Source organism: Pseudoalteromonas sp. MIP2626 (assembly GCF_013414205.1).
Taxonomy (GTDB): domain Bacteria; phylum Pseudomonadota; class Gammaproteobacteria; order Enterobacterales; family Alteromonadaceae; genus Pseudoalteromonas; species Pseudoalteromonas nigrifaciens.
Window position 1 is genome coordinate 1 of sequence record NZ_JAATTW010000020.1, and the last position, 57,671, is coordinate 57,671.

The 57,671-nt window shown below is 39.2% G+C and carries 57 protein-coding genes and 1 pseudogene (1 of these 58 running past the window's edge); 18 read left to right on the plus strand and 40 right to left on the minus strand.

Translation table 11 applies throughout. The features are described from left to right. The first annotated feature begins 94 nt into the window (after positions 1–94). The gene (locus HC000_RS10030) at positions 95–220 is read left to right on the plus strand and encodes a type VI secretion protein (protein WP_257025488.1); all 126 of its coding nucleotides are present in this window, start codon (positions 95–97) and stop codon (positions 218–220) included. Positions 221–670: 450 nt separating this feature from the next. Here HC000_RS10030 and HC000_RS10035 read toward each other — a convergent pair whose 3' ends face one another. Continuing rightward, positions 671–1,153 carry a YajQ family cyclic di-GMP-binding protein gene (locus tag HC000_RS10035; RefSeq protein WP_179807576.1) on the minus strand — a complete coding sequence of 161 codons (483 nt, stop codon included), beginning with the start codon at positions 1,151–1,153 and terminating at the stop codon, positions 671–673. A gap of 328 nt (positions 1,154–1,481) precedes the next feature. Next, a pseudogene (locus HC000_RS10040) lies at positions 1,482–1,829 on the minus strand (DUF520 family protein); the annotation flags it as partial. Positions 1,830–1,992: 163 nt separating this feature from the next. On the opposite strand from HC000_RS10040, the gene HC000_RS10045 reads away from it, so the two are divergent. Then, on the plus strand, positions 1,993–2,343 hold the full coding sequence (locus tag HC000_RS10045) for a VanZ family protein (RefSeq protein WP_011328935.1): 351 nt from the start codon (positions 1,993–1,995) through the stop codon (positions 2,341–2,343). Then, on the plus strand, positions 2,336–3,238 hold the full coding sequence (locus HC000_RS10050; RefSeq protein WP_179807577.1) for a 2-dehydropantoate 2-reductase: 903 nt from the start codon (positions 2,336–2,338) through the stop codon (positions 3,236–3,238). Before HC000_RS10045 ends, HC000_RS10050 begins: the two co-directional genes overlap by 8 nt. A gap of 26 nt (positions 3,239–3,264) precedes the next feature. Here the strand turns inward: HC000_RS10050 and thiI are convergent, their stop codons facing one another. Together thiI and HC000_RS10060 are read right to left on the minus strand one after the other, a co-directional pair. After that, on the minus strand, positions 3,265–4,722 hold the full coding sequence (thiI, locus tag HC000_RS10055) for a tRNA uracil 4-sulfurtransferase ThiI (protein ID WP_011328937.1): 1,458 nt from the start codon (positions 4,720–4,722) through the stop codon (positions 3,265–3,267). Between the two features lie 72 nt (positions 4,723–4,794). Then, positions 4,795–5,463 carry a TetR/AcrR family transcriptional regulator gene (locus HC000_RS10060; RefSeq protein WP_011328938.1) on the minus strand — a complete coding sequence of 223 codons (669 nt, stop codon included), beginning with the start codon at positions 5,461–5,463 and terminating at the stop codon, positions 4,795–4,797. 186 nt (positions 5,464–5,649) lie between these two features. On the opposite strand from HC000_RS10060, the gene coaD reads away from it, so the two are divergent. Then, a complete protein-coding gene (coaD, locus tag HC000_RS10065; protein WP_086993960.1) occupies positions 5,650–6,144 on the plus strand; it encodes a pantetheine-phosphate adenylyltransferase in 495 nt (164 codons plus the stop codon). Between the two features lie 13 nt (positions 6,145–6,157). On the opposite strand, the gene HC000_RS10070 is transcribed toward coaD, so the two are convergent. The 7 genes from HC000_RS10070 to argC form a co-directional block, all read right to left on the minus strand. After that, a complete protein-coding gene (locus HC000_RS10070; RefSeq protein ID WP_179807578.1) occupies positions 6,158–6,670 on the minus strand; it encodes a hypothetical protein in 513 nt (170 codons plus the stop codon). Positions 6,671–7,732: 1,062 nt separating this feature from the next. Continuing rightward, a complete protein-coding gene (locus HC000_RS10075; protein ID WP_179807579.1) occupies positions 7,733–7,939 on the minus strand; it encodes a hypothetical protein in 207 nt (68 codons plus the stop codon). 274 nt (positions 7,940–8,213) lie between these two features. Continuing rightward, on the minus strand, positions 8,214–10,079 hold the full coding sequence (gene argH / locus HC000_RS10080; RefSeq protein WP_011328944.1) for an argininosuccinate lyase: 1,866 nt from the start codon (positions 10,077–10,079) through the stop codon (positions 8,214–8,216). Positions 10,080–10,128: 49 nt separating this feature from the next. Continuing rightward, positions 10,129–11,331 (minus strand): argininosuccinate synthase, encoded by a 1,203-nt coding sequence (locus tag HC000_RS10085; protein WP_179807580.1) that lies wholly within the window; start codon positions 11,329–11,331, stop codon positions 10,129–10,131. Next, positions 11,328–12,260, minus strand: coding sequence for an ornithine carbamoyltransferase (locus HC000_RS10090; RefSeq protein ID WP_179807581.1), 933 nt, complete (start codon positions 12,258–12,260; stop codon positions 11,328–11,330). Before HC000_RS10090 ends, HC000_RS10085 begins: the two co-directional genes overlap by 4 nt. Positions 12,261–12,267: 7 nt before the next feature. Next, complete coding sequence (gene argB, locus HC000_RS10095) at positions 12,268–13,035, minus strand: acetylglutamate kinase (protein ID WP_011328947.1); 768 nt, start codon at positions 13,033–13,035, stop codon at positions 12,268–12,270. Continuing rightward, positions 13,036–14,046 carry an N-acetyl-gamma-glutamyl-phosphate reductase gene (gene argC / locus HC000_RS10100; RefSeq protein WP_179807582.1) on the minus strand — a complete coding sequence of 337 codons (1,011 nt, stop codon included), beginning with the start codon at positions 14,044–14,046 and terminating at the stop codon, positions 13,036–13,038. Positions 14,047–14,270: 224 nt separating this feature from the next. On the opposite strand from argC, the gene argE reads away from it, so the two are divergent. Then, positions 14,271–15,425: an acetylornithine deacetylase gene (argE, locus tag HC000_RS10105; protein ID WP_179807583.1), complete on the plus strand. Its 1,155-nt coding sequence runs from the start codon at positions 14,271–14,273 to the stop codon at positions 15,423–15,425. 63 nt (positions 15,426–15,488) lie between these two features. Here the strand turns inward: argE and panP are convergent, their stop codons facing one another. Beyond that, positions 15,489–17,114, minus strand: coding sequence for a pyridoxal-dependent aspartate 1-decarboxylase PanP (gene panP / locus HC000_RS10110; RefSeq protein WP_089368661.1), 1,626 nt, complete (start codon positions 17,112–17,114; stop codon positions 15,489–15,491). A 268-nt stretch (positions 17,115–17,382) separates the two neighbouring features. On the opposite strand from panP, the gene HC000_RS10115 reads away from it, so the two are divergent. After that, positions 17,383–19,248 (plus strand): GGDEF domain-containing protein, encoded by a 1,866-nt coding sequence (locus tag HC000_RS10115; protein WP_089368662.1) that lies wholly within the window; start codon positions 17,383–17,385, stop codon positions 19,246–19,248. Between the two features lie 9 nt (positions 19,249–19,257). Here HC000_RS10115 and HC000_RS10120 read toward each other — a convergent pair whose 3' ends face one another. The 8 genes from HC000_RS10120 to folB form a co-directional block, all read right to left on the minus strand. Beyond that, a complete protein-coding gene (locus HC000_RS10120; protein ID WP_011328952.1) occupies positions 19,258–19,932 on the minus strand; it encodes an SAM-dependent methyltransferase in 675 nt (224 codons plus the stop codon). Continuing rightward, a complete protein-coding gene (locus HC000_RS10125) occupies positions 19,932–20,699 on the minus strand; it encodes an ABC transporter permease (RefSeq protein ID WP_011328953.1) in 768 nt (255 codons plus the stop codon). Before HC000_RS10125 ends, HC000_RS10120 begins: the two co-directional genes overlap by 1 nt. Beyond that, the gene (locus HC000_RS10130; RefSeq protein WP_011328954.1) at positions 20,700–21,629 is read right to left on the minus strand and encodes an ABC transporter ATP-binding protein; all 930 of its coding nucleotides are present in this window, start codon (positions 21,627–21,629) and stop codon (positions 20,700–20,702) included. After that, the gene (locus HC000_RS10135) at positions 21,626–22,249 is read right to left on the minus strand and encodes a flavin prenyltransferase UbiX (RefSeq protein ID WP_041454762.1); all 624 of its coding nucleotides are present in this window, start codon (positions 22,247–22,249) and stop codon (positions 21,626–21,628) included. The genes HC000_RS10130 and HC000_RS10135 overlap by 4 nt, the downstream gene beginning before the upstream one ends. A 1-nt stretch (position 22,250) precedes the next feature. Continuing rightward, on the minus strand, positions 22,251–23,606 hold the full coding sequence (gene mpl, locus HC000_RS10140; RefSeq protein ID WP_179807584.1) for a UDP-N-acetylmuramate:L-alanyl-gamma-D-glutamyl-meso-diaminopimelate ligase: 1,356 nt from the start codon (positions 23,604–23,606) through the stop codon (positions 22,251–22,253). 228 nt (positions 23,607–23,834) lie between these two features. Beyond that, positions 23,835–24,635: an undecaprenyl-diphosphate phosphatase gene (locus HC000_RS10145; RefSeq protein WP_011328957.1), complete on the minus strand. Its 801-nt coding sequence runs from the start codon at positions 24,633–24,635 to the stop codon at positions 23,835–23,837. Next, the gene (folK, locus tag HC000_RS10150) at positions 24,632–25,120 is read right to left on the minus strand and encodes a 2-amino-4-hydroxy-6-hydroxymethyldihydropteridine diphosphokinase (RefSeq protein ID WP_041454526.1); all 489 of its coding nucleotides are present in this window, start codon (positions 25,118–25,120) and stop codon (positions 24,632–24,634) included. The genes HC000_RS10145 and folK overlap by 4 nt, the downstream gene beginning before the upstream one ends. Then, complete coding sequence (gene folB / locus HC000_RS10155) at positions 25,121–25,480, minus strand: dihydroneopterin aldolase (protein ID WP_011328959.1); 360 nt, start codon at positions 25,478–25,480, stop codon at positions 25,121–25,123. Between the two features lie 208 nt (positions 25,481–25,688). Between folB and plsY the strand changes: the two genes are divergently transcribed. Beyond that, a complete protein-coding gene (gene plsY / locus HC000_RS10160; protein WP_179807585.1) occupies positions 25,689–26,300 on the plus strand; it encodes a glycerol-3-phosphate 1-O-acyltransferase PlsY in 612 nt (203 codons plus the stop codon). A 6-nt stretch (positions 26,301–26,306) separates the two neighbouring features. On the opposite strand, the gene tsaD is transcribed toward plsY, so the two are convergent. The 3 genes from tsaD to HC000_RS10175 are packed head-to-tail and all read right to left on the minus strand — an operon-like array spanning position 26,307 to position 28,310. Next, positions 26,307–27,320, minus strand: coding sequence for a tRNA (adenosine(37)-N6)-threonylcarbamoyltransferase complex transferase subunit TsaD (gene tsaD / locus HC000_RS10165; protein WP_011328961.1), 1,014 nt, complete (start codon positions 27,318–27,320; stop codon positions 26,307–26,309). 53 nt (positions 27,321–27,373) lie between these two features. Continuing rightward, positions 27,374–27,964 carry a YjaG family protein gene (locus HC000_RS10170; RefSeq protein WP_011328962.1) on the minus strand — a complete coding sequence of 197 codons (591 nt, stop codon included), beginning with the start codon at positions 27,962–27,964 and terminating at the stop codon, positions 27,374–27,376. Further along, on the minus strand, positions 27,948–28,310 hold the full coding sequence (locus tag HC000_RS10175; RefSeq protein WP_011328963.1) for a DUF2007 domain-containing protein: 363 nt from the start codon (positions 28,308–28,310) through the stop codon (positions 27,948–27,950). The genes HC000_RS10170 and HC000_RS10175 overlap by 17 nt, the downstream gene beginning before the upstream one ends. Before the next feature lie 80 nt (positions 28,311–28,390). On the opposite strand from HC000_RS10175, the gene HC000_RS10180 reads away from it, so the two are divergent. From HC000_RS10180 to HC000_RS10190, 3 genes are all read left to right on the plus strand, one after another. After that, positions 28,391–28,813: a DUF2721 domain-containing protein gene (locus HC000_RS10180; protein ID WP_011328964.1), complete on the plus strand. Its 423-nt coding sequence runs from the start codon at positions 28,391–28,393 to the stop codon at positions 28,811–28,813. Positions 28,814–29,117: 304 nt separating this feature from the next. Then, positions 29,118–30,002, plus strand: a complete 885-nt coding sequence (locus HC000_RS10185) for a LysR family transcriptional regulator (protein WP_041454528.1) — start codon at positions 29,118–29,120, stop codon at positions 30,000–30,002. A gap of 92 nt (positions 30,003–30,094) precedes the next feature. Continuing rightward, a complete protein-coding gene (locus HC000_RS10190) occupies positions 30,095–30,715 on the plus strand; it encodes a 2OG-Fe(II) oxygenase (protein WP_041454529.1) in 621 nt (206 codons plus the stop codon). Positions 30,716–30,733: 18 nt separating this feature from the next. Here the strand turns inward: HC000_RS10190 and ubiA are convergent, their stop codons facing one another. Together ubiA and HC000_RS10200 are read right to left on the minus strand one after the other, a co-directional pair. Then, the gene (gene ubiA, locus HC000_RS10195) at positions 30,734–31,612 is read right to left on the minus strand and encodes a 4-hydroxybenzoate octaprenyltransferase (RefSeq protein WP_179807586.1); all 879 of its coding nucleotides are present in this window, start codon (positions 31,610–31,612) and stop codon (positions 30,734–30,736) included. Then, positions 31,609–32,154, minus strand: a complete 546-nt coding sequence (locus HC000_RS10200; protein ID WP_011328968.1) for a chorismate lyase — start codon at positions 32,152–32,154, stop codon at positions 31,609–31,611. The genes ubiA and HC000_RS10200 overlap by 4 nt, the downstream gene beginning before the upstream one ends. A gap of 155 nt (positions 32,155–32,309) precedes the next feature. Here HC000_RS10200 and HC000_RS10205 point away from each other — a divergent pair, with 155 nt between their 5' ends. Then, complete coding sequence (locus tag HC000_RS10205; protein WP_011328969.1) at positions 32,310–32,708, plus strand: flagellar basal body-associated protein FliL; 399 nt, start codon at positions 32,310–32,312, stop codon at positions 32,706–32,708. Here the strand turns inward: HC000_RS10205 and glpG are convergent. The 6 genes from glpG to HC000_RS10235 all read right to left on the minus strand — a co-directional run bounded on the left by glpG (position 32,705) and on the right by HC000_RS10235 (position 37,994). Beyond that, the gene (gene glpG, locus HC000_RS10210) at positions 32,705–33,529 is read right to left on the minus strand and encodes a rhomboid family intramembrane serine protease GlpG (RefSeq protein WP_089368665.1); all 825 of its coding nucleotides are present in this window, start codon (positions 33,527–33,529) and stop codon (positions 32,705–32,707) included. The two genes, HC000_RS10205 and glpG, sit on opposite strands and share 4 nt — an antisense overlap. After that, positions 33,526–33,843 carry a thiosulfate sulfurtransferase GlpE gene (glpE, locus tag HC000_RS10215; RefSeq protein WP_011328971.1) on the minus strand — a complete coding sequence of 106 codons (318 nt, stop codon included), beginning with the start codon at positions 33,841–33,843 and terminating at the stop codon, positions 33,526–33,528. Before glpE ends, glpG begins: the two co-directional genes overlap by 4 nt. A gap of 89 nt (positions 33,844–33,932) precedes the next feature. Further along, entirely contained in the window at positions 33,933–34,958 is a 1,026-nt protein-coding gene (gene tdh, locus HC000_RS10220; RefSeq protein WP_011328972.1) for an L-threonine 3-dehydrogenase, read from the minus strand. A gap of 50 nt (positions 34,959–35,008) precedes the next feature. Then, positions 35,009–36,202 (minus strand): glycine C-acetyltransferase, encoded by a 1,194-nt coding sequence (locus HC000_RS10225; protein WP_011328973.1) that lies wholly within the window; start codon positions 36,200–36,202, stop codon positions 35,009–35,011. 176 nt (positions 36,203–36,378) lie between these two features. After that, on the minus strand, positions 36,379–36,936 hold the full coding sequence (gene gmhB, locus HC000_RS10230; RefSeq protein WP_011328974.1) for a D-glycero-beta-D-manno-heptose 1,7-bisphosphate 7-phosphatase: 558 nt from the start codon (positions 36,934–36,936) through the stop codon (positions 36,379–36,381). Then, complete coding sequence (locus HC000_RS10235) at positions 36,936–37,994, minus strand: glycosyltransferase family 9 protein (protein WP_011328975.1); 1,059 nt, start codon at positions 37,992–37,994, stop codon at positions 36,936–36,938. Before HC000_RS10235 ends, gmhB begins: the two co-directional genes overlap by 1 nt. Positions 37,995–38,117: 123 nt before the next feature. Here HC000_RS10235 and HC000_RS10240 point away from each other — a divergent pair, with 123 nt between their 5' ends. After that, the gene (locus HC000_RS10240; protein ID WP_179807587.1) at positions 38,118–38,837 is read left to right on the plus strand and encodes a 3-deoxy-D-manno-octulosonic acid kinase; all 720 of its coding nucleotides are present in this window, start codon (positions 38,118–38,120) and stop codon (positions 38,835–38,837) included. Positions 38,838–38,850: 13 nt separating this feature from the next. On the opposite strand, the gene HC000_RS10245 is transcribed toward HC000_RS10240, so the two are convergent. Beyond that, entirely contained in the window at positions 38,851–39,936 is a 1,086-nt protein-coding gene (locus tag HC000_RS10245; protein ID WP_179807588.1) for a glycosyltransferase, read from the minus strand. Beyond that, positions 39,936–41,006 (minus strand): hypothetical protein, encoded by a 1,071-nt coding sequence (locus HC000_RS10250; protein ID WP_011328978.1) that lies wholly within the window; start codon positions 41,004–41,006, stop codon positions 39,936–39,938. The genes HC000_RS10245 and HC000_RS10250 overlap by 1 nt, the downstream gene beginning before the upstream one ends. Before the next feature lie 210 nt (positions 41,007–41,216). On the opposite strand from HC000_RS10250, the gene HC000_RS10255 reads away from it, so the two are divergent. Beyond that, positions 41,217–42,722, plus strand: a complete 1,506-nt coding sequence (locus tag HC000_RS10255; RefSeq protein ID WP_089368980.1) for a capsule assembly Wzi family protein — start codon at positions 41,217–41,219, stop codon at positions 42,720–42,722. Between the two features lie 103 nt (positions 42,723–42,825). Here the strand turns inward: HC000_RS10255 and hldE are convergent, their stop codons facing one another. Further along, on the minus strand, positions 42,826–44,265 hold the full coding sequence (hldE, locus tag HC000_RS10260; protein ID WP_179807589.1) for a bifunctional D-glycero-beta-D-manno-heptose-7-phosphate kinase/D-glycero-beta-D-manno-heptose 1-phosphate adenylyltransferase HldE: 1,440 nt from the start codon (positions 44,263–44,265) through the stop codon (positions 42,826–42,828). Beyond that, on the minus strand, positions 44,265–44,855 hold the full coding sequence (locus HC000_RS10265; RefSeq protein ID WP_011328981.1) for an SIS domain-containing protein: 591 nt from the start codon (positions 44,853–44,855) through the stop codon (positions 44,265–44,267). Before HC000_RS10265 ends, hldE begins: the two co-directional genes overlap by 1 nt. Before the next feature lie 238 nt (positions 44,856–45,093). On the opposite strand from HC000_RS10265, the gene waaA reads away from it, so the two are divergent. Next, entirely contained in the window at positions 45,094–46,377 is a 1,284-nt protein-coding gene (waaA, locus tag HC000_RS10270) for a lipid IV(A) 3-deoxy-D-manno-octulosonic acid transferase (RefSeq protein WP_179807590.1), read from the plus strand. Beyond that, positions 46,374–46,922 carry a DUF1415 domain-containing protein gene (locus tag HC000_RS10275; RefSeq protein WP_179807591.1) on the plus strand — a complete coding sequence of 183 codons (549 nt, stop codon included), beginning with the start codon at positions 46,374–46,376 and terminating at the stop codon, positions 46,920–46,922. Before waaA ends, HC000_RS10275 begins: the two co-directional genes overlap by 4 nt. Positions 46,923–46,971: 49 nt before the next feature. Here the strand turns inward: HC000_RS10275 and HC000_RS10280 are convergent, their stop codons facing one another. From HC000_RS10280 to purL, 4 genes are all read right to left on the minus strand, one after another. After that, positions 46,972–47,301 (minus strand): YdbL family protein, encoded by a 330-nt coding sequence (locus HC000_RS10280; protein WP_179807592.1) that lies wholly within the window; start codon positions 47,299–47,301, stop codon positions 46,972–46,974. 11 nt (positions 47,302–47,312) lie between these two features. Beyond that, complete coding sequence (locus tag HC000_RS10285) at positions 47,313–47,510, minus strand: YnbE family lipoprotein (protein ID WP_011328985.1); 198 nt, start codon at positions 47,508–47,510, stop codon at positions 47,313–47,315. Between the two features lie 2 nt (positions 47,511–47,512). Next, positions 47,513–49,978, minus strand: coding sequence for a YdbH domain-containing protein (locus HC000_RS10290; protein ID WP_179807593.1), 2,466 nt, complete (start codon positions 49,976–49,978; stop codon positions 47,513–47,515). 140 nt (positions 49,979–50,118) lie between these two features. Beyond that, entirely contained in the window at positions 50,119–54,009 is a 3,891-nt protein-coding gene (gene purL / locus HC000_RS10295; protein ID WP_179807594.1) for a phosphoribosylformylglycinamidine synthase, read from the minus strand. 211 nt (positions 54,010–54,220) lie between these two features. Between purL and mltF the strand changes: the two genes are divergently transcribed. Together mltF and HC000_RS10305 are read left to right on the plus strand one after the other, a co-directional pair. Further along, positions 54,221–55,633, plus strand: a complete 1,413-nt coding sequence (mltF, locus tag HC000_RS10300; protein ID WP_011328988.1) for a membrane-bound lytic murein transglycosylase MltF — start codon at positions 54,221–54,223, stop codon at positions 55,631–55,633. Positions 55,634–55,827: 194 nt separating this feature from the next. After that, entirely contained in the window at positions 55,828–55,995 is a 168-nt protein-coding gene (locus tag HC000_RS10305) for a hypothetical protein (RefSeq protein WP_167376939.1), read from the plus strand. Here HC000_RS10305 and tadA read toward each other — a convergent pair. Beyond that, positions 55,992–56,498 (minus strand): tRNA adenosine(34) deaminase TadA, encoded by a 507-nt coding sequence (gene tadA, locus HC000_RS10310; protein WP_179807595.1) that lies wholly within the window; start codon positions 56,496–56,498, stop codon positions 55,992–55,994. The two genes, HC000_RS10305 and tadA, sit on opposite strands and share 4 nt — an antisense overlap. A gap of 168 nt (positions 56,499–56,666) precedes the next feature. Here tadA and HC000_RS10315 point away from each other — a divergent pair, with 168 nt between their 5' ends. After that, on the plus strand, positions 56,667–57,671 hold the 5' portion of the coding sequence (locus HC000_RS10315; protein WP_179807596.1) for an inosine/guanosine kinase. The gene runs 300 nt beyond the window's last position; the window shows 1,005 of its 1,305 coding nt (coding positions 1–1,005); it begins with the start codon at positions 56,667–56,669; the stop codon falls past the right edge of the window.

Consider the following 57,671-nt stretch of genomic DNA (forward strand, 5'->3'; position numbering starts at 1 on the left):
CATGTTCATCGCCTAATCCTTAAACTCTTGATAGAGTAAATTATGATAGGCAGTTACACAAAATTAGTTACATCCTCTTTCTTTTTTAAAAGAAATGCTTACTTCAGATAAATTAGTTGCACAAGTTACACCATACAACGAAAGCCCAGCAACTGCGATTTTTAATACCACAGGTTTAAAAAATGCAATCAAACCATTAAGAGAAACCTGTAATTGGTAACTTAAAACTATGAGTATTTCATAGGTTTTATGAACTCGCTAATTAGCGAGTTTTTTATGGGCCTATTATTTGTGTTTCATCGAAGTTGAACACTTCAGCCCAATTACATGGCAGTCAGAAAAAATCCTTTGTACATTATTCTGCGCTTTAGGTATCAAGCCCGAAAAGGTAAGAGCGTTTGGTATAACGAGTCTCGATAAAGCCTACCAATTAGGCATGCGTAAGCGCCGCACTCGCCGCTATCGTCGTACACGTTTTGACTTTAAAACAGTAAGAGCGAATGGGGTCAAATCTTGACTTCATACATCAAAAATCTTCAATGTCCGCTTATGGCACATATGCGACTGTCAGATTTGATTGAGCCCCGTTAATTGAACCTGACAGTTCAAGTTAAGACTTATGCAGCTTACGGTATTATTCAGTTTAATAAATATCTAGGATAGTTTTAATTTAATCTTTAAAGTTTTTGAATTGAAACGGTTGCCCAAGATCACTCTCACGAATCAATTGCATCACTGACTGCAAGTCGTCACGCTTTTTTCCCGTCACTCTTAATTCTTCGCCTTGAATTGCTATTTGAACTTTTATCTTTGAATCTTTCACCATCTTAACAATTTTTTTTGCCACATCCTTTTCAATCCCCTCTTTAATAGTGACCTTTTGAGAGCACATTTTACCCGAAAATTCAGGTGAAGATATTTCCATAGCTTGAGGATCAATTTTTCTATTAACCAACTGTTTACGTAAAATATCAACCATTTGCTGCACTTGGTAATCACTCTCTGATTTAACCGCAACCGCCGGTGATTTCCACTCAAAACTTGCATCCACACCTCGAAAGTCAAAACGTGTACTAAGTTCTCTATTAGCGTTTTCTGTCGCATTACGCATTTCGTCTAAGTTAACTTCTGAAACTACATCAAATGAGGGCATATCTTTATCCTTTAAATTCAACATTGGTCAAGTATTATAACGTATTTAATGTCTTCTTCGAGACGCAATTAGGAAAAGATTCTATGTTATTTATAGGGAAGACAAATCACACTATAAAAGACTGTAAGTATTATTGATTCGTCAACATGTGGATGTTTGTTGTTTGTTATTTATGTGATGAATAAAGTTTTATGATATGCTTGTCTACAGTAAAAAGTGTAGACATGATTGTATTAAAAGTAGGATGTGCTGCTAACGGCAGTAAAATTCATGAAAGTCACTCACTCACTCATTGTGTCAACATCATTTTTTGGGTAGATAATACTGAAACTTTTGAATCTTTAATGGCTTTAACTATTTTTTTAGCCATGTCCTTTTCGATACCCTGCTTTAAACCAACGTTACGTAAAACATTTTTACCCGCTCGGCTAATATCTTGCAATTCAAGGCTTGATACATCCATACCACGCTTAGAAATTTTACTCGCTAAAATATCAAATAATTGTATAACCTGAGAGTCAGCTTCGGCTTTAAGCTTAATTACTTTATCATTTAGCTCAATCGATGCATCAACTCCTCTAAAGTCAAAGCGAGTTTCTAGTTCACGGTTTGCATTTTCAACTGCGTTTTTAGCTTCGTTCATTTCTACTTCAGATACAATATCAAATGAAGGCATTGATTTCTCCTAACTATTTTATCTTAATTTTATACTTAATTTATTAAAGCGATTATAACGCTAAAACTATAAATCTTTACACTTTTATGCATCTTGTTCAGGTGCGATACTAAATTAGTTTGATATACTACGGTTTCTTTTTTAAGCGATTTTAGGATTTGTTGTGACAAGGCGTGTTTATCAAGCAATTTTTTTAATTAGTATTGTGGTGTTTACCTTTTTATTTGCGAAAGAAATAAAAGGGGTTGGCAACCTGTTTCCTCATGTTGATAAAGTAGCCCACTTTGGGATATTTTTCATCCTTGCCATAATAATGGATAAAGCGTTTAAACTCCCTTTATACGCACAAATACTTTTATTAGCCGGTTACGGTGCTGCAATAGAAATAATGCAAGACGCACTTCCATATAGGCAAGCATCAATCGCAGATTTTATTGCAGATTTTGCCGGTGCAGCAAGCTACTTTATAATCAAAGCAATTTTAACTCCACGTAAAAAGAACTCTCATGGCTAAAATTCTTATTATTGGCGACGGTGCAATAGGCTTATTATTAGCCCACTTTTTAAGCGCGCAGCATAGTGTAAGCGTGTTAACCCGCAAAAGTACTAATAACACTCGTTTTTACAGTAGTGACAACAGTACTTCAAAAAAAATAAATGCCTCTTTTATTTCATTAAATGAGCTTAATAGTTTACCTAAATTTGATGTGTTTTTATTTACAGTAAAAGCCTTTCAAGTGCAAAACGCATTTGCACAAGTAAAACAATTTTTGCCTCAGCATTGCTCTATTATACTTTCGCATAACGGTATGGGTAATGTAGAGCAGTTAAAGTGTAAGCTTAATAAACACCAAGCGCTCTATTTTTTAACGACCAGTATGGCTGGGTTTAAATCAAACCAATACATAGTACAACACACTGGTAATGGGCAAAGTGTAATTGGTGGATGTAACCGCTTAGGTGTTAAAAATAGCAAGGTTATGGCGGATAAATTAACCACGATCCCCCTTTTAAAGGTGTCCCAAAATATTGAGCAGCTACGTTTTAATAAGTTATTAGTTAACATAGCAATAAACCCGTTAAGTGCGCTACATAACATTAAAAATGGTCAGCTGCGTGAGTCTCAATATTGCTCAATTATAATTAACCTGCTAACCGAAGCATGTAATATTGCTAAAGCTAAAAACCTTGATGTACCGTTAATTAATGCACTTAGCAGTGCGTATGATGTGATGGCACGTACTGCAGAGAACTTCTCATCTATGCAACAAGATGTTACTCACAATAGAGCAACCGAAATAATGGCAATTTGTGGGTACATTAGCGAGCAAGGTAAGCTTCATAATATTAAAACCCCTTTTAACGATGAACTTTTAGCTAAAATTGAAGCAAAAAAAAGCGCGGTATAAACCACGCTTTTTTAAATCGTTAACTTTTACGGGCGATATACTTTTACCGTAGTAAAGCCCTGTTCGTGTAAAATAAGCGCTTGTAACTGGCTCATTACACCTCTATCGCAATACAAATAATAGTCTTGATCTTTTGGTAAATCACCAAACTTAGTTGCTAAGCGAAAAAACGGCAAATGCACCACTTCTATAGAATCAATTTCCAGTGGTGCTGCTTCTTCTTCCTCTGGAGAGCGAATATCAATTACCACTGCACCAGCTGGTAAATCGGCAACCGACTCAGCTTCTTTTAGTTCCTGCTTAGCTTCTACATCAATATCGCGCACATCCATTACTCGTGCGTTTTCTATTACGGTATTAAGAATATCAAAGTCGAACTTCTCTTCTTCTGCTTTTATTACTTCTATTTTAGCTTTAACAGTTGGCTTTTTAGAAATAACACCACAGTATTCTGGCATCGTTTCGGCCATTTCGGCCGTACCAATTTGACGTGCAATATTAATAATTTCCTGTTTATCGTGTTGAATTAACGGGCGCAAAATAAGGGTTTCGGTTACGCGGTCAATAACACTTAAATTTGCTAATGTTTGGCTAGAAACCTGACCAATACTTTCACCGGTTACCAAGGCTTGAATATTTAGTTTTTCGGCCACTTTACTGCCTGCGCGCATCATCATGCGTTTAAGCACCACACCCATTTGGCTGTTTTCAATATTCTCTAATATTTCTGCTACTACAGGTTCAAAATCAACGGTAATAAATTTAACTTTATGAGTTGAACTGTATTTATTCCACAAGTAGTAGCTCGCTTGTTTAACACCAATTTCGTGCGCCGCGCCGCCTAAATTGAAAAACAAAAAGTGCGTACGAGCGCCCTTGCGGATCATTTGATAACTGGCTACACCCGAATCAAAACCGCCAGACATAAGCGATAATACATCTTCTTGTGTTGGCAGCGGGAAGCCTGCCATGCCTAGGTGTGTATGCGATACTATGTAAGCTTTCTCGTCTTTTATTTCAAGGCGTATCGTTACTTCTGGGTGGCTTAGCTTTACGCTTGCACCGGCAACATGCTGATTTAGTCCACCGCCCACATAACGCTCTAACTCCGTTGAAGTAAAGTCATGCTTACCAATACGTTTGGCGCGTACACAAAACGTTTTACCTTCAATGGTGTGACCAACTAATTCAATGGTTTTTTTATAAATATCGTCAAGCGTTTCAAAGCTCGTTTCGGTTACTTCAATAAACTGCACAATACCCGGAATTCGCGCTAGGCTGTCAATAAAAGTGGCACGTGTTTGCTCACCTTCTAGTAGGGTAACTACTGAGATATTGTCCCAGTTATTTCTAACTTGTACTTTTTCGTCAATACGGCGCAGTACAATCTTAATGTTATTTTCTAACACTTTAGTAAAGCGTTTACGAACCGAGCGGCTTTTGATGGCAATTTCAGGATGTAGTTTGACGATAAATTTAAGCATAGTTCACTCTTAGACTGCGGGAATTCGCGCTCCCAGGCATTGGGCGCGCGATTATAGCAAAAAAATTAACGCCTAGGAACTAAGAGCAGCGGGAATACTTGGGGCTGAGTGAGCAAGTTGCGTGTATTTTTCGCGTAACTGGTTCATTTTATCGCTACTTTTATCTGTACTATAGGCTCTAAATAAAGTTAATACTTTTAAAATACCATGATAAATATCTTGCTCGGCAAGTGCACCGCTGAGCCTGCGGGCTTTAATATAAGGGGTCCAAAAACTAACTGTTAATTTAAGCGTGTGTGCAAGTTCGAGCGCATCTTGCTCATTAATCGCAATCATTTCACTATCACGTAAACCAAGTATTATTTTACGCACCTGCTCTAACAGCTCTAGTTGAAAATTAATATAAGCCTGCTTAAGCTGCGTATCTCGCGCCAAAATATCGCCTAAATTGTCGTAAAAAAAGTGGTAGCGCCACATCAGTTCAAATAACGAATCTAGATATACCGTTAACTGACTAAATGCATCATCATTTTTATTTATAGGTTTAAAATGAGTGCTCAAGTGCTCACTATACAGCGCAAAAATATGGCGAATAATGTCTTCTTTATTTTTAAAATGGTAGTAAAGATTACCCGGGCTCATGTTTAAATGCGAGGCTATATGATTAGTTGATATCGCTCGCTCACCATGCTCATTAAACAATGAAATACTGGTGTGTATTATTTTATCCTTGGTATTCATATACTAACACTCTATTTTATTCAACAAGTTACAATTCGTACAATAAGTTGTCTAGTATAAACAAAAACAGCATAATTAAACACTCTGTGTAATAGCTTAGTCGTGACAATTAAAGCCACTTACTAGGCTGATTTGTATAAAAAACACTGTTACACTAATGCTAAAAATAATACATAGCGATACTTTATGAAAATCACTGCAATTTATCCAGGTACTTTTGATCCGCTAACTAACGGACACACAGATCTAATTCAACGTGCCTCAAAAATGTTTGATACTGTTATCCTTGCTATTGCTCATAACCCCAGTAAACAGCCTTGCTTTAGCCTTGATGAGCGTGTAGCTCTAGCTAATACTCTTTTAACTCATATAGATAATGTAAAAGTGATAGGATTTTCAGGTTTACTTGCTGATTTGGCACGCGATCACAATGCTAATGTATTAATTAGAGGCATAAGAGCGGTTTCTGATTTTGATTATGAATTTCAGCTAGCGAATATGAATCGACGCCTAAACCCAGATTTAGAAAGTGTATTTTTAACCCCGTCAGAGCGAAATTCGTTTATTTCGTCAACCTTAGTAAAAGAAGTGGCACGCCATAATGGTGATGTAAGCGAATTTGTAGACCCTATTGTAATGGCTGCACTAAATAAAAAGCTAGGCTGTAGCTACAGTAAATAAACTAACGAGCGAATTACTTAAGTGCGCTAGCTCTATTCATATAGCGCGCTTTAACTTGGTTACATACCCATACTAGGCCTAAAAAATCTTTATTTATAATTAATACTAGCACCATCAATAAATCAACAACGTTTATCCCTATTGCATACAAAGTCCACAACCACCAAACTTCGGTTTGTTCTAAAACATAAATATCGTAATACATAGCAAAAAACAAACAAGCATTGATACTTAGTCCTACGATTAAATACATAAATGCAATTGGTTTAGGCTTTTTAATCAATACACCCCACACAATAATTACACCAATTGTCAGCACATCGTATGTTGCCCAATCTATAAGTGTCACTGTTTCATAATCGAGGAATGCACTTAAAAAATATGAAGTCATCATAATAAAAGCGAGCTGGATAGTACCTTTGTCTTTTTTATTAATTTTTGATACTAACGTGTACAAAAACGCCATTAGAAAGCCCCATAAAATAAAAGCGCCTATTGATTGGCCTATTGTTTCACTAATGGTCATTTTGATTCTGCTGTAATATATTACGATTAAAAATAAAGCGTTTGAGCTTAATCAAACCCAAAAAGTCTTTATTTATAAAAAGCACTGTAATCATGAGTAAATCGATAACGTTAACGCCAATTGAATAAACACTCCAAAGCCACCACTCGTCAATGTTTTCAAGTACATATAAGTCATAGTACATCACTAACATTAACAAAGAATTGAACGTTAAACCGATTATAATATAATTAATAGCGGGGCAATTTTTTATTGAAGAGGTTTTAATGTAAACAATTAATAATACTGTAATTGTTAATAAATCATAAAGAGTAAAATTGAGGTATACATTGCTTAATATATAAAGTACTTCACTCATGGAGTACGAGAAAAGCATAATGCCTGCAATATATAAAAGTGACTTATTTGTGTTATTTATACTTGAAGCCAAGCAATACAAAAAAGCTATTAAAAAGCCCCATTGAATAAATGCACTTATATAATCGGCTAGAATAAAGTCTACGTACATATAATTAAGGGGTATAATTTATTTTAGATTTTTTGAATAAAGACAAGATTTTGTGTTTTAGCTTGTATAAGCCAAGGAAATCTCGATCAACAATTAGAGATATGATCATGAGGAAATCAATAGTTGTAACACCAAATGTATATATGTCCCAAAAAAACCAAGGATGATCATTTTTGTTGATAAATACATCAATATGCATTATCAACAGTAAAACCATATTAATGAAAAGGCCACATACTAAATACAAGAAAGAAGGGGTCGCTATTTTTATAAAATTATAAGCTAAACAAAGAGATATTAAAGTAGCAAAATCGTATAAAGCCCAATCTAAATAGGTAATATTGTAAATTGACAACCAAGTAAGAAAGTAATCTGATGAAGAATAAGAAACAACCATAATAAGTGAACTGAGTAATAAGGTAGTATTTCTTTTAACCTCTAAGCTATATACAAAGAGGTTAAAAAAAAAGGCCATCAAAAACCCCCACATAACCAGGGCTGAGAGCGAAAAAAAACCAAAAAACTCAGTTATAAACATCGAATACCTTTATGAATCATTTAGGTTTAGGATTTCCACCTGGAAGTATAATCCCACCACGCTGAAGGTCTGCGCCACCAGCGGCTGCTAACGCCTCTTGAGAGAAGCTTACTGTATCAGATTGCAGGGTTTTAGGGCTAGCAGTTTGTTCCATTGCTGGCTTTAATTGTTGCGTTTTGTTGTATGCTTGCATTTGTAGTTGGCTGTTAGCTGAAACTTGCATGTGATTATTCCTTGTAAGTGTTTTTTGTATTATTGGCGTAATCTTGTGTTACACTTTTAAAAGTGGGTAATTATATTTACCTTATATTTAACAGTGACCTTCTCATCAAGGCTGTTACTGCATTTTACACTTGTAACAAAAGCAACCACTGTGCCAACTTTTAATTAACAGTTTTAAATAGCCATAAAACTTTATTTTAATACTTAAAATGAGTGTTTTTCACCCATAAAAAAACGCACGAGGGTAACCCGTACGTTTTTTACATCTAGGGAGTTTAAGCCACGAATTTACACGGGATCTCCGCTTTATTACTTAGCTTTAAAATATATTCCATTGCTACTTCATCGCAGTTTTCTTTACGTAAACAAAGCTCACAATCTTTCATTACTTTTTCTGGTAAGCTTTCTTTGGTACAAAAGCTAAAACGCTGTTTTTCAAAAAAATCTGGGACTCGGGTTAGCACTATTACTCTATTTAACGCCAATTTTTTGGCTTTCGCTAATAAATGCTCAACTAGTTGCCGCCCTTGTCCTGATACTGCGCTTTGTGGATCTATACCCAAAGAACGTATTTCCGCTAAACCTGTGTCGTAAATGTACAGTGAAGCACACCCAGATACTTTGCCGTTAATTTCGGTTACAGCAAATTCGTTAATCGAGTGCACCATATCGCTTTTAGCACGTGGTAGGTTTTCGCCTACCGTAGCCCAGTGCTGAACCAGTTTAGCAATCGACTCAACATCGTCTAAATTAGCATCACGAACCGTTATTTGCTGTTTTTTTTTCGCAGCTTTAATAGCGCTGGTTACTTGTTCAATTGATGTTCCGCCAAGTGCTTGACGCGCTTTAATGCAGGCGTCAATTTCTAGTACCGGATAAACATCATCTGCAAATACGTCACTTACAGATTTGTATTGCTCAAGCGATAAGTCTTCCAGCGTTTTACCTTCACTAATGGCCAATTGTACTAGCACACCTACAATATGGTGTCCTTCTCTAAAAGGTACGCCCTTAGCTACCAAGTAGTCGGCAAGCTCAGTTGCATTTGCGTGGCCACCTTTTGCCGCTGCAAGTGTACGCTCGCCTTTTACTTTAATACCTTTAATACACGCTTGTGCCATATGAATACAGGCAAGCCACGTTGGCATAGCATCAAATATGCCTTCTTTGTCTTCTTGCATATCTTTATTATAAGCAAGTGGCAATGCTTTTAGGGTCATCATCATGGCACTAAACGCACCAAAAACACGTCCGGTTTTACCACGAATTAGTTCCAGTGCATCAGGGTTCTTTTTTTGTGGCATTAACGATGAGCCCGATGTCACATTATCCGCAAGCTCTATAAATCCGGCTTCGCCTGAGTTATAAAAAATAAGATCTTCTGACATACGCGATAAGTGAATCATCGAAATAGACGCACAACTTAATAGCTCTACTACAAAATCACGATCAGATACGCCATCAAGGCTATTTTTAGTCGCTCCTGTAAAGCCTAAACCCTGTGCTAATGCTTGACGATCAATTGGATAAGCCGTACCCGCTAATGCGCCACTGCCCAGTGGGCAAAAGTTCATCCGCGCTTTAGCATCTTGCAGGCGGCTTTCATCACGCTCTAGCATTTCTACGTAAGCCATACACCAGTGACTAAACAATACCGGTTGTGCACGTTGTAAATGCGTATAACCTGGTAAAATAGTCCCAAGCTCACGCTCTGCTAATGCAACAAACTCACCCTTTAACTGGGCAATGGCTTTTAAAATATGATCAGCAGTGTCGCGACACCACAATCTAAAATCGGTGGCTACTTGGTCATTACGGCTGCGCCCTGTATGTAATTTTTTAGCTAAATCACCTACTTTTTCGATTAACGCAGCTTCAACATGAGAATGAATATCTTCTGCGCCTGAAGTTGCTACCGCTTGTGGATCTGCTTTTACTTCTTCAAGCAATTGGTACAATGCTGCAACTAACTCTTGGTGCTCGTCACTTGATAACACATTAACTTGCTCAAGTGCACCAGCCCATGCAACAGAGCCTATTATATCTTGCTCTGCTAATTGATAATCGAAAGGAAGAGAGTCGTTAAATTGCTTAAACGCCTCGTCTGGACCCGTAGAAAAACGCCCGCCCCATAATGCCATGAAATCTCTCCAAACCCGATATTGCCCCTTTTAACAAGGGGCGTAAAAATTACTTTTTAGCTAATGCTTTTATTCTGCTTGAAAGCGAGAATAAACGAATAAAGCCCTCTGCGTGTGATTGGTCGTACACATCATCTTCACCAAAGGTAGCAAACGCTTCGCTGTATAAACTGTGTGGCGACTGCTTTTGCACTGCTGTAACTTGGCCTTTATATAGCTTAAGCACAACTTCACCTGTTGCATCTTTAGAAAGTGCTTCAGCACCAGCTAAAATAGAGTCTTTAAGTGGTGTAAACCAACGACCGTCATACACTAAATGTGCAAATTCGCCGCCTAGTACTTCTTTCCACTTACGGCTTGCTTTATCAAGCACCAGTTCGTCAATGGCTTGCAGTGCCGCCATCATTACGGTGCCACCTGGGGTTTCGTAACAACCGCGCGATTTCATACCCACTAATCGGTTTTCTACAATATCAACACGACCAACACCATGAGGCGATGCAATATCGTTTAATTTAACTAAACAATCATAAGGTTTAAGCTGCTCACCATTTACTGCAACAACTTCACCTTCAACTACATTTAGTGTTACTAGTTCAGCTTTATCTGGCGCTTGCTCTGGAGAGTTTGTCCAGGTCCACACTTTTTCACTTGGTTGGCACCATGGATCTTCAAGTTCGCCGCCTTCGTGCGAAATATGCCATGCGTTTGCATCACGGCTATAAATTTTTGTAGCCGATGCCGAGCATGGAATATCGCGCTCAGCTAAGTAATCTAGTAATGACTCACGGCTTGATAAACCCCATTCACGCCATGGCGCAATTACTTGTAAATCAGGCGCAAGCGCTGCAAAACACGATTCAAAACGTACTTGGTCGTTACCTTTACCTGTACAACCATGAGAAAGTGCATCTGCACCCACTTTTCGCGCAATTTCTACCTGTGCTTTAGCAATAATTGGGCGCGCCATAGACGTACCTAATAAATAAGTACCTTCGTAAATTGAGCCTGTTTTAAGCGTAGGGTAAATGTAATCACTTACCATTTCGTCTTTTAAGTCAACTACATAACACTCAGAAGCACCCGATGCGATAGCTTTAGCTTCTACGCCTTCAAGTTCCTCTGCACCTTGGCCAACATCGGCCACAAAGGCAATAACTTCACAGCCGTAATTCTCTTTTAACCATGGCACAATGGCCGACGTATCAAGTCCACCTGAATAGGCTAAAACGACTTTTTTAAATGAACTCATAGGTGTTCCTTAACAAAATTTGGATTTAATAATGTAACTAGCAGAGCGTTTTGCGCATGCATACGATTCTCGGCTTGTTGTATAATTTTTGACGCTGGACCGTCCATTACCTCAGAGGTAATTTCGAACTCACGGTGTGCCGGTTGGCAATGTAACACTGTTGTTGCACCGGTTTGCTCTAATAATGCTTTATTTAATTGATAAGGCATGTATTTTTCTTTTACTAACTCAAGTGGTGTGGTGTCGCCCATTGATACCCAAGTGTCGGCGTATACTGCGTTTGCACCAACAGCAGCTTCTACTCTGTCGCTCACCATTACTGATGCACCATTCATTGCTGCTATTTGTTCCGCTTTTTTCAGAATTTGTGAATCTGGAGAACATCCTTTAGGCGTAACGGCAACAAAGTCTGTACCTAATGTTGCAGCAAGCAACATTAATGAATGCGTTACGTTGTTGCCCTCACCTAAATAAGCTAACTTTAATTGACTCACATCGCCATGCACTTCTTGTAGTGTTAAAAAATCAGCAAGTGCTTGGCAAGGATGATATAAATCACACAAGCTATTAACTACTGGCACCGATGAATACTGCGCTAATGTGGTTAATGTACTGTGCTGATTTACGCGCGCTACAATACCATCTGCCCAGGTAGAAATATTAAGAGCAAAATCTTTTACTGACTCACGTGCACCCATCGCGCCATTTTGTTGATCTAAATACACAGCATGGCCGCCTAAGCGATTTATACCAATATCAAACGATAAACGTGTACGTAAGCTTTGTTTTTCAAATAAAGTAACCACTGACTTACCAGCCAATACTTGGCTGTATTTTTTAGGGTTTGCTTTAATATCTTGCGCTAGCTTTAATAAGTTAAGTGCGCCTTGTTGGTCTAATTCTAAACCCGTTAAAAAATTCTCAAACATAATAAACCTATGGTGTAATTTTAGTTCCGACATGCTTGCCTTGCAGCAAAGCTGTTAAGTTTTCTGGCTTTTGCCAGCTGGAAATATACACACCGCGTCGTAAGTGTTGGGCAGCGTGAAGACTGGTCTTAACTTTGACCTCCATCCCGCCCACAATCACTCCTTCATTTATTAAAGTATCAATGTGTTTTGTATCTAGTTGATGTAAAGGCTGCTTATTTGCATCAAGCACTGCTTCAACATCGGTCATAAATATTAGTTCTGCGTTTAAGTTGTTGGCAATTGCAGCGGCGGCTTCGTCAGCATTAACGTTGTACCAAAGCCCTTGCAAGTCAAAACCAATTGAGCTGACAATTGGCATACGGCCAATTTTTAGTAAATCGTTAATAATCGAATCATCGTTACTGGTACATTTACCCACTAAACATAATGCTTTTAGTTTTTGCGTGGCAGTAACACCAGCTTCATACAAACTTAAACCAACTGGTTTATGGCCAGCATTAATTGCCGCACTCATTAATTGTTTATTAGCACAACCTGCAAGCGCACCCACTATGTACGGCATTTGCTCTTTAGGGCTAATACGTAAACCTTGATGCTTTGCACTGGCAAAACCAGCGTCTTTAAGCCAAGTGTCTACAAGCGCGCCTCCGCCATGCACAATGACAAACTGCGCGTTGTGCTGCTCATTAAGTACTGAAAATAATGCTTTAGCCGCGTTTTCTGTATTAAGTACAGCGCCGCCAAGTTTAATTACCCAGGTTTTTTTACTCATTTAAAACGATCCTTTTAAGCCTGTGGTATGCGCCAATCCCATTGATAAATTAATACACTGCAAAGCTTGTCCTGCAGCGCCTTTTAATAAATTATCAATGGCAGCTATAACAATTAACTGTGTGCCTTGTTGCTGCCAGCCAATATCTACATATGGCTGTTTAGCTACGCCTTTAATTGAGGGGATTTTATCGCCCAGTAAACGAATTAACGGCTCATCGGCAAGTACTTGGTACGCTTGTGTTACTTGCTCAATGGTGACATTAGGCTTTAATTGCACATAAATAGTTTCTAAAATACCACGCGGGAAATTACCTAAATGGGGGGTAAATAAAACATTGTGACCAAGGTGTTGCTCTATTTCAGGGCCATGACGATGATTAAATAAACCATAAGGGGCAAGCGACACTTCGCAAAAATGGGTACCAATACTAGCTTTACGCCCTGCGCCGGTTACACCCGATACCGCATTAATTATAATTGTTTGCTCAGTTAATAAATCGGCCTGCTGCAAAGGCTTAAGTGCATTAAGCGCAGCCGTAGGATAACAACCCGCTACGGCTACTAATTGCGCCGCGGCAATAGCATCGCTATTCCACTCAGCTAAACCATAAGCAGCTTGATTTAATAACTCTGGATGTTGGTGCTCAAAGCCATAATAAGTAACGTAGTCGTCATTGCTCGCAAGGCGATACCCGCCAGATAAATCAAATACCTTTTTACCCATGGCTAAAAAACGCGGCGCTAAATCTACGCTTACTTTATGATCGGTACATAAACACACGTAATCGGCGCTGTTTTCAATATCGCTAAAAGCAGATTCACTAAGAGGCAGTAAAGGCTGATCGAGTAGCCCTAAGTGTTCGGGGTATAAATCACTCAGCAATTTATTTTTATCTAAGCTACCTTGCGATACATAACAGCCAGTTAAAATTAGTTTAGGGTGCTTAGCAACTAAACTTGCTAGTTCTGCGCCGCTATAACCGCTTGCGCCAATAATCACTACACTCATTGTTTACTCGTTATTTAAAATTAGTTACTACTTATCCATGTTGTTCGCTTAAACTAGCTCTGGGGCTAATTAAGACTTTAATTAATTAATGAATGTTGATTATCGTCGTATTATTTTCATGGCGCTACTTTTAAAATATTTATGCTTAAAAAGTGAATTGATATTCATCATAAATACTTTTATATTGTTATGCAATTAAATTGATTACTTATTTTGGATTTTTTATGTCTTTGCCTTCATTTATTTCTATGTACCAACAATTAATTGCAGCGCCTTCTATTAGTGCCATTGAAGATAGCCTGTGTATGAGTAATAAAAATGTTATTGAATTACTGGCACAATGGTGTGAAAGCTTAGGCTTTAGCTGTGAAATAATCGAATTAGAAGGCGGCAAAGGTCGCTATAATTTATTAGCTAAACGCGGTAAAGGCGATGGTGGATTAATGCTCGCTGGCCATACCGATACAGTGCCATTTGACGATAGCCGCTGGAATCATAATCCATTTAAATTGACCGAGCACAACAATAAACTATATGGCTTAGGCAGTATTGATATGAAAGGCTTTTTTGCTTTTGTACTGCAAGCTCTTAGTGAACTTGATGAAAAGCAGCAAACTCAGCCCATTTTGATCTTAGCCACCGCCGATGAAGAAACAACAATGGCCGGTGCTCAACAAATTTGTAAACATCCAAATTTAAAACCGGATCGCTGTATAATTGGCGAACCCACTGATATGACTCCAGTATTTACACATAAAGGGCATATGAGTACCGCAATTAGAGTAGTCGGACGCTCAGGCCATAGCTCAGATCCCGAACGTGGTGTTAACGCCATCGAAGTAATGCACAAAGTGATTACAAAACTACTGATCTTAAAAGAACAGTTAAAGCATAAATATTCAATAGAACACTTTGAAATACCCTATCCAACCTTAAATTTTGGTAATATTCATGGCGGCGACAACGCGAACAGAATTTGTGGTTGCTGCGAAATGCATATAGATATGCGCCCATTACCGGGCTTAAGCGTACAAGAACTGCAAATGTTAGTACTTGATACAACTCACGAAATAAACCAGCAATACCCTAATGCCGTAAGCGTAATTGATTTACACGAACCAATTCCTGCATTTACTGGTAGCACCGATAGCGCTTTGGTTAAACTAGCCGAAAAAATAGCGGGGCAAAAAGCGGTGGCAGTAAACTACTGTACAGAAGCGCCATTTATTCAACAGCTTGGTTGTGAAACCATAGTAATGGGCCCCGGCTCTATAAACCAAGCGCACCAACCTGATGAATTTTTAGCAATGGAAAAAATTAAGCCTTCACAGCAAATTATCACTAATATAATTAAAGCGAGTTGTTTTAGCTTTTCTTAATTGCGATTATAAAAATAAAAAAGACGCTAAATAGCGTCTTTTTTATTTAAGCTAATATTTTAATTACATATACTTGCTTAAATACTTTTTAAATACCGGATCTGTTTTAGCCAACTCTTTTTGTTCTGCTAAAATTTCTTTTAAAATAACGCCTGATGTAAGTGGGTTAGCAAGTACTACCCTAAATACCACGGTGGGCTGATTATCGTATTGAGTAGGCGTTAAACGCGTACGTGATACAAATGATCGCCCTGATTCACGTTGCCGTTTTTGCATACTTGCAGTAAAGCGATTAAGTGAGGCAAAAATATCAATCCGTGTTTGTGGATCAGCATCTGCAATTGCCTGCTTTATTTGCTTAGGCACATAACGATACGTTAATAAGCACAGCTCTGGCTCTGAGATCAGCTCAAAATCTTCATCTGCTTTAATTAAATTAGCAAAGTAATGGGCTTTTTTAATACTACGATCGATTAGCATTTCGTAGCCTTTACGGCCAATTACACGTAAGCAAGCATGTACTAACATTGCCATACCCGGGCGACTTCCCTCAAGTGTATGGCTACCTAAATCTTTTGAGCCTTTACGTAAAATATACTCTGCATGATGTTCAATTGCATCGGTAGCGGTTGGATCTTTAAACAACACCAACCCAGCTCCCATAGGAACATACATTTGTTTGTGTGCATCAATGGTAATTGAGTCTGCGCGCTCAACACCTTTGAGTAAATGGCGATGGGTATTAGATAACAAAGTTGCCCCGCCCCATGCAGCGTCAACATGAAAGTGGCAATTAATGTCTTGTGCTAAATCTGCCATCGCTTCAAGGGGATCGATATTACCGGTTTCTGTGGTACCCGCTACTCCAATAATGGCCATTACTTTAATACCTTGCGCTTCAAGCTCTAAGGCTTTTTCGCGCATGGCATTAACATCAACTTTATTGTTTTCGCATGTTTTAATACCCACTAAGTTTTCACGACCAATTCCTAATAAATCAGCCGCTTTACCTAACGAATAATGGCCTCGCTCAGAAATTAAAATAGCTAAGCCTTTATAGCCGTAATGCAGCATACCGGCAATTAAGCCTTGTGCGCCTATTCCCCTAAAATCGCCATCAGGTTTTAATAAGCGATTTCGCGCAATCCATAACGCCGTAATATTGGCTACAGTACCGCCTGAGCAAAATGCACCTAATGATGTTTTTGCACTGTGCATCCATTTAGCATAAAACTCGTCTTGCTGCCCGTACGCTAAATGGTGCATCATTCCAAGCACTTGGCGCTCAAGTGGGGTAAAAGCTTTAGAGGTTTCTATTTTTACTAGGTTTTGATTTAGCCCTACCATTAGCTTTGACAGTGGTAGTAAAAAATGAGGTAAAGCTGAAGTCATATGGCCAATAAAGCTAGGCGCTGCGGTATGCACAGAGTGTGCAACCAGCTGCTCCATTATATCTTGCGCATAAGCAGATACAAACGTTGGATCCTCTGGGATCATCGCCGACTGAAAGTCTTTTTCAATTTCGTGTAATGGTTTTTCAATTGCCGCAATGTTTTCGTTTAAAAAACCTGCTAAATTACTCGATATTTCAAGCTCTATTTTGCTTAAAGTTGAGTCTGGCGCTTCAGGTACAGTAAATATACGCTTAAGGCTTTCTTTAGAGGCGACGGCAAAACGCTTTTGATCCATCTTAATACCTAGTGTGTGGCTAAAACGCCTGTTACTCTATTATACACACTAAATTAAGGTGCTATTTTAGTAACAGGGTTTTTAATAATTGCGCTAACTTTACTGCAATATTAAGAAAATGTCTCGCTTAAAGCCATAAAAACGCTAAATGACATGACAAATAATACTAATTTTGGCTGTTTTTTATCTTTTTAATTCAAAATCAATTAAGTCATTGGGCATTTGTTTTTTTTGCGTATAATTAATTTAACAATAAAAAGGGAATTATATGCTACAAGGAAAACTAAGAATAAATGGATTAATAAGCGCTTTTATGCTGTTTTTAATCAGTTTAATTATCTGTGTTTATTATACTTATAGCACCATTCGCAGTGATGTAATTAACACTCTCGATAATCGTCTTATTAATGCAGCCACCAGCGTTAAATATATTTTGGGCGATGACTATCACAGTAAAATAAATAAAACCCAAACTATTAGCTTTGCAACTTACGAAAGTAAAAGTAAGCAGCTTTCTGAGCTTGCACAAGCACTCGATATTGCTTACGTGTATTCTATGGTGTTAATTAATGGCAAGGTTCATTTTAGCGCCTCTAGCTACACCCAAGAGGATCAAAATAGTGGCAAGGTAACCCAGTTTTTAGATTTATACCCAGAGGCAACTAAAGCTAATATTGGTGCCTTTTTATCTACTGAGCCTGTTTTTGAAATATCGAGTGATCAATGGGGCGACTTTAAAACTATTTTTATCCCGCATATTGATAAAAATGGCATTACATATTTAACTGCTGCCGATATAAGCCTTAAAACTATTAATAATAAGTTAGCGCAAAGCGCCTCAACATCGGCTGTTTTAGGCGGCTTTTTTTTAGTTATTATTATATTGTTGCTGATTATGTATAACTACGCGACTAAACGCGCTGCCATGAGAGACTCTGGTAGTGGTTTTGCTAATCATATTGCGCTTGAAAAATATTTTTTAAATACCCCTGTTCACCATATGCAAATGGCCATAATTTGGGTGAACGAAATTGAAAATATAAACCGCTTTTACGGTACTAAAGTGGGTGACAAAGTAATGAAAAAATTACTAATACACTTTAAAAAGCACAGCAATGTAAATTACCGTATTTATCGTGTAGCAACCAATAAACTGGTGTTACTAACCCCCAAAGAAACCCCATACGAAGAGCTAAGTAATTTAATCCAATCATATAATTTTAATACGCCATTTTTAACCAATCCCTTTATTTACATTACGTTATGTGCAGGTATTGCCCGAGGAAACAAGTCGTTACTGCTAAAAAATGCCCATATTGCGGCTTTACAGGCAAAACAAGGTAACCTTAGTGTTGTTAATTACTCTGAGGCTATAAATGACTCAAAGTCGCTGTATTTATATAATTTAGAAATAGCAAAAGAAGTACGTGAAGCGTTTGAGCAAAAGCGCGTTGTGCCCTATTTTCAGGCTGTTATTGATATAGAGTCTAAACAAACACTACACTACGAGTGCACGCCACGAATAGTGACTTCACAGGGCGAAATTTTAAAACCCGATGCATTTTCAAATACCGTAATACGCTTGCGTATGGATGGCTTATTAACCCGTACATTATTTTCACAGTGTCTTAGCCGCTTTCGTAAAACACAAATTAGCTGGAGTTTAAATATTACTATTGAAGATATATTAGACCCTAGCATAAATGAATACATTGCTTACGAGTTACAGCGCTATCCGTACCCTGCAAATATCACTTTAGTTTTATTTGAACCACAAGTTATCGCCAATTATTCAAGCGTAAGGGCATTTATAACTATGGTTAAAAGTAAGGGGATCAAGGTGATGATTAACAGTTTTGGCAATGACTTTGCAAATACACTCAATATTTTAAAATTGGAAATTGACGTAATAAAGTTAGATGGCATGCTAATAAAGCAAATAGTTAATGATGAGAACACGGCGCTATTTGTTGATTACACAGCCAATTTTGCAAAGCAGCAAAATATTCAACTAATTGCTTCTATGGTAGAAAACAAAGCTATTGCTACGGCACTCAAAAAAGTAAATGTGACGCTAATGCAGGGTAGTTACATTGCCCACCCAGCGCCACATGTTAATCCATTATTTGAGTAGTAAAGTTAATCAACCCTGAGTTAAATTAATAACTAAGCGGTGGCTTTGTTGGCCACTGGCCCAGTATTTCCGCTCAAATGGGGTGATTGCTTCATCTGCCCCATAAGCAGAAACCTGACAAGCATTACCGGTTAGTTCAAGTGCTCTGGCAAACTCTTTAACGTAAATATCCCAGTTACTGCGAACCTCTAATTTACCGCCTAACTTTACAATAAACGGAAAAATAGCCGCGCCGTGCCAACGCCTACGAATATGTTTAGATTTAGGCCACGGATTGGGGTAAAGCAAATAATGGTGACTAGGTTGCCAGTTTGCAGCCACGGCTAAACGCCAAAAGTCGTTTAAATCTGCTTGCACCAAAATATATTGCCCACTGTCGGTTTGTTTATACTCTACATCGTGCTTATCTAACCGGTGCGACGATTTATCAATACCAATTACCAGCGCATCGGGATGGCGCTTAGCTAAATTAGCGGTACTTTCTCCTACACCACAACACGAATCTAAAATAAGTGGGCCATTAAACGCCTGTACTTTAGCATTCACCTCATCAAACGCTGTTTGTGTATGCGCTGCTATTGGCTTTTTAAACTCTGCGTTTAAATGCTTGCTAACTATGTCATCCAGCTTTTCGTGAATACCCGCTTGATTAGATACAATACTACGCGAATTTGCATCAGTCATTAGTGTCTTAGCCCCACACCTTTTTTAATTAATGTCAGCGCTAAGGTAAATAACGCGATAATAAATACTAAAATAACACCAAGTGCCAAGCTTAAATCAACATCCGACACGCCTAAAAACCCATACCTAAACGCGTTAACCATATAAATAATAGGATTTACTTGTGATACGTTTTGCCAAAACTCTGGCAGTAAGGTAATTGAATAAAACACCCCACCTAAATAAGTTAGCGGCGTTAAAATAAAGGTAGGAATAATACTAATATCGTCAAAGCTATTTGCATATATAGCATTTATTAAGCCACCGAGTGCAAATACTGCAGAGGTTAAAATAACGGTAGCCATAATGATAAAAATATTATGAATTTGAATATCAACAAACAATAACGATACGCAGGTAACAATAAAGCCCACCATTATTCCGCGCGTCATACCACCGCCCATATAGCCAAGCACAATAATATAGTTTGGCACTGGGGCTACAAGTAGCTCTTCAATACTTTTTTGAAATTTAGTCGAGTAAAAACTTGAGGCTACATTAGAATAAGAGTTAGTAATAACCGACATCATTATCAGCCCAGGTACTATAAACTCCATATAACTAAAGCCGCCCATATCACCAATACGTGAGCCTATTAAGTTACCAAAAATAACAAAATATAAACTCATGGTAATTGCTGGAGGTACTAAGGTTTGCACCCAAATACGTAAAAAACGAATACACTCTTTAATCCAAATACTTTTTAAGGCTACGCCATATTTAAACATTTACTTGCCTCGACCTTGTTCTAATAATCCAACAAATAACTCTTCTAATCTATTTGCTTTGTTACGCATACTCAATACGGTATTACCTTGCTCAGTTAGCGCACTAAATACAGCGTTTAAGCCTTGCGATTTAGCCACTTCAACTTCAATAGTATGCTCGTCGTCCATAGTAAATTTATAACCCTCAAGCGTAACTGGCTTAGCCGGTGTTTTTAAATCTAAAATAAAGGTTTCTTTATCAAGCTTAGATAACAGTGCTTTAATTGTGGTGTTTTCAACAATCAAGCCATTGTCTATTATGGCTATGTTTTTACACAATAACTCTGCTTCTTCTAAGTAATGAGTGGTTAAAATAATGGTGACGCCCTGCTCATTAATTTGGCGTAAAAAATCCCACATTGAACGACGCAGCTCTATATCAACACCAGCCGTTGGCTCATCTAAAATCAGTAATTTAGGCTCATGCATAAGTGCGCGAGCAATCATTAAACGGCGTTTCATACCACCTGAAAGCGTACGCGCTTGTTTATCTTTTTTATCTAGTAACCCCAATTGGGTTAAATATTTTTCGGCGCGTTTATGTGCTTCGCCGCGTGGTACACCATAATAACCCGCTTGAGTTACTAATATTTGGGTTAGGGTTTCAAATTGGCTAAAATTAAACTCTTGCGGCACTAAGCCTAAATGCGCTTTAGCAGCCTCTAGGTCGGTGTCTATGTCGCAACCAAACACCTCTACCTTACCTTTAGTTTTATTTACCAGTGATGAAATAACACCAATTGTGGTCGACTTACCCGCTCCATTAGGGCCAAGTAAGGCAAAAAAATCGCCCTCACGCACTTGTAAATCAATACCCTTTACAGCTTCAACCCCATTAGTATAAACCTTAGTAAGGCCTGCTATATTTAAAGCAATTTGTTGCTTACTCATGACTTGCCCTCACCATAACCCCAACGCTTTGTTAGGTTATGTTCAATGTTTAAATGATCTAAAATTCGCGCCACCATAAAATCAACTAAATCGGCAATACTTTGTGGCTGATGATAAAAACCCGGCGACGCGGGCATAATGGTGACCCCTAAGCGTGAAAGCTTAAGCATGTTTTCCAGATGAATTTGATTAAATGGTGTTTCGCGTGGCACTAAAATAAGATGGCCACGCTCTTTAATTACCACATCAGCAGCGCGCTCTAGTAAGTTGTCAGATGCACCTACAGCAATAGCCGAAACCGTGCCCGCGCTACAAGGGCACACTATCATTTTTTTAGGGGCAGCTGATCCTGAGGCTACCGGGCTAAACCAGTTGTCTTTACCATATACTTTTAGCTGTTCTGGCTTGGCGTTATATAGCGCACTTAATTGCTCACTGGCTTTGGTTTCATTACCTGAGAGCTTAATACCAGATTCAATATCAAATACCACTCGCGCTGCACTTGAAATAAGCACATACACCTGAAATTGCTGCTCTATTAATACCTCTAATAATCTCAAGCCATAAGGCGCACCCGACGCGCCACTAAATGCTAAGGTAATTGTGTCTTTAAATTGCAAATTATTCTCCGCTGTATTTATTAGCCAGTGCATCGACTAGTTGCTGATGCAGGCCATTAAAACTACCATTGCTCATTATTAAAATATGTTGATTAGCTGCTATATTATCAAGTACGGTATCAATAATTACCTGGGTACTGGTAAAACACTGCATACCGGCTGTAGCCGCTTGTTCGCTCAGCGACCAGCTTAGGTTTTCTGGCTCAAAAAGCAGTACCTCATCAGCATCACTCAACGAGGCAAGCAATGTATGTTGATGCACGCCCATTTTCATGGTGTTTGATCGCGGCTCTAAAATAGCAATTATTTTATCACTGCCTACTTTAGCGCGCAGCCCTGCTAATGTGGTTTGAATAGCCGTTGGATGATGTGCAAAATCGTCATACACTTTTATATTATTAATATCGGCTTTGAGCTCCATGCGTCGTTTAGGGCTAATAAACTCGCCAAGTGCCGCTATACTATGCTCAACGGCAATGCCCACATGGCGCGCAGCTGCGATTGCCATAATAGCATTTTTAACGTTGTGCTCACCCATTGCCTGCCAATTAACGGTGCCTTGTTTTTCATTATTTAAAAACACTTTAAACTCACTGCCATCGGCTTTTATTAGTTCATAATTCCAATCAATACCCAAGGTTTCACTTTCGCTCCATAGTCCTTGAGTTATTACATCACTAAGTGCTTGATCATCCTTTGGCCAAATAACTTTGCCACTTTGTGGTACTGTACGTATTAAATGATGAAATTGTTTTTTAATCGCGTTTAAATCCTCAAAAATATCGGCATGATCAAACTCAAGATTATTTAAAATAAGTGTTCGCGGTAAATAATGCACAAACTTACTGCGCTTATCAAAAAATGCCGTGTCGTATTCGTCTGCTTCAATAACAAAAAAGGGGGTTTCGCCTACTTTGGCCGACACGCCAAAATTTTGTACTATGCCGCCAATTAAAAAGCCCGGTTTTAAACCCGCATACTCTAAAATCCATGCAAGCATACTCGCTGTGGTGGTTTTACCATGTGTACCAGCAACAGCAAGTACCCATGAATTTTGTAATAAGTTATGTTTTAGCCATTCAGGCCCAGATGTATAAGGCAGACCTTTATCAAGTACATATTCAACACATGGATTGCCTCGGCTCATAGCATTGCCAATAACCACCATGTCTGGCGCTGCCTCTAATTGGGTTACCTCGTAGCCTTGGGTTAGCTCAATTCCGAGATCTTCAAGCTGCGTGCTCATAGGTGGATAAACGTTTTGATCAGACCCAGTTACTTTATGGCCAAGCGATTTAGCAATCGCAGCTATTCCACCCATAAAGGTGCCACAAATACCTAAAATATGAATATGCATCTACTTTCCTTTAATCGTGTGCTTACTTTGCACAACAGCAAAGTTTAATGGCGCTATAATGCCAAAATTCGTGCTTCGTTACCATTGCGCATGCGCATTTCACTGTTGCCAAAAACGCCTAAGTAACTTAATAATTAAGCCACTAACGTTAAAAGTATCACTGACAAAAAAGCCTTCCACACTAGGAAGGCTTTTAAACGCTTAAACTAAACGAGTAAAAAATATTAATTACAGCGTTAAAAATACAATTAACCCGACCCCTAGCAATAATCGGTAGATAACAAATGGCAACATTCCCATGCGTTCTATTACTTTTAAAAACATATAAATACAGACATAAGCCGATAAAAATGACAACACAACACCTAATAATAAGGTGCTCCAGTCAACTAGATGATCCCCTAGTGCAAGCTCAACGGTATAGTAAAGTCCCATCATAGAAATGATAGGTATTGCCAGTAAAAACGAAAAGCGTGCAGCGCTTTGTTTATTCATGCCAAGCATTAAACCCGCGGTCATAGTAATACCAGAACGTGACGTACCTGGGATCATCGCAACGGCTTGTGCTAGGCCTATAATAAGCGCGGTTTTCCAATTTAGCTGATAAATCGTTTTAATTTGCTTACCTTTTGCATCCGCATACCAAAGCAATAAACCAAATATAATGGTGGTAACCGCGATCACCCATGCGCTACGCAAATAAAGCTCAATCATGTCTTTTAAAAGCAAACCTAAAATAGCAGCCGGAATTGTGCCTAAAATTATCCACCAGCCTAATTTACTGTCATCTGTGCTACCTTGCGCACCAAACGACTTAAACCACGCACTAAGTATGCTGCTTACTTCTTTACGAAAATAAATCACTACTGCAATTAAAGTACCTACATGTACTGCAACATCAAATGCTAACCCTTGATCTTCCCAGCCTAATATTTGCGATGGTAAAATTAAGTGCGCAGAGCTAGAAATAGGCAAAAATTCAGTAAACCCCTGAATAAGAGCTAAAACAATAATTTCAATAATACTCATGGGTTAGAAAACTCCACCTTCCATAGTTTTTGTTGAGGGTTGTTGTACTCGCGCCAAAGATCGGCAATGGTTTGCTGTGCAACAGGGTGATAAAAATGCGGGGCCACTTCAGCTAGGGGCTGTAATACAAAGGCGTTTTTTGTAATTTCGTCACGTGGTAATTGTGCGGGAGAGTCGCAAATTACATCATCATAAAATAGTAAATCTAAATCGAGAGTCCGCGGGCTAAACTTTTTATCGTTTGCAGTACGGCCATTATTGCGCTCAATTTGCTTTAGTAAGCTACATACATCTGCTAATGGCATATCGGTTGTAGCACCAACCACCGAGTTATAAAAGTTATTACCAGCAAATCCAACCGCTTCGCTTTCAAATACTGAGGAATGCACTAAGTCGTTAAAGTGCGGCTTGAGCGCTATAAGCGCACAGCGCATATAATGCGCCTTATTAATATTTGACCCTAAACTGATATAAATTTGCGCCATTTAAATGCTTGCCTTAGTACGCGTAATTTCAACACCCACAGTTTGCGCCTGAGCAACGGCTGCAGGTTTACTTACTCGAATAGTAACTTGTGGGGTATTAAACTCAGTCAAAATTATATGCGCTAATTGCTCAACTAAGGTTTCGAGCAGCTCTACCGGTTTTGCCGTACTGTGCTCAATGATCCGCTCACTTACTTTTGCATAATCGAGTGCTAAGTTAATATCATCGTTTGCAGCTGCAGGTTTAATATCACTTAACATTTCAACGTCAAAGTAAAGGCTTTGTTTACTTTCTTTTTCAAAGTCGTACACTCCAATAATAGTGTCGACGTGTAATTGCGATATAAATACCTTGTCCATTAATGCTCCTAATGACAGTAACAAGCCACTGAGTTAACTGCATAATGTATCAATTAAATTAATACTGTATATACTTTAATCAGTGTTTAAATACATATAAATTACTTCTACAATAACAAGGTAGCTATACTAGTTAGTAATTAAAGCAGTTTATAAATTTTGACGTCAATAATAGCCGAAAAAGTACAATTAAAAAATAAGGAAGCACGTGTTAGCCACTTTAATGTTTATTTTAGCCTATTTACTTGGGTCGATTTCGTCGGCCATACTCGTCTCGCGGTTATTTAAACTCCCCGATCCGCGTAGTAATGGCTCTAATAATCCAGGGGCAACTAATGTTTACCGGCTGGGGGGCGCACTACCCGCTTGTTTAGTACTGATATTTGATGTTTTAAAAGGCACTATTCCCGTTTGGGGGGCCTACTTTTTAGATCTTGAGCCGCTTGCGCTTGGTTTAGTCGCTGTGGCCGCCTGTTTGGGGCACATGTTCCCATTATTTTTTGGTTTTAAAGGGGGCAAAGCGGTAGCAACTGCTTTTGGTTCTTTATTACCTATAGGGTTATCTTTGGCGGGTTTATTAATTTGTACTTGGTTTATTATGGTAGCAATAACACGCTATTCTTCTCTTGCTGCCTTAGTTGCGGTTTCGCTTGCACCTTTATACACTTGGTTAATAAAGCCACTTTATACGCTCCCCGTTACCTTTATTACGGTACTAATTATTTTTAGGCATCGCTCTAATATCGCACGATTATTTAATGGTAACGAGCCAAAAGTGGGCGCTAAAAAAGCACCCACTGATGAAAAAAGCGATATTTAACTGCTATTAAATAGCTTCTAGGCTGTCAATTGGCCAGCGCGGTTTAGTTTTCATATCAAGGGTAGCAAATTGCCCTGCTTTTAACCTTTGCATCCCTGCGTACGCAATCATAGCGCCATTGTCGGTACAAAATTCGGTACGCGGATAATACACTTGCCCTTTCATGCCTTGCATTACACGCTCCAACTGCAAACGTAACTGCGTATTAGCACTTACGCCGCCAGCAATTACTAGTCGTTTAATACCGGTTTGCTTAAGTGCACGTTTGCATTTTATTACCAAGGTATCGATAACCGCGGTTTGAAATGCATGTGCTATATCGGCTTTAGTTTGCTCGTCATCATTGTTTTCACGAATAGTGATAGACGCTGCTGTTTTTAAACCGCTAAAACTAAAATCTAGACCAGGCTTGTCTGTCATCGGACGTGGAAATATAAATCGCTTAGCCACCCCCTGCTCTGCCATTTTAGCTAAACGTGGGCCACCGGGGTAATCAAGTCCTAGTAATTTTGCTGTTTTATCAAATGCTTCGCCTGCTGCATCATCAACCGACTCACCCAGCACTTCATACTGGCCAATACCGGCTACTTTAACCATCATGGTGTGTCCGCCCGATACTAGCAAAGCAATAAACGGAAACTCAGGAACATTTTCCTCAAGCATGGGCGCCAATAAATGCCCTTCCATATGATGCACTGCTACAGCAGGAATATCCCAACCATAAGCAAGAGAGCGACCAATTGAGGTACCGACTAAAAGTGCGCCAACTAAACCTGGGCCTGCTGTATACGCAACGCCATCTAAATCTTCAGGTCCGCAACCCGCTTGTGCAAATGCAGCGTCGATAAGGGGCAGCGTTTTACGTACATGATCCCGTGATGCCAGCTCTGGCACTACACCGCCATAGTCTGCGTGTACTTTTACTTGGCTATATAATTGATGCGCCAATAAACCTTTTTCGTCATCGTATATAGCAATACCGGTTTCATCGCATGACGATTCAATGCCCAAAATTCGCACTGTTTTTCTCCTGCCACCTATTTAGGTGCTTTTTAAACTAAATTATTTACGTTTTATAATGTTAAACCAATATTGGTTTGCCCATCAGCAAGCACATGTTTTTTAAGTTCTTTAACATTATCAGAGGTCACACGGCCCATAGCTTCTACAAAATCAATTAGCTCACCTAATACATCCATTTCGTATTGCATTAGTGGGTGTTCGCGTATTGCTTTGTTATCGGCAACTTCACCTTCAACAGTCATTTGATACTCAATAAAGCGGGCAACCGTTGCTTGCGATATTTTACTTATATTTATGAGCTCTTGCTCATCTTGCGCCATTAAACCATGCATAAGACTTAATAATGCGGTCGCGGCATCAATTGCCGGATACGTACCAAACATATCAAAGTCAGCTAGCTCAGGCACATTGGGTTCTATTTTTTCGATTTGCTTTTCAAGATCAATCTTACTTTTTGGTAGCAGTATTTTCTCCCAGCAAACATTTAAAGCACTGCGTAAAACGGTTTCGTCACCAAACCCTGTTGCTTCACTAAATAGGCCATAGTTAGGTAGCATACGTTCAATTAAGGCACTGGCTAACACTGCTTTTTGTAAGTAGTTTAGCTCTCTAATACGCTGAAAGTTATTTGCTTTTGTCATTTTTTAACGTCTCGCATGACCAACAAAATTCAAATGTTGATCCATTATGCTCATTACAATTAGGACACACCCAATCTGGAGCTGATTGTTTTACTTGCTGGTAGTTTACCAATATTTGTCGCGCATGGCGCTCTTTTATCGCATAAACCTGCACACTGGCTTGAGCCTGATCAAACGGTATTTCTCCTAAAGCTCCTTGCAGCATTTCACCTTTAATTTGACACTCTATGCCATCATTTAAGATTAAGCCTTTAATTATATTCGCTTCTAAACTATTTTCAGCGCGATATATTGTTATCCATGTGAAAGGGTCAGCGGTTAAGTTATCACTATTAGTATTTTGCAATTTTCACCTCATTTATTTGTGTTTACAATGCCTTTCATTAATGTGTTAATTCATAAACTAGCCAGCTTGCAGGAATAAATATGACACTTACAACTCCAGGATTACTTTTTCCGGCTATTTCATTGTTACTACTTGCCTATACAAACCGATTTTTAGTAATAGCGCAATTAATTAGAGGATTAAACGCCCGTGAAGGTGAATCAATTCGCCCGGTTGTTGTTGCGCAAATAACCAATTTAAGAAAGCGTATAAAACTTATAAGAACCATGCAGGTATATGGAGTTGTATCTTTTTTACTATGCACACTTTCCATGTTTGCGTTATTTATAGAGCTCAATACTACTGGAATTATTTTATTTGGCGTTAGTCTTACTTGCTTAAGTTTATCGTTATTAACCTCGTTATTTGAAATTCATATTTCTTGCGATGCAATTGAAATAGAACTGCAAAGCATTGAAAATAAACCATTGAGCAACCGGGTTAGTCGTAACTTTGTTGAATAAAAGCTTATAGTTTCAAATAATAATTTTTGCACAGTGGTTTATTAACCCTTAAGGCAAAGCTACTTTATAGGTTACTTGCATAATAAAAGCTTAAAACACATAACAAACTATTAGTTATTAACCTAAAGGATAATACTATTTAACAATTTCACTCTTTAATTAATACTAAAAGAGGGATATGCTGATTGAAATTTATTATAAATTTACAATCGCATTTAAATATTACTTATTAATTTTAATAGATTAATAAGTAATATTACTATGTTCGCGTATATGCGACTTACTTATAAAAAGGGACTATAAAGTGAGATTTGAACAACTGGAACAATTCATAGCACTTGGCATGTTACGCCACTTCAGACAAGCCGCAGAACAAACTAAAATAAGCACGTCGGCGCTTACACGTAGCATTCAAACTCTTGAAGAAGAAATAGGCTACGAGTTAGTTAAACGCTCTACTCGCTCGGTACACCTTACCGATGCTGGTGAACTTTTTCTTGATTATGCTAAAAATACGCTTAGTGAGTTGGCATTAACTAAGCAGCGTATTTTTCAATCTATTAATGGCACTATTGAAAAAAAGCTAATTATTGGCTACACCAACAAAGCAAGTAGTGTTGTACCTATTTCGTGTGGGCAATTTTTAAATCAATATCCGCATATTAAAATTGAAATGCAACTCCAAGATAAACAAGAACTTTCGCGTAAACTGCAACAGGGCGAAATAGATATTAGTGTTTATTCGCAAGCCATTAATAGCATTGGTAGTGATATTCACTTACCTGATCAGCTAATTTTATTTGTTTCTAAAAACCACCCTCTTGCGCATAAAGCCGACATTAGCAAACAAGAGCTAGATCACTACCCTATGTTTGGTTGTTTTTCACAATCTAAACCCGTACAACTTATGCTTAATGAAGCCATTGATGGATTAAACAAATCATCTAGCATTAAAGTTGGCAGCATAGAGCAAGTAATGGCAGGTCTTGAAAAGTCAGATCATTTTGCAATAGCAGGCATTGAGCACACCAATGCTATTGCTGAAAATAGTAATCTTATTCAGTTAAAAACCAATAAAGACCTAAGCCGTGAGCAACTTATAGTACAAACGAGTCAAAAAATTGAAGTGGGTGAGCATATAGAGCACCTGTTATCACTGATAAAAAAAATGGCTATGACGGTAAATTAATAAATAAAATAAGTGCCTTTAAACATATAAATGATGGCTATTAAGTTGCTTTGCACTAGACTAGCTGCTCTTTATTTTAATAATTAGTATCAATGGGCAACTTTATTACCTCAGAAATATATTTAGATCATATTGAAGCTTATGGTTACGCTATTGTTGAAAACGCCATTGATGAAGGCTTAATGTCTGATTTAATGGCCGATTGTTACCGGATAAACCCGCACTTTAGCTTAGCTGGAATTGGCCGCTTAAATAATCAGCAAATTGATAGCACTATTCGCAAAGACAAAACATACTGGTTTGATGGCAGTTCGCAAGCCCAAAAAAATTATCAAACGGCAATGGAAGGCATTAGAACAACACTTAACCGGTGTTTTTTTATGGGGTTATTTGATTATGAATGCCACTACGCAAAATATACTTTAGGTGATTTTTATAAAAAGCATGTTGATGCTTTTAAAGGTCGTTCTAACCGTGTTTTTACCACCGTTTTATACTTAAACACGCCACAGCAAGGCGGCGAGTTAGTTATTTATAAACCTAAAAGTAAAGACATTGAAATTACTATTAGGCCAACAGCTGGCACCTTAGTATTATTTGAAAGCGAACGCTTTGTTCATGAAGTGCTACCTGCGGTTGATGAACGCTACTCGATTGCTGGTTGGTTCAGAAAAAACACGTCAATCAGTGGCATTATTGATCCACCCCGCTAACAATACTCTACCCTGTTATTAAAATGCGACAGGGTAGGAAAACAATAAGCCGATAAAAAAGGCTAATCCTACATAATGATTGTTTAAAAACGCCTTAAAACAATCGGTGCGTGCGCGTTGTTGAATAAGCACTTGTTGGTAAACTAACAATACAATAGCAACACTAAGACCAAGCCAATAACTCAGCCCAATATTATTAAGTGCTCCTATAGCGAGCATTAACGCTATAAAGGCTAAATTAAGTAACCCTATAATGTGACGATCGTATTTACCAAATAAAATAGCGGTAGATTTAACCCCTATTTTTAAGTCATCATCTCTGTCGACCATGGCATACATAGTGTCGTAGGCTACCGTCCAGCAAATATTAGCAATAAATAACAGCCAAGCCTGTATAGGAAGTGCATTAGTTGACGCCATAAAAGCCATTGGAATAGCCCAACCAAATGCTGCGCCTAACACCACTTGCGGTAATTGTGTATAACGCTTCATAAACGGGTAACAAAACGCTAAAGCAAGTGCACCAAAAGAGAGTAATATTGTATTTACACTAAGCATTAACACCAGTAAAAATGCGACTGTTATTAATAATATAAACAAACTAATCGCTTCACCACTACTAACCTGTCCTGAAACTAATGGCCGCTGCATTGTACGTTTAACCGAACCATCTATTTTTCTGTCGGCAAAATCATTAATAACGCATCCGGCGCTGCGCATTATCACAACACCCAGCGTAAATACTATAAAGTTAGTTAAACTTGGCATTCCTGCATTTGCTAACCACAGCGCCCAATATGTTGGCCAAAGTAATAGTAAAGTACCTATTGGTTTATCTATACGCATGAGCGCAATATAATAAGGAATATGGCTTGGGGTTAAACGCGCTAATTTCATGAGTACAAATACGCTCCTGGTAAAAACACTTCACACACTAAAAATTTATAGTCTTTAAGCGAAAATAGACTGCGACGGCCAAGTAAACTTTGCGATGGTAACTTTAATTGTGCAACAAGCTGTTGTAATGAATGCTGGGTATTAAAGCGCGCAATTTCTATATCTGTGCGGGTTAATTGTGGATCTTGAAAAATCACATCGCCTAATGGTCGCTCCCCCATATTATGTAATTTATTATTTGCGGCGTTAACACTTGCTGGCAACCAGCTTTGCGCATATACAACCGGTTTATTGTCGCAAAGTAAAAGTACCTCACGGTTAAGCGCAGTAGTTTGCGTACAGCCTAATAATTGTTGTTGCTCTGCACTAAGCTCAAACTCTTGCTCACTAAGTACTTTTACACTAAAACACTGTGAGCGACTTTTTAATTTGGCTGTTAATGAATGCGGTTCAAATAACCACTCTTGCTCTGCACTCGATAAATCACTAAACAGTGAGGCACATTGCCAATCGGCAGATAATGAAACAGGGAAAGTAATCACAATTGCTCTACTTAATAAAAATCAGTTGAATAATAACATTGCCAAAGCATTTGAAAAAGTATGATTTACTGCCACTAATAGTTGCTCTGCGCTGTATATTAGGCACTATAAGGTATAGACTATTTACAACACGTTTATAAAAAACAGCATTTAACATGAAAAAAACAGTATTCGCCGGCCTTTTTGTACTTATCGCAAGTTTAGTAAGCTTAACCGCACGAGCAGATTCGACTGTGGGTTACTTTGGTTTTGAGCCAGACATTATTACCAACTATATTGGCGCATCGAGTAAAAAAATGGGCTATGTGCGCATTACTATCGATTTAATGCTTAATAACGCATCAGATATTGCAACCGTAGAGCACCATACGCCATTGCTGCGCGACGCCTTAGTTGAAATTTTATCTAAAGAACCTGAAGATAAAATAAAATCGCTCAGTGGGCGTGAAGAAATAAGAGTAAAAAGTGCAGCAAAACTTAAAAGCTTATTAAAAGAAGAAACGGGACAAGAGATCATCCGTGAAGTCTTGTTCACCAAGTATTTATATCATTAATTGTGGCTTTTAGTTTTTAATATAGACGTGGTAACGGCGTAAGCCATACCGCTAATTAACCCGCCTAAATGCGCCCAATTAGCCATCCCTATAAACAACACATCCGCAAAACCGAGTACCAACCAAATTAGCATAAAACCAATAATTGCAGTGCTTACTAATGCAGGTTGTTTAGGGTTTAAGGCGCTGTGGATCCAGCAAAAGCCAAGTAGCGCGTATACCACGCCACTTAGGCCACCAAAGTTAGGGCCAACCATTAAATATTGTGCCCAATTGCTGATTAAGGCGCTTACCACAAACAGCCCGATTAAGCTGAGCTTGCCACATTGTTTTTCGATATTATCGCCAAGCGACACCCACCAAACTAAGTTAAATACAATATGCATGGCGCTAAAGTGCACTATAGCAGGGGTAATCCACGTTAATGGCTCGGCAGGATTAAACTGCAACGTGGTATATATTGTTTCAAATCCACCCAATAAAAATGCAATATAAATAACAATACTTAAAATGCTAACCGTTTGATTAAGCCAGCTAAGCGCTTTAAATCGCGCCACTAAATTCAGCGATTGCCCTTGATACTTAAGCGGTGATTGCGTGCTTCCAACTTCCCAAGATGCTTGCTGGTAGCGGGCATGATTAGGATTTTGCGTAAACTCAGCCCAAAGCGGTTGCACTTGATGAAAGTGCTCAGGTAATACGCTAATAATTACTGTGCTACCATCTGTTGAGCGTAACTCGCCTTGCAAGTCTTGGCTTTTTAAATAGTCTATAAAGCCTTGTGCAGCACGCGGATTATTTAAACTGCCAAGCTCTATCATCGTTCAACTTTCTCGCTGTAGGCCGCTTCCCATGCTGTAAAACCGCCATCCATACTGTACACATCTTCAAAACCTTGCTCCACTAAGTAGCTTGCTGCGCCTTGCGAGCTCATACCGTGATAACAAACAATAATTATTGGCTGATCAAACTCTTTTTCCATCATAAAGTGTGCAATGTTAGCGTTCGAAAGCGCTTCAGAACCTGGAATATGCCCCGCTTGATATGAATTTGGATCGCGGATGTCTGCAATTACTACGTCTTCTTTATCTAATAATTCAAGAGTTTGTGCTATTGATATATGTTTAAATGCCATTGAAATCTCTTTTAAAAATAATTAAATCAATAAAAAAGGCGACTCAAGCCGCCCTTTTAATACCATTTATAAAACCGTATTAAACTAAATTAATCCCAGTTTAGTATCACTTTGCCTGATTGTCCTGAAATCATCATATCAAAACCAGCTTGAAAGTCGTCTATTGAATATTGATGAGTGATAATTGGGTTTAAGTCTAAACCTGATTGAATAAGACTTGCCATTTTATACCAGGTTTCGAACATTTCACGGCCATAAATACCTTTGATCACTAAGCCTTTAAAAATAACTTGGTTCCAGTCTACCGCCATATCTGATGGTGGAATACCTAGCATGGCAACTTTACCGCCATGGTTCATATTATTTAGCATAGAATTAAAAGCACTTGGTACACCCGACATTTCAAGGCCAATATCGAAGCCTTCAGTCATACCTAGCTCTTTTATTACATCTTCAAGCTTTTCGTTGGCTACGTTAACAGCGCGTGTTGCACCCATTTTGCGTGCTAGCTCTAAGCGGTATTCGTTTACATCGCTAATAACTACGTGACGTGCACCTACGTGCTTTGCCACTGCTGCCGCCATAATACCAATGGGGCCTGCACCAGTAATTAATACATCTTCGCCGACTAAATCAAACGACAGCGCGGTATGTACGGCATTACCAAAAGGGTCAAAAATTGATGCTAATTCGTCTGAAATATTATCAGGAATTTTAAACGCATTAAACGCTGGTATAACTAAGTATTCAGCAAATGCACCTTCGCGATTTACGCCTACACCTGTGGTGTTACGACATAAATGTACGCGCCCTGCACGACAGTTACGACAATGGCCACACGTAATATGGCCTTCGCCAGATACTCGGTCGCCAACCTTAAAGCCACGTACTTCTTGGCCCATATCAACCACTTCGCCAACATACTCATGGCCAACAACCATAGGTGTAGGAATAGTTTTTTGCGCCCACTCGTCCCACTTATAAATATGAACGTCGGTGCCACAAATTGCAGTTTTACGAATTTTAATTAGCAGGTCGTTATGGCCAACTTCTGGTTTTGGCGCATCTGTCATCCAAATACCCGGTTCTGCTTTTAATTTAGATAATGCTTTCATAATTCACACTCAACTAAAAAACCGCGGCTATAGCGCGGTTTACAATAAAATTAAATAACGCCCATTTCTTTACCAATACGGGTAAAGGCAGCAATGGCGGTATCAAGTTGTTCAATGCTATGTGCAGCTGAGATTTGGGTACGAATACGTGCCTGACCTTTAGGTACAACAGGGAATGAAAAACCGGTTACATAAATACCTTCAACTAATAACTTATCAGCCATTAATGATGCAACTTTAGCATCGCCTAGCATAACTGGAATAATGGCATGATCTTTACCACCACAGGTAAAACCAGCGGCTTCCATTTGCTCGCGGAAGTATTTAGCGTTTGACCAAAGCTTAGCGCGAAGCTCGCCACCACTTTCTAGCATTTCAAGCACTTTAATCGATGCAGTCACAATTGCCGGAGCTAATGAATTTGAAAATAAGTAAGGACGCGAACGTTGACGCAACCACTCAACAATTTCTTTTTTACCTGATGTATAACCACCTGATGCACCGCCCAATGCTTTACCTAAGGTACCGGTAATAATATCTACGCGATCAAGCACGTTACAATACTCTGGCGTGCCTTTACCATTTTCGCCAACAAAGCCCACAGCATGCGAGTCGTCAACCATTACTAATGCATCGTATTTATCAGCTAAATCACACACAGTGGCTAAATCACAAATAACGCCATCCATAGAGAACACGCCATCTGTAGCAATTAGCTTAGTTTTAGCACCTGCTTCGGTCGCGGCAATAAGCTGCTTTTCAAGGTCAGCCATATCGTTATTAGCATAACGAAAACGCTTAGCTTTACATAAACGTACGCCATCGATAATTGAAGCATGATTAAGTGAATCCGAAATAATCGCGTCTTCTGCGCCTAAAATAGTCTCAAACAGACCTGTATTAGCATCAAAGCACGATGAGTATAAAATAGTATCTTCAGTTTCTAAAAACTCACTGATTTTTTTCTCTAACGTTTTGTGAATATCTTGCGTACCACAAATAAAGCGTACTGAGGCCACACCAAAACCATGTGCGTCTAAGCCATCTTGCGCTGCTTTTATTAGCTCAGGGCTATTTGCTAAGCCTAGGTAATTATTAGCACAAAAGTTAATTACTTTGCCTGATGCAACTTCAATTTGAGCTTGCTGCTGCGATAAAATAATACGCTCGCTTTTATACAAACCTTCAGTTTTTACGTCTTCAATTTGCTGTTGTAGCTGGCTAAAAAAAGCAGATGCTCTCATCTTTAGTCTCCATTTGATTTAACAGGTTAAACAGCAAAACAAAGCTACTGTTTATTATGTGGGGTATTGTAAAAGTTTAACGAATAAAATGCACTGTTTGCAGTTCATCGCAAATTATAAATTTGGCAGCAATTCCTGCCAGTTTACAGTGCCTGAATTGGGGGGCGTATTTAAATTTATAAAAGTGCTGGTAAATCATTAATTGAATTGAAAATAAAATCTGCAGTTTGTTTGGCGCTGTCATCAAACTGCTGGCCAGAGTGCACCAATACGCGCGTGGCAATGCCAGCTTGTTCTGCAGCTTGCATATCACTTTTTTTATCGCCTACCATAATACTTTGCTGCGGATCGATATTATGCTCACTAATACCTTGTAGTAGCATACCAGGGGCTGGTTTTCTGCAAGCGCACTGTTTTAAATACTCAGGCAATGCATTTTTAGGATGATGAGGGCAAAAATAAACGTCGCTTATCAATATCTGATGTGCGCTAAACTGTGCTTTCATCCAGCTGGTCAGTGCTATAAAGTCAGCCTCGGTGTAATAACCACGGCCAATACCTGACTGATTAGTTACAATAATAATTTTATAACCGGCATCATAAAATGCCTTGCACGTGCTAAATACTCCTTCGATAAATTCAAACCGCTCACTTTGATACACATAGCCATGATCAACGTTTACTACGCCATCTCTATCTAAAAATAGCGCTTTATTTTTTTGTGATTGATTCATTATAACGACTCTTTTTGCACAACATGATCAAACATAGCTTTTACCGCATCAATGGTAATTTGGCTCATTAAATCGTCACCTTTAATACGTGTGCCCCAAGGCAGCTGCTGCGCTGTTTTACCCGTTTGTTTAAGCAAGTTTTGATGATATACCTCAACCACATAGTTTTGGTATAAATACGGCCCTGTACGCGCTGGGTTTGAATGGGCATATAGCCCAATAACAGGAGTGCCTACCGTTACTGCCATATGGGCAGGGCCAGTATCTGGGGCTAGTACTACACTGGCGCGTTTTAACACGCACAACAATTCTTTAAGCTTAGTTTTACCAACTAGGTTTAAAATGCTGTGTTGGCTGTGTTTAATAATATTATTGGCAAGGTTTATTTCCAGCTCGGTAGGGCCGCCGGTCAAGGCCACTTTAAATCCCTGCTGATGGGCATAATCAGCAAGCGCGGCATAACGTTCGGGAAGCCAATTACGCTGTGCTTTACTTGCTGCTGGAGAGATAACAAACAGCTTATTAGATAAGTATTCTGCAGTGAGTAATTCATCGGCAGTGTTTTGATCTTGCTGTGTATAAGGCATTTCCCAACTTGGCTGATAATCATTCACGCCAATGGCTTTAGCAAAGCCTTTAAACCCTTCTAACACGTGCGCATGTGGCTGCGCTGCAATGCGTTTATTTATAAATAGGCTATGCAGCTCTTTTGAGCGCGCCCAATCAAAGCCTATTTTAACTTTTGCAGGAATACAACGTGCAACAAATCCGGCCCTTAATGCCACCTGCATATTAAGCAGTACATCAAAGTTTTGCCCTTTAAAAGTTTGCTTTAAATTTTTCAGTGCTACGCGGCCTTGTTTTTTATCAAACACCACCAGCTCAACACCGGGTAAGTTAGCCAATAACATAGCTTCTACTTTGCCAATAACCCAAGTGATTTTTGCATTAGGATGCGCTTTTTGAATCGCTTGTACTGCACTCACAGCATGGCATACATCGCCAATAGCAGAGAGTCGTAAAATACAAATAGAGGAGTAGTTAGGCACTGAAGTCACGCGTTTCCTTGGGCATTAAATAGTAAAACCCGATCTTAAATTATAATCGCGCTATTGCAAGTACTTATCCTCGGCTTTAAAACGCGCTAACATAGGCGCATATTTAAGTAATACCTGTGAGCTATGTTCAAACAACACGTCCAAGGTAAGCATACTCTGCTGAGCCACCCTAGTTATGAAAATCAGGTTAATTTAAACTGGTTTAATGCCGACTACTGGCAGCAACAAAATAAAATAGTGGGTGCTAAAAAAGGCCGCGCAATGGCGTGGTTTTTTAAAAATAATGAACTAACCGCTGTGCTAAGACATTATTGGCGCGGTGGCTTGGTCGGTAAATTACTCAGTGACCAATACTTGTATTTAGGCTTTGAGCAAACGCGAGTATATAAAGAGTTTGCTTTAATGGCGCAGTTAATTGAGCTTGGCTTAAATGTACCAACTCCCATTGCTGCAAAAGTGACTCGAAGCGGGTTAATTTACCGCGGTGATATTATTACCGAGGCGGTAACAGGTGCCAAAAGTGTACTGGATATACTCGTTGAGCGTGCTTTAACTGAATCTGAATTAGCAAGTATCGCCACAACCATTGCGCTCTTTCACAGTAAGGGCGTATACCACGCAGATTTAAACATTAATAATATTTTATTTAATGACACTGGCCAAGTATATATTATTGACTTTGATCGCGGCGAAATTAAACCGCCTGCCTTACAATGGCAACAAAGTAATATGGAACGCCTAAAGCGCTCGTTTTTAAAAGAACAAGGCCGCAACCCTGTATTTAACTGGCAAGCCAGCGACTGGCAAGCCTTGTATGTTTGTTACACAAAGCTTAAGCGCTAATTTACTTTAGCTGCTAGTTAGCTAAAGCTAAGTACTTGGCAGCCACTTGCTCTGCGTTTACTTGTTGTAAAATAGCTGCATTTGTAACGTTTGGCTTATCTGCCAGCACTTGTTCAATTACACGTGCTAACTGCTCACTTTGCTGTATTGGCACTAAATACTTACTTAGCGCACCTGTTAGTATTTCGCTGGGGCCAAAAGTACAGTTAGTGCTCACCACTGGTGTACCGACTGCAAGTGCTTCTATTAATACCGTTGGCAAGCCTTCAAAATCTGAGCTTAATACTAGCGCTTTGGCATGTTTTATCCAATTATACGGATTTTGCTCAAACCCTGGCACAATCAGTTGCTCTGCAATTCCATATTGCTGTGCAAGTTTTAATACCTTTGTCGGTTTGTTACATAACAGTACTAGTTTGTACTTTTTATCTAACTTAGCAAACGCTGCGAATAAAATATCGTGACGTTTTTGCTTGGCTAATCGCCCAACATGAATAAGGTAAGGCACATTAGGAATGTTAGTGTTTAGCTCACTGGCTTGTTGATTGATTTTTTTTAAATCGAATGGGTTATAAATTGTAGTGATCGCACTTGGAGTAATTAAGTTACCTTGGGTAATTTCATTTTCAACCCCTTTGGATACACAAATGAGTGATTTACCATTTAAGTTTTGTTTACTTTTTTTAAGGTATAAATAAGAAAGAGGCCCTAATTTTTTTTGCCTTGTTAGCTCAGCATTTACTGAGTTATGCATAACAAAATGGACATTTTCTACATTACTACGCGCAAGCAGGTTATTACTACGATCTAAATTTGACAGTACTAAGTCAATGTACCCGACTTCACTTCTCTTTTTTTCAAACCACGACTCTAGTTTAGCGACACTTGCTTTGCGTAGCCAAAAACGGTCAACCTTCGACGCTCTATCCGTAAATAAGCTCTCAACTTGTAAGTTACTTGGGATATGGTATTCAACGCTATTAGCGAGTGATAAAATAGTCACATTGTGTTTAAGTGTCGCTATTTGCTCAGCCAAAGTAAGCATTACTTTTTCAGCACCACCGCCAACCAGTGAATCAATTACTATCACTATATTCATTATTTACTTCCAAATAATAATGCTTTTACACCTTGGTTAATTACATCAAAACTATGCACGTTTGCAAATAACGCGTAGTTACTGAGTATATTTTGATAATTAGGTTCAGTGATAATCTCATTTACTTTATTGGTTATGTCTAAAATATCGAGTTCGGCTTTTGTTACCACACCAGTAGTAACGCAGCGTGCAATACGGTTACTTTGATCTTTTGATATAGCGCAAGCAACTGTGGGAGTTTGTACCGCAATAGCTTGTAATAATGTATCGCCCGCACTCAATAGTGCTACTTTAGCTTGACTTAACAATGCCAAAAACTCACTACCCTGCTGACTTGGTATGCAAATTAATTCATCAGTTTGCGGTAACGGCTTGGTGTAATTGGGCCCAAAAACAACAACTCCCTTTAGCGAGGTACGTTGAGTGATGGCCAGTGCAGCTTGAAAATAAATATCAGCACAATTTTGACCGTTTAAAGTGTGTCCGCCTGAGCCTGCATTCACTATAAAATATTCATTTTTTGTTAAATCATAGTCGTTTAATGCTTGCTGCTTTTGTTGCTCAGAGGCAAACGCAGTATAGGGACCTACATTATGCGGAGATGCTAAAGCAAAGGTATTTAATTTAAGCTTTTCTAGCCATGTAAGTGGCTCGATGCAGTAATCTGGCTGTATTACCCAGTGCACGTCAATTAAACCAATACGATTAAGCTTTAATCCTTTGGCTCGTTTTTTCTCATGTTGCGAGATGAAAACAACTTTTGCGCCCACTTTTTTTGCCGCTTTCATATGCTCAGCACGACCAGCACAATCAAACACCACCACATCAGGCTTATATTGCTCAATAAATTGACAAACTGCTTTAGTTTCTTTGGTTGCCGACCTCTCTAAAAGTGTGGTTTCAAAAGGGCAACTTTTAGCATAAGCCGTATGTTTATTTAAAATAAAGTGGATATTTATATCCCCTGAGCATTCATTTTCTAGCGTTTGCGCTAGCAAAAGTGAACGCATATATTCACCAATACCCTCTGGTGATGATACAGGAATAAATAAAAGTCGTTTTTTGCTCATTACAATCTCAATTTCCGATTTGGCACTCAGTATATCAATCACATAGTTTTAGCGATAGATAGCGACCCTTTTTATCTTATTTTTAGCCTTACTGCGCCCATTTAGTTACTGCAATAAAGTGCTTTGATTGCTAAACTTAAGGTAATTTAAATCACAAGGATCTGAACTTTGCGAAACAAAATTTTTATATTGTCTTCACTTTTTTGCGCAATGAGCGCGCCGGTTAACGCAGAGCCATGGGTAAAACCAGATGATTATGGGTTAAGAGCTGATATTCAACTTTTAGCCGATGCTGGCGTTATTTTAGCCCCGGTAACCACTTACCCTCTAATGTGGAAGAGCTTTATAAGTGAAGTAGATAACACTCCCCTAGGCCAGTTATCGCCAAACTTGCAAGATGCTTTATTACGGGTAAAACATCGTTACAAGTCTGAAAATACGGGCTCTCATAGTGTACAACTGTCTGCTTTTGCAAGTTCAGATACTATTGTTGCCACCAGTTTTGGCGCAACTAATACCCAAGAGTCAGAAGCATCTGCTGCCTACGCCTATTTAGGCGACAGTTTTGCCGCTAAAGTAGCGGTTAATTATCGCAATGATGGCAAAAAGTGTTTTGTTACTGGGAAAACTGCAGACGATATAGTGCTAGATGAGCAAGCACTTACTGACTGTAATGACACCTCCTTTGATGGCAGTTATATAGCTTACCGTTTAGGTAACTGGATTTTTAGAGCCGGTGCCATAGAGCAGTTTTGGGGCCCGGGGGTTGATAATAGTTTAATAATGTCGGGCAACGCTAAACCATTGCCTGCAATGAGCGTGACTCGAGAGCAAAGCACTGCCTTTGAAACCCCTTGGCTAAGCTGGTTAGGCCAATGGGGATTTACCGCGCAAATGGCTCAGTTAGAATCTACTCGTGTAATTCCTGATGCTTTACTGTGGAGTACTCGCGTTAATTTCAGGCCATTACAGCAATTAGAAATTGCACTGAGCTGGTCAGCGCAATGGGCTGGCGATGGCCAACCTAGTTCAGCGAGTGACTTTATTGATATAGTGACAGGTGAAGCAGCTTGTATAGATGGCACTACTACTTGTGATGATGAATTAAAATCTAAGATTGGTAATCAACTTGCGGGTATAGATATTCGCTGGTCTGACACTTTATTTAGCCAACCGTACGCAATTTATGCAAGTACCATTGGTGAAGATGCCAGCTCAAAGTTTAAACCTGTCGACAGAGCCTATTTATTTGGTGTACAAACTACTCATCGTATTTATGATCAAAACGTATTAGTAAATGTAGAGTACATAGATACGGGCGTAACATGCTCTGCTGAATCAAGCAGTGAAAACTGCTATTACGAGCATTCAGATTACAAATCTGGTTACCGCTACCATGGCCGTACCATAGGTTCAACATTTGATAATGACGCGCAATCACTAGTACTAACTGTGCTAGGCCAGCTTTCAAATGGAGATGATTGGCAAGTTAAATTACGCGATGTTGATTACAACAATGATAACCGCGATCGTTACCCTAATAACCCTGATTTAGGCAATACCATTACTAAAACAGCTTATAACAGTAAACAGCTTGAAATACGTTACAGGCAACTTGCTATGGGTGGGCGCTTAACGCTAGGCGCTTTTGCATCAAATAACGATGCAGCAGAAAACGACACATCTGCATTTGCTAAATATGAATATAACTTTTAAATTCGGGATTTTTGGCTATCCTAAACTAGGATAATAAGTGCAAATAAAAAGGGATGAAAACACTGTTTTCATCCCTTTTTTAATTCATTAATAACCGTCGTAATTACTGCTTAATCTTACTAATCACTTTTGAAGTTGAGCAACCATCTAAAAACTCAAGCACCTCAACTTTTCCGCCGTGAAGTAGCACATGCTCAGCACCGGCTATTTGTTCAACCGTGTAGTCGCCGCCTTTAACTAAGATATCCGGGCTAATTTGCTCGATTAATTTAGCGGGTGTATCATTTTCATCTGCACTGCCAAATGGAATAACCCAATCAACAGAAGAAAGCGCACTTAATACCATAGCTCTTTCATCCAACGGATTAATTGGCCTATCAGCGCCTTTTAATCGTGATATAGACTCATCGTTATTTAGCCCCACCACTAATCTATCGCCACGCGCTTTTGCTTGTGCTAAATAGCGTACGTGCCCAGCGTGCAAGATATCAAAGCAGCCATTGGTAAATACAATTGTTTCGCCATTTTGTTTTGCAAACTCTATATGCTGCAGCACATCGTCAAACGGAGTTTGATAATGCTCACCAGTGGCATGTAAATATTGACCCAGCTTACGACTAAGTTCTTCTGGCGACACTGTGGCCGCACCTAATTTACTCACCGCAATGCCCGCTGCTAAGTTAGCAATTTCCACCGCATTTTTAGGTGTCATTCCCGCCCCTAGCATCACGGCTAGAGTTGCTATAACTGTATCGCCTGCGCCGGTTACATCACTGACTTCAAGCTCTTGCGCGGCAAAATCATATTTTTCAGTCGCACTAATTAACGACATTCCTTGCTCTGAACGCGTTAGCAACATTGCTTTTATGCCTGCGTCACTTATGAGCTTACGCGCACTTGTTGCCAAGCCCTCTTCTGAGTCTGTTTGCCCACCCGCTAATTTAAACTCATTTAAATTTGGTGTAATGTAGTCTGCACCTCTATATAAATGTAAATCGGACGACTTAGGATCAACGAGTACCGTTTTCCCTGCTTTTTTAGCTAGGCTTATCATGTTTTCAATCAGGCTCAATGAACCTTTATTGTAATCAGAAAACACTATAAAATCGTACTCATCAAGTACTAGCTCTAAACGGTTTAATAACAGCTGGCTGTGTTGCTCTGTAAACGTCTCTTCTAGATCTAGCCGTACAACTTGTTGATGACGGCTAATCACTCGCATTTTAGAAATTGTCGGTAAGTCGCATACACTTACTAACTGTGAATTTATTTTTTCACCTTCTAAAATGCCTTCTAGTATCTGTCCACCTTCATCTTCGCCTATTAAGCCAAGTAGGCCTACTTTACCATCTAATCGGGCTATATTTTTAGCCACGTTTGCTGCGCCACCGGCTTTGTCTTCTAATTTGCTTACTTTAACTACCGGCACCGGAGCTTCTGGGGAAATACGCCCTGAATCACCATACCAATAACGGTCAAGCATTACATCGCCAACCACCAAAATACGTGCGGCTGATAAGTTTTTTAATAGCGATAAATCCATTACTGCTGCTCCGCAACTACCATATCAATAGCTTCACATAACCAATGGCCAATAAACATGTGTGCTTCTTGAATTCGCGCTGTTTCATCGTTTTTAATAATAATAGGTAATTTGGCAATATTTTTAACTTCACCGCCATCACGCCCCGTTAATGCTACGGTAAAGGCCCCTATTTTATTCGCTGCTGCTAACGCTAGATTAATATTGGCGCTTGTACCTGATGTGGTTAACCCTATAACTAAATCTTCTGGTTTACATAAGGCTTGTACTTGGCGTTCAAACACAGTGTCAAAATGATAGTCGTTACTGTGCGCAGTTAAAATTGACGTATCGGTTGTAAGTGCCATAGATGCAAGTGGACCACGCTCTAATTTATAACGCACTACAAATTCTGCCGCTAAATGCTGTGCATCGGCCGCACTACCACCGTTACCAAGCCAAACAACCTTACCGCCTGCTTGTAATGCACTATGGCACACTTCTAACAATTGCATAGACTCTTGATGATAAGCCTCCATCGTTTCAAATAATGCTAAATGACGATTTAAACTCTCAAGGTAACTCGTTGCTACTGAATCGATAATTGACATGGTAAATTCCTCTAGGAATTGAAATGGCAGGAAAAATTAATTTCATTATTCCATAAATCTATACCCAAATCACCTCAATATACATATTACTGAAACAGGTATTTTGAGCTAACTTGAATAGCGTTATTATTATTTTATCGGGTAGCAGCTGAACACAAACCATATTTTATCTTTTCTGTGTTTAGAATTGATCATTTTCACGTTAAACTAAGACGACTTACCCTTATAAAAGCTTAGTATGGCACGCATTTTTTATTCACTCGCATTAATGATTATTAGCCCACTAATCGTATTTTATTTATATGTATTACGCGGTAAAAAAAACCCAGGTTATAGAGCGCACTTTAAACAGCGCTTTGGTTTTGTGGACAAGTCTTTATTTGCCAATAACAATAAGCCGCTGCTAGTGCATTGTGCATCTGTAGGTGAGGTACTCGCCGCTACCCCCCTGATCAAAGCAGTACAAAAAGCGCACCCTAAATTAAATATACTTATAACGTGCAACACCCCTACTGGTCGTGAGCAAATCATTACGCAGTTTAAAAACACGGTAGCGTGCTGCTATTTACCTATGGACTTTCCATTTGCAACCGCCCGATTTTTAAAACGAGTAAAGCCACAAGCCCTGTGTATTTTAGAGACCGAACTGTGGCCCAATCTTATGGCAAGTAGTCGCAACAGAAATATTCCGGTACTTGTTTTAAACGCTCGCTTGTCTGAAAAATCGCAACAGGGTTATCAAAAAGTAGCTAAGCTAACGCATATTATTATGCGCTCTATCACTGTATTGGCCAGCCATAATAAAACTGACGCCAAACGCTTTATAGAGCTTGGTCTTGAGCCACATAAAAGCAAAGTTACAGGTTCAATAAAATTTGATATTACACCCACCCAAGAGCAACTAACTAAGGTAACTGCACTCAAGCAGCTTTATAATTTAGAGCAGCGCTTTATATGGGTTGCAGGCTCCACTCACCCTATCGAGCATGAGCAGGTACTTAACGCCCACCAAAAACTATTAGAAAAACAACCCAATGCATTACTCATAATAGCGCCGCGCCATCCTGAGCAGTTTGATAAGGTTGCAGATTTACTAACGCAAAGTACACTGAGTTTTAGTCGCCGCAGTAATAATAATTATAATAACGAAAACGTCTTGTTATCAGATACACTTGGCGAGCTGCAATACTTATATGGCGCTGCTAATGTGAGTTTTATTGGCGGCAGTTTAATTCGTCGCGGTGGCCATAATCCTCTTGAATCAGCTGCATTTTCAGTGGGCGTTATCAGTGGTGCGCATACCTATAACTTTGATCATATTTACCCTGAGCTTATAAAACTCAAAGGCGCTATTGTGGTTGATAATGCTGATGAGCTAACACAACAACTTATAGCACTAAGTCAAAACAGCAAAGCATGTCAAACTTTAGGTAAAAAAGCAGCGCAGTGCGTGGCCAATAACCAAGGTGCTATACAAAAAACACTTAACATTATTAATCAATATTTAGAGCCAAAACCGTGACCAACATAGCCATTACTCAAACCCGCGAATGGGTTTCAAATGTTATTGTAAAATATAACTTTTGTCCCTTTGCCCGCAAAGAAGTAGAAAATAACTGTATTCATTATTTTGTAAGCCCTGCAAGCAGCATAGACGATGCAGTAATGGACATGCTTGAACAATGTATTGAGCTTGACCGAGAGGCTGCACGCGAAACCACACTTATTATGTTTGATAACGGCTTTAGCGACTTTGAAGACTTTTTAGACTTGGTTGACTTAGCCAACGCGCTGTTAGTAGCCCAAGGTTTTGAAGGTAAGTATCAAATTGCTAATTTTCATCCCGATTATGTATTTGCCGATAGCGATGCAAGCGATGCGGCAAACTATACTAATCGCTCCCCTTTTCCTACTTTGCATTTAATTCGCGAAGCAAGTATGAGTGCAGCACTTGAGAGTTATAACGAACCCGAATCTATACCTGAGCATAATATAAATTTAGCAAGGCGCAAGGGTATCGATTTTTGGCAACAGTTACTCGAAGGGTGTAAAAAACCGAGCGCCTAAACGATCGGTTATATATAGCAGTAAATAGTATATAACAGTAAATAACTCGTTATTTTTTAACCCAATTACCATTTACTTCAACAAAGTGACCTCTTTGGGTTTTTTCGATTGTTTTTGCTGCAGCTAAAGCTTCTACTTGCGCCAGTGACAAATTATTTTTTTGCGCTAATTTTAAATACTGTGCTTTACGCTTAGCATTAATGGTATCAACGACCGCTTTAGCTTCTGCATTTTGTACCACTAAGCCCAAATAGCCTGAGCTATCTTCGCCTACTAAACCTTGGTTTTTAGCATCATCTAAACTAATAGCCCATGCCGAAAAAGACATACATACAGCACTAACTAATGTAATTATGCTTAATTTTTTGTTAATTTTCATATCCTAGCTCCTTAAAATAACTCACTGTCGTCACTAAATAAATTATCGAGTTCTTTATCTACTTTTACACGAATTTCGTGATCAACCTTCACATTTAAATTAATTGTAATAGGCTCTTTAGCAGCTACCTCTACTCGGTGCGTACACGCACCAAGGGCACTTATTGCTGCAAATACAATAAGTACTTTTATGCTTAACGACTGTTTCATCATTAGTTTCCTTTTTGTGAGTATTGTTGCTCAACTTTTTGTGTAATTTCATCACTTAAGCGTAATGCGCGTAATAAAGTAAATATATTTTCTTCATGATTATAATTAAAATTAACTTGCTGCTCTGCTTGCTTATTATAACCTTGCAAATTTACGCCAAGCTTTAACCAACCATCACTTTTAAGTGCCACACTGCTATTAAGCTTTTGTATATCAAGATTTTTAAGTAACCCCAATACAGGCTGTAACTCTTGCTGCTGCATAACTGAATCAAATGCGGCGTTATTCGTAATCATTAACTTACCCGTTCCTTGATTACTTAAACTGCCATTTACTACCTCAATCCCCGTGCTATTAAAGTGCACTGGCAAAGTGCCAGCAAAGCGCCCTGAAAGCGTAATCCCCGACTGCTCATCAAGTGTAATAAGTTTACTGGCATCAATGTTTTTAAAGTTAACATTAGCAACTTGCTGCAAGTCATTAAGCGAGTATTTATCAAGGCTAAACTCACCATCAAATAACTCTCCCGCAATATCAAACATACGCGCATTATTGTTTTTAACCTGCCAGTTACCTTTAATGTTTTTAATAACAACACCAGCCCTTAGCTCATTTAAATTAAAGGTAGTGGGTTTTACATTAAGCTGCCCTGAATTATACTCTCCTACAAATTGGCTACTTAAATCGCTAGCAAGGTAATCGTTATAAAGCGCACTTGCGTTGTTTAACTCCATTGCAAACGAGGCGTGTTGTAAATTTACATCCCCGCTGATTCGGCCATTAAACGTTCCCTGTGTAAGCTGCGCTAACGGCTCAAACTGATGAATAAAGGTATTTAATAGCACTATATTTTGTGTGGGTACTACTATTTCAAATGGATGTTCCACTGCCGATATATGATGGTTTACTGCTAATTCAATATCGTTTACAAATACGTGATGCGATGCTTTAAGGGCGCGACTTTGCAATCCTGTAGATGCAACTTTTATATTATTGAGTTTTATAACAGGGCTATTAAATTTATTTATTACAGTATTAGCGCTAAGGTCTGCAAATAATTCACCATGAGTTAAATTTGCTTTAGCAGTTATGGTATTACTTATATCTGTTAATTTAAATTCGTTATATTTTAACGTTTTAAATAGGGTTTTTAGTGTTATTTGTGCGTTTAAAGCATCATCTAGCTGTGCCGTTAAGCGACCTTCGTATTGCTCTACACTCAGTTGTGCAAAATCAACCTTTGCGGCTGTTAATCTACTTGTAGCATTACCACTTGGTTTTCCATCGACTATATTTATTAAATTAAATTGCCCTGAGGCGTTAACTTTATTAGCGCTAATTTTATTACTACTAGTACTGGCAATAAAATCGGGAAGTGAATTAAGCGCAACAGTATAATTACCTTTAAGTGTGTTATTTTTAAATTCTGCATTAAGCTCAATGTTGTTAATGTCTGGCGTACTTATACTAACCGCTAACATGCTTTTAAAATCCGCCCAAAGGTTGGTAAAATTAAGCTCTGACTCCATTAGAGTTATTTCAAATTGATTATCTCCTTCACTCATTATATTTAGCATTGGCAAAGTAAGGTGGTTATTAGTAATACTAATCACTTTAGGAAGTTTAATCTGCCAATTTAAAGGGGTTTGGTCAGCTATAAAATCAGCATAATCACTCGGCGGAACGAGTGAGCTACACGTAGGCGTTAAATTTAATTTATTGTTTAACAAACTCGAATCTAGCTCAACTAATTTACTATTTAAATTAAAACCAATAATTAACCTACCATTAGCCAATGCTTCAAGCCGGCACTGCTCCATAGCATATTCAAACTGTGCGTTTACATCGCCATTTAACTGCAGTTCAATACCATCAAAGCTAAATACTTGCTGAGTACTAAAGCTAATACCTGCAACGGCTGTATTTTCGGTATTTATAAGCTGCTTTAACAGAGAGTCATCAACAGAAAACTGCCCTGTTAGTTTATTATTAGCTAAAATTGCTTTAGCGTTTATATCGCCTGTTATATTAAATTGATTTAAAATCGGCTCTGCTAAATTTATTTTTAGTGGCTTGTTAAAGTCATTACTCTTTATTACCAGCTGTTTTATAGCAATTAATGGACGTTTTTCTGGCAGCGCGAGAGCAAGCTTTTTTGCCGCGGAGCTACTTTGATTACTTTTGGGAAGTGGATTTATACTTAATACTGCATGCTCAACAATCACTTGCTTTGTATTTACAGTAATATCGATTAGCTCTAATTGTTGATTTTGATAAGTTAAGCATACTTTGTCGGCATGAACATTTAATTGAGCTGTAACCGAAAAATTTAAGCAACTGAGTGTAATACCCGCTTTTTCTAATTGCGGTGTTATAGCCCACTGGACTAATGGCAAACGAAATATATAACCAAGCAAAATTATGCTTAGTAATAAACTGCTAATAATTAAACTCACACGCTTAAACATATTATCCTTAATATTAGTGCTAGGTTCTAGGTTCTAGGTTCTAGGTTCTAGGTTCTAGGTAATCATAAACAAAAAAGGCTGCACAAGGCAGCCTTTTATTATACTCAACTTAAATGAACCTAAATTGAGCAGTAAGGTTATTAACCTACATTTTTACGCGCGTTGCGGAACATACGCATCCACGGGCTATCCTCGATCCACTCATCTGGGTGCCAAGAGTTAGCAACAGCACGGAATACGCGCTCAGGATGCGGCATCATTACAGTTGCACGCCCATCGGTAGAGGTAATACCTGTAATCCCTTCTGGCGAGCCATTTGGATTTGCTGGGTATTGCGTTGTAGGATTACCGTAGTTATCTACAAACTTAACCGCTACAGTACCCGAGTCTAATGCTGCTTTAACTGCGTTATCGTTTGCAAATTCAGCATGACCTTCACCGTGCGATACTGCAATTGGCATACGCGAACCAGCCATACCATTAAAGAATACCGATGGATTTTCTTGTATTTCTACTAAGCTAAAACGTGCTTCAAAACGCTCTGACTTATTAGTTACAAAACGTGGCCAATGCTCAGTACCTGGGATCAACTCTTTTAAAGTAGATAACATTTGGCAACCGTTACACACACCTAAACTAAAGGTATCTTCACGGTGGAAAAAGCTTTGGAACTGTTCACGCGCCATGTCGTTAAACAATATCGACTTAGCCCAACCTTCGCCTGCACCTAATACGTCACCGTAAGAGAACCCACCACACGCCACTAAGCCTTTAAACTGCTCAAGCGATAAACGCCCTTCTAGAATATCGCTCATGTGTACATCAATGGCAGCAAAACCAGCACGATTAAATGCGGCAGCCATTTCTAGATGAGAGTTAACTCCTTGCTCACGTAAAATAGCCATTGGTGGTTTAGCGCCTGTTGCAATATACGGTGCTGCTATATCTTCGTTTAAGTCAAAGTTTAACTTAACGTTTAAGCCAGGATCTTTAACATCAAATTTAGCATCAAATTCTTGCTTAGCACACTCAGGGTTATCGCGACGCGCCTGCATTTGGTACGTTGTTTCTGCCCACATAGTACGCAGCTCTGTACGTGTGTTACTCAGTACGGTATTTTTACCGCGGTTAAATACAATCGCATCGTCGCTATTAAGCGTACCTATAATATGGCTAATTGTCGCTAAACCATGATCTTTAAGTACCGCATTAACTGCATCTAAATCACTATTAGCCACTTGAATAACAGCGCCAAGCTCTTCGTTGTAAAGCGCTTCAATGTCGTTGCCTGTTAAGCCATTAATATCAACAGTTACACCTGTGTGGCCAGCAAATGCCATTTCGGCAACTGTGGTAAATAAACCACCGTCTGAACGGTCATGATAAGCAAGTAACTTACTATCAGCTACCAATACTTGCATGGCGTTATAAAAGCCTTTTAATAACTCTGGGCTATCAACATCAGGCGTTATATCACCTAATTGCTTATAAACCTGCGCTAAGCTTGATGCGCCCATGCGGTTTTTTCCCGCACCTAAGTCAACTAAAATAAGTGATGTTTCGCCTTTGTCGGTACGTAGCTGCGGTGTCACTGTTTTACGTACATCGTCAACACGGCCAAAGGCAGTGATAATTAACGATAGCGGTGATGTTACTGATCTCTCTTGTGAATCACCTTCATCTTTCCATGTCGTTTTCATCGACATAGAATCTTTACCTACTGGAATTGTTAAACCAAGCGCTGGGCAAAGTTCTTCACCTATGGCTTTTACTGCTTCATATAAACCAGCATCTTCACCAGGGTGACCCGCTGCTGCCATCCAGTTAGCCGAAAGCTTAATATTTTCAAGGCTACCAATATTTGCACAGGCAATATTTGTTAACGACTCTGCCACAGCTAAACGCGCCGATGCAGCGTAATTTAATAGCGCTGCAGGAGTGCGCTCGCCCAACGACATAGCTTCACCATGGTAAGTGTCGTATGTAGCAGCAGTTACAGCACAGTTAGCCACAGGCACTTGCCAAGGGCCAACCATTTGGTCGCGCGCTACTAAGCCTGTTACCGAGCGATCGCCAATTGTAATAAGGAAGGTTTTTTCTGCAATGGTTGGTAAGCGCAATAAACGCTGCGCCGCATCTGCTACATTAATATTTGTAACATCAAGTGCTTTACCTACAACCTGCTTTGAGGTTACATCGCGATGCATTTTAGGTGCTTTACCTAATAATACGTCTAGTGGTAAATCAACAGGGTTATTATCAAAGTGGCTATCGGCAACCGTTAGGTGTGGCTCAGCAGTCGCTTCGCCTATTACCGCGTACTGTGCTCGTTCGCGCTTACAAATAGCTTCAAAACGGTCAAAATTTTCAACACCTACGGCAAGTACATAACGCTCTTGCGATTCGTTACACCAAATTTCGTGTGGTGCCATACCTGGCTCATCATTTGGAATATCGCGTAGTTGAAACTTACCACCACGGCCACCGTCATTTACTAGTTCAGGAAATGCGTTTGATAAACCACCGGCGCCCACATCGTGAATAAACGCAATTGGGTTTTCATCACCTAGCTGCCAACATTTGTCGATAACTTCTTGGCAACGACGTTCCATTTCTGGGTTTTCGCGTTGTACTGAAGCAAAATCTAAATCTTCATTTGATTGCCCAGACGCCATGCTTGATGCTGCACCGCCGCCTAAGCCTATGTTCATTGCTGGGCCACCTAAAGCAATGAGCTTAGCACCAACAGGAATTTCACCTTTTTGTACATGGTCTGTGCGAATATTACCTAAACCACCGGCAAGCATAATTGGTTTGTGGTAACCACGTACCTCAAGGCCATTATGGCTTGTCACTTGCTCTTCATAGGTACGAAAGTAACCTAACAAATTAGGACGGCCAAACTCATTATTAAATGCAGCGCCGCCAAGCGGCCCTTCAGTCATAATATCCAAAGCGGTGACAATACGCCCTGGCTTACCAAAATCACTTTCCCACGGTTGCTCGTAACCAGGAATACGTAAGTTAGAAACAGTAAATCCAACTAAACCAGCTTTAGGTTTAGAACCACGGCCAGTAGCACCTTCATCACGTATTTCACCACCTGAGCCTGTAGCAGCACCTGAAAATGGCGCTATGGCGGTTGGGTGATTATGTGTTTCAACTTTCATTAGTATTTCGATGTCTTCTTGATGATACGCATATTCACCTTGCGCATTGGGGAAGAAGCGCCCCGCTTTTGAGCCTTTCATTACCGCGGCATTGTCTTTATATGCCGACAATACATTTTCAGGGTTTTTCTCAAAAGTATTTTTAATCATCTTGAACAGCGACTTTGGCTGCTCTTCACCATCGATTGTCCAGTCTGCATTAAATATTTTATGACGACAATGCTCTGAGTTTGCTTGGGCAAACATAAACAATTCGATATCGTTAGGATTACGGCCTAACTTTATAAAGTTTTCTACTAGGTAATCTATTTCGTCATCTGCAAGGGCAAAACCTTGTTCAACGTTAGCAATTGCAAGCGCTTCTCGCCCACCACTTAAAATGTCTACAGATGACATTTGACGCGGTGCATCACTGCGAAATAGTTTCGCAGCATCCTCAAACTGGCTATGGGTTGCTTCGGTCATACGGTCATGTAATAACGCCGTTACTTGTAAAAGTTGCTCTGCGTTTAGCTCACCTTCAACATAATAAGCAATACCGCGTTCAACACGATGAACCTGCTTTAAGCCACAGTTATGGGCTATGTCGGTTGCTTTAGAAGCCCAAGGCGAAATAGTGCCAGGGCGAGGTGTTACTAATACAAGTTTACCTGCTGGGGTATGCTCAGCAATAGTTGGACCGTAGGTTAATAGTTTTTCAAGCTTGGTTTGCTCAGCGCTACTCAATGGCGATGTTAAGTCGGCAAAGTGCGCATATTCAGCATATACGTTGGTGACAGGAAGTTGCGATTGTTGGCAACGCGCTAAAATTTTATTAACTCTGAACTCTGAAAGTGCTGGTGCACCACGAAGGATCAACATAGATAATTTCATCCGGGGTTAGGGATTGAACGATATTTTAGGGCAACATTATAGTCTAAGTAGCACTTAGATTTAACTCATAATTTCGCTTTTCATAAAATTAACTTTTTTTCTTTATTTACAGCCACTCGAAACGAATAAAACTAAACGCTAAGTGACGTAATGGCTAAGTTTTGTTATAACGGGGATTAGGGCGTTAAAGAGGCAAACAATGTTGAAAGAAAAACTAATCATAATTATTACTTTAGTTATGCTGTTGTGTGCATGCGATATACAAGAGCAGTCGACTCAACTTGCCCAAATAAAAGCGCAAAACAAAATTAGAGTGGGTACATTAGCCAGTGCCAGTAACTATTATCAGGCAGTACAAGGTGAGCAAGGCTTTGAATACGAGCTTTCTCAGGCCTTTGCAGACTATTTAGGTGTAGAGCTTGAAATAGTCCCATTTTTTAATTTATCAGACATGTTTGCACGCCTGCAAAGCGGTGATCTTGATTTAATTGCCTCAGGCCTTACCTATAATAAAACACGTGCACAACAATATCGTTTTGGCCCTACCTACCGAACCATTAGTCAAAAACTAGTGTATAAACAAGGTATAGAGCGACCACGCGACTATGATGATTTAACTGGTAATCTCATGGTTATAGCTAAAAGTAGTCACTCACTTACTTTACAAAAAGTAAAAAAAAGCAATCCAGAACTTAACTGGAGCGAAACCGAAGAATTTGACGAAGAAGAGTTACTACAAGCCGTTATTGATGGCGAAATAGATTACACTTTAGCCGACACCCATACGTTATCGTTATTTCGTCGTTATCACCCTAATTTAAGTATTGGTTTTTCAATTACGCATAACGACCCGATCGCGTGGATGCTGCGTAAATCAAATGACGATTCGCTTTATGCTTTATTAGTCCCTTTTTTTGGTGAAGCAAAACAAAATAATCAACTTTATGTACTTGAAGAAAAATACTTTGGTCACGTTCGTCAATTTAACTACGTAAATACACTTGCCTATATTGAAGCAATAAAAGAAACACTGCCTAAATACCAACCATGGTTTGAACAATATGCAGGAACACTTGATTGGCGTTTACTCGCAGCATTAAGCTATCAGGAATCTATGTGGAACCCGCGAGCAAAATCACCAACTGGGGTGCGAGGAATTATGATGCTAACCCGTAATACTGCTAAGCAAGTTGGGGTTACTAATAGGTTAGAGCCAGAGCAAAATATTCGCGGTGGCGCAAAATACTTAAGTAAACTAATTAAACGTATCCCTGATCGTATTCCACAACCAGACAGAACCTGGCTCGCACTTGCTGCGTATAATGTAGGCTGGGGACATGTAAACGACGCACGAATTATTACTAAACAACAAGGCGCAAGCCCTGATAAGTGGGCCGATGTTAAAAAGCGCTTACCATTACTAATTAAAAAACGTTACTACCGAAAAACGCGTTATGGCTATTCTCGTGGTGATGTTGCGGTGAGCTATGTTGATAATATTCGCCGTTATTACGATGCCCTAGTTTGGCTTGATGAAAATAACGCAATAGAAGAAAAACCAGAAGCACCTGTAGTTGCCCCTAAAATTGGGGATGAGGTTGAAGCAAAATAGTAAACTGACAAACGATAATAATAACAACTAATTCATTACTCTAATAAATACGCCCTGGGTAATTAAAAAACTGTTTACTTGTCATCAAATGTTCAATAATGTGTGTTAATTATATATTCACATTAATTAATGATAAACATCTGAGTAATTTGGATATAATTTGTGCATTTCTCATTATTGCATTAGGAGAAAACATGCTAAAACGTAAACGCACGCAAAGATTCAAACGAAAAACAATTAACTCAACAGCAACTCGACGCCGCGTTATGCTGCGTAATTTACATAAAAAAATAATTTGGCGCCGCCGCATGTTTGCAATGCAAAAAATGGCAGAGCTAGATGCTTTAATGGCAGCAAGTTAAAGTTCATTGCTATTACGAGCAGCCTTTTTGGCTGCCTTAATTTGCGCTCTTCTGCGCTTAAAAAAGTCAGATATAATAGTAGCGCACTGCCCCTCTAGTACACCACCTAATACCTCCACCTGATGATTTAGCTTAGGCTCTTGCAACAAATTCATAATCGAGCCAGCAGATCCTGTTTTAGCATCGGCAGCACCAAACACTAAACGCTTAATTCTACTGTGCACTAATAACCCCGCGCACATAGAGCATGGCTCTAAGGTCACATAAAGCGTGCAATCAATTAAACGATAATTATTAAGTGCTTTACCGCCTTTACGTACAGCTATCATTTCAGCATGAGCTGATGGGTCATTATCAGTAATAGAACGGTTATACCCTGCAGCAACAAGCTGATTGTCTTTAACAAGAATGGCACCAACAGGGATCTCATCTAGTTGTTCTGCTTGCTTTGCGTACGTTAACGCTTGTTGCATCCAATAGTTGTCATCAAATCGTTCGTTCATTGAAGCTACTTTAATTATTTTTTATGCATGGATTATATCAAGTTAGCTAATTAAAGTGCGTAATTACGGCATTTATTGCAAAATTAAAACGGTTTATCGTGGCTCCTAAGGGGGGATTCGCGCTATAATCTCACGCTTTTTTTATTTAGCTCACAATACGGGTAGCAAATGAAATTTCCTGGACGTCGCAGGCATAAACATTATTTTCCAGTGGAAGCCAAAGATCCACTAACTAATCAACTTAACGCCACAGAAAGATTACACCGTAGCTATATTACCGGAATCGATCAGATTGTTGTCGATATCGAAGCCAAGGTCGATCAAGCTTTCCTTGATGAATTTAAGCTGCAACGAGGCATGTCACAAGTTATAGATAGTGACGTCACCAACGCCTTATATGAGCGTTTAAAGTTACATGAAATGGTTGACTACGAGTATGCTGGCGGAACCGTTGGTAATACTATGCACAACTATTCAGTACTTGCTGATGACAGATCTGTGCTATTGGGCGTAATGAGTGAAAACATAAATATAGGCAGTTATGCTTATCGCTTTTTATGTAATACCTCAAGCCGCGTAGATTTAGATTACTTACAGCCAGTAGATGGACCAATTGGTCGCTGCTTTACACTTATTGATGAAACTGGTGAGCGCACCTTTGCTATCAGTGCAGGGTTAATGAACCACTTACGCCCTGAATCAATCGATAAAAGCCTTATTGAAAATTCATCTGCGTTGGTGATCAGTGCTTATTTAATGCGCACTCAAGGTGCAGAAACCATGACAGAAGCCACTATACAAGCGGTTAAATACGCTAATGATGCTGGTGTGCCAGTGGTACTTACACTTGGAACTAAATTCTTAATTGAACAAGATCCAAGCTGGTGGGCTAACTTTGTTGAAAAACATGTTGATATTCTTGCAATGAACGAAGAGGAAGGCTTGGCAATTACTGGTTTTGAAGATCCCCTTCTAGCTGCTGATAAAGCGCTTGATTGGGTCGACTTGGTAATTTGTACTGCTGGCGAAAAAGGCTTATTCATGGCAGGTTACGTTGACGAGCAATTAAAACGCGAAACTGAGTACACATTATTACCTGGTGCAATCCCAGATTTTAATCGTTATGAGTTTTCACGTGCTATGCGCAAAGCTGACTGCGATGATCCAATTAGA

What these genes read in the sequence shown, in the direction of transcription:
- HC000_RS10030 (WP_257025488.1), top strand. Translation starts at nt 95, where the DNA reads ATGCTTACTTCAGATAAATTAGTTGCACAAGTTACACCATACAACGAA.
- HC000_RS10035 (WP_179807576.1), bottom strand. Translation starts at nt 1,153, where the DNA reads ATGCCCTCATTTGATGTAGTTTCAGAAGTTAACTTAGACGAAATGCGT.
- HC000_RS10050 (WP_179807577.1), top strand. Translation starts at nt 2,336, where the DNA reads ATGGCTAAAATTCTTATTATTGGCGACGGTGCAATAGGCTTATTATTA.
- thiI (WP_011328937.1), bottom strand. Translation starts at nt 4,722, where the DNA reads ATGCTTAAATTTATCGTCAAACTACATCCTGAAATTGCCATCAAAAGC.
- HC000_RS10060 (WP_011328938.1), bottom strand. Translation starts at nt 5,463, where the DNA reads ATGAATACCAAGGATAAAATAATACACACCAGTATTTCATTGTTTAAT.
- coaD (WP_086993960.1), top strand. Translation starts at nt 5,650, where the DNA reads ATGAAAATCACTGCAATTTATCCAGGTACTTTTGATCCGCTAACTAAC.
- HC000_RS10070 (WP_179807578.1), bottom strand. Translation starts at nt 6,670, where the DNA reads ATGACCATTAGTGAAACAATAGGCCAATCAATAGGCGCTTTTATTTTA.
- HC000_RS10075 (WP_179807579.1), bottom strand. Translation starts at nt 7,939, where the DNA reads ATGCAAGTTTCAGCTAACAGCCAACTACAAATGCAAGCATACAACAAA.
- argH (WP_011328944.1), bottom strand. Translation starts at nt 10,079, where the DNA reads ATGGCATTATGGGGCGGGCGTTTTTCTACGGGTCCAGACGAGGCGTTT.
- HC000_RS10085 (WP_179807580.1), bottom strand. Translation starts at nt 11,331, where the DNA reads ATGAGTTCATTTAAAAAAGTCGTTTTAGCCTATTCAGGTGGACTTGAT.
- HC000_RS10090 (WP_179807581.1), bottom strand. Translation starts at nt 12,260, where the DNA reads ATGTTTGAGAATTTTTTAACGGGTTTAGAATTAGACCAACAAGGCGCA.
- argB (WP_011328947.1), bottom strand. Translation starts at nt 13,035, where the DNA reads ATGAGTAAAAAAACCTGGGTAATTAAACTTGGCGGCGCTGTACTTAAT.
- argC (WP_179807582.1), bottom strand. Translation starts at nt 14,046, where the DNA reads ATGAGTGTAGTGATTATTGGCGCAAGCGGTTATAGCGGCGCAGAACTA.
- argE (WP_179807583.1), top strand. Translation starts at nt 14,271, where the DNA reads ATGTCTTTGCCTTCATTTATTTCTATGTACCAACAATTAATTGCAGCG.
- panP (WP_089368661.1), bottom strand. Translation starts at nt 17,114, where the DNA reads ATGGATCAAAAGCGTTTTGCCGTCGCCTCTAAAGAAAGCCTTAAGCGT.
- HC000_RS10115 (WP_089368662.1), top strand. Translation starts at nt 17,383, where the DNA reads ATGCTACAAGGAAAACTAAGAATAAATGGATTAATAAGCGCTTTTATG.
- HC000_RS10120 (WP_011328952.1), bottom strand. Translation starts at nt 19,932, where the DNA reads ATGACTGATGCAAATTCGCGTAGTATTGTATCTAATCAAGCGGGTATT.
- HC000_RS10125 (WP_011328953.1), bottom strand. Translation starts at nt 20,699, where the DNA reads ATGTTTAAATATGGCGTAGCCTTAAAAAGTATTTGGATTAAAGAGTGT.
- HC000_RS10130 (WP_011328954.1), bottom strand. Translation starts at nt 21,629, where the DNA reads ATGAGTAAGCAACAAATTGCTTTAAATATAGCAGGCCTTACTAAGGTT.
- mpl (WP_179807584.1), bottom strand. Translation starts at nt 23,606, where the DNA reads ATGCATATTCATATTTTAGGTATTTGTGGCACCTTTATGGGTGGAATA.
- HC000_RS10145 (WP_011328957.1), bottom strand. Translation starts at nt 24,635, where the DNA reads ATGAGTATTATTGAAATTATTGTTTTAGCTCTTATTCAGGGGTTTACT.
- folK (WP_041454526.1), bottom strand. Translation starts at nt 25,120, where the DNA reads ATGGCGCAAATTTATATCAGTTTAGGGTCAAATATTAATAAGGCGCAT.
- folB (WP_011328959.1), bottom strand. Translation starts at nt 25,480, where the DNA reads ATGGACAAGGTATTTATATCGCAATTACACGTCGACACTATTATTGGA.
- HC000_RS10170 (WP_011328962.1), bottom strand. Translation starts at nt 27,964, where the DNA reads ATGACAAAAGCAAATAACTTTCAGCGTATTAGAGAGCTAAACTACTTA.
- HC000_RS10180 (WP_011328964.1), top strand. Translation starts at nt 28,391, where the DNA reads ATGACACTTACAACTCCAGGATTACTTTTTCCGGCTATTTCATTGTTA.
- HC000_RS10190 (WP_041454529.1), top strand. Translation starts at nt 30,095, where the DNA reads ATGGGCAACTTTATTACCTCAGAAATATATTTAGATCATATTGAAGCT.
- ubiA (WP_179807586.1), bottom strand. Translation starts at nt 31,612, where the DNA reads ATGAAATTAGCGCGTTTAACCCCAAGCCATATTCCTTATTATATTGCG.
- HC000_RS10205 (WP_011328969.1), top strand. Translation starts at nt 32,310, where the DNA reads ATGAAAAAAACAGTATTCGCCGGCCTTTTTGTACTTATCGCAAGTTTA.
- glpG (WP_089368665.1), bottom strand. Translation starts at nt 33,529, where the DNA reads ATGATAGAGCTTGGCAGTTTAAATAATCCGCGTGCTGCACAAGGCTTT.
- glpE (WP_011328971.1), bottom strand. Translation starts at nt 33,843, where the DNA reads ATGGCATTTAAACATATATCAATAGCACAAACTCTTGAATTATTAGAT.
- tdh (WP_011328972.1), bottom strand. Translation starts at nt 34,958, where the DNA reads ATGAAAGCATTATCTAAATTAAAAGCAGAACCGGGTATTTGGATGACA.
- HC000_RS10225 (WP_011328973.1), bottom strand. Translation starts at nt 36,202, where the DNA reads ATGAGAGCATCTGCTTTTTTTAGCCAGCTACAACAGCAAATTGAAGAC.
- gmhB (WP_011328974.1), bottom strand. Translation starts at nt 36,936, where the DNA reads ATGAATCAATCACAAAAAAATAAAGCGCTATTTTTAGATAGAGATGGC.
- HC000_RS10240 (WP_179807587.1), top strand. Translation starts at nt 38,118, where the DNA reads ATGTTCAAACAACACGTCCAAGGTAAGCATACTCTGCTGAGCCACCCT.
- HC000_RS10245 (WP_179807588.1), bottom strand. Translation starts at nt 39,936, where the DNA reads ATGAATATAGTGATAGTAATTGATTCACTGGTTGGCGGTGGTGCTGAA.
- HC000_RS10250 (WP_011328978.1), bottom strand. Translation starts at nt 41,006, where the DNA reads ATGAGCAAAAAACGACTTTTATTTATTCCTGTATCATCACCAGAGGGT.
- HC000_RS10255 (WP_089368980.1), top strand. Translation starts at nt 41,217, where the DNA reads ATGAGCGCGCCGGTTAACGCAGAGCCATGGGTAAAACCAGATGATTAT.
- hldE (WP_179807589.1), bottom strand. Translation starts at nt 44,265, where the DNA reads ATGGATTTATCGCTATTAAAAAACTTATCAGCCGCACGTATTTTGGTG.
- HC000_RS10265 (WP_011328981.1), bottom strand. Translation starts at nt 44,855, where the DNA reads ATGTCAATTATCGATTCAGTAGCAACGAGTTACCTTGAGAGTTTAAAT.
- waaA (WP_179807590.1), top strand. Translation starts at nt 45,094, where the DNA reads ATGGCACGCATTTTTTATTCACTCGCATTAATGATTATTAGCCCACTA.
- HC000_RS10280 (WP_179807592.1), bottom strand. Translation starts at nt 47,301, where the DNA reads ATGAAAATTAACAAAAAATTAAGCATAATTACATTAGTTAGTGCTGTA.
- HC000_RS10285 (WP_011328985.1), bottom strand. Translation starts at nt 47,510, where the DNA reads ATGAAACAGTCGTTAAGCATAAAAGTACTTATTGTATTTGCAGCAATA.
- HC000_RS10290 (WP_179807593.1), bottom strand. Translation starts at nt 49,978, where the DNA reads ATGTTTAAGCGTGTGAGTTTAATTATTAGCAGTTTATTACTAAGCATA.
- purL (WP_179807594.1), bottom strand. Translation starts at nt 54,009, where the DNA reads ATGTTGATCCTTCGTGGTGCACCAGCACTTTCAGAGTTCAGAGTTAAT.
- mltF (WP_011328988.1), top strand. Translation starts at nt 54,221, where the DNA reads ATGTTGAAAGAAAAACTAATCATAATTATTACTTTAGTTATGCTGTTG.
- HC000_RS10305 (WP_167376939.1), top strand. Translation starts at nt 55,828, where the DNA reads ATGCTAAAACGTAAACGCACGCAAAGATTCAAACGAAAAACAATTAAC.
- tadA (WP_179807595.1), bottom strand. Translation starts at nt 56,498, where the DNA reads ATGAACGAACGATTTGATGACAACTATTGGATGCAACAAGCGTTAACG.